Source organism: Proteocatella sphenisci DSM 23131 (genome assembly GCF_000423525.1).
Taxonomy (GTDB): domain Bacteria; phylum Bacillota; class Clostridia; order Peptostreptococcales; family Filifactoraceae; genus Proteocatella; species Proteocatella sphenisci.
This window is the reverse complement of record NZ_AUID01000014.1, coordinates 1-57,671: the sequence shown is the minus strand read 5'-3', so window position 1 is coordinate 57,671 and position 57,671 is coordinate 1. Positions and strand designations below refer to the sequence as shown.

The window sequence follows — 57,671 nt, the reverse complement described above, 5'->3', positions numbered from 1 at the left end:
CAAAGACTAGACACCGACCTGCTAGATATTATGGAGCACACTGCTAATTCAGATCTTAAAAATATTGATATGAAATTTAATGATAAAAAAGTAATCACATTGGTGCTTTCATCAGGTGGTTATCCTCAAAAATATGATACTGGCTTTGAAATAGAGGGTTTAGATAAGGTAACATCAAAGGTTTTTCACGCCGGAACTAAGTTGAAAGATGGAAAAATACTTACAAACGGAGGCAGAGTATTAAGTATTACGTCTGTAAAAGACAGTTTTGAAGAAGCTTTTGAAGAAATATATAAAGACTGTCAAATAATAAATTTTAATAAAAAATACTACAGAAGGGATATTTCACCATTGGTAAAAAGAATATATGTAGAAAAAAAAGAAGATTTTAACGAAGAGGGGAAACATCTGTTAAATGAACTAAAAGAGAGTAGCGGAATTGATCTTGATAATGTAAGGTGCCTTGTAAGATATGATATTGAAAACCTTACTGATGCTGAAATAATCAAAATTTCAGATACTATTCTCAGTGAAACTCCAGTAGACAACATTTACATGTTTGACGATGCTTTTTCTCTTCAAAAAGAATTCAAAAATCCACTGGTAATTGAGTATCATAAAGGACAGTTTGATCAAAGAGAGCAAGGACTTTTGGATACAATTGCAGTATCGATTGAAAAAAATGGAGTTTTGGCAAGATGTGCCAGAGTTTATGATTTTGTAACAGATTCAAAATTAAATAATAATCAGATGAAAAAGATTCAATCTATAATGATAAATCCAGTGGACCAGAAAAAAGGTAAGCTTTTTGAAATTCCAACTACCTTAAAAGATGAATTTAATATTAAACATACAAACGAATTTCATGAAAAATTTATAGAATTAGACGAAGCGGGTCTGGAATTGTTTATAGAGAATGAAAATCTCGCTATGAACTATGACGATATAAAATTTGTACAGGATTATTTTAAAGAAAATAAAAGAAATCCAAGTACAACAGAAATGTCAATTTTAGACACATATTGGTCTGACCACTGCAGACATACTACATTCAATACCATATTAGACAAAATTGAATTTGAAGAAGGTTTATCAGAACTAGATGCTACTATTAAAAAATCCTTCGAAGACTATACTGAAAACAGAAGTAAAATAGGGAGAACTAAGCCCATAACCCTAATGGATATGGCAACAATAGTCTCAAAACAAATGAGAAAAAACGCCATACTTGAAGATTTGGAAGTATCCGAAGAAATCAATGCATGCTCTGTAAAAATAAAAGTAAGAGTTGAGGATAAATTTACTAAAGAAGAAAAAATTGAAGACTATCTTCTTATGTTTAAAAATGAAACCCACAATCATCCAACTGAAATAGAACCTTTTGGAGGAGCTTCAACTTGTATAGGTGGCGCTATAAGAGACCCACTTTCAGGAAGATCGTATGTATATCAGGCTATGAGAGTGACTGGAAGTGCAGACCCAAGAGAAAGTATTGAAGACACTATAGAAGGCAAACTTTCGCAAAAAAAAATCACAGTAGATGCGGCCAGAGGATACAGTTCTTACGGTAACCAGATAGGAGTTGCCACAGGATTTGTAGATGAGATTTACCATAAAGGGTATAAAGCTAAAAGGATGGAAGTCGGCGCGGTAATAGGGGCAGCGCCAGCAGAAAATGTCAGAAGAGATTTTCCTGTCAAAGGAGATTTAATAATTCTACTCGGTGGAAGAACAGGAAGAGATGGCGTAGGTGGAGCCACTGGATCATCTAAGGAACATACCGAAAAATCCATAGAAATTTCTTCTGCAGAGGTTCAAAAAGGTAATGCTCCTATGGAAAGAAAGATACAAAGGTTATTCAGAAATGATAAAGCTGCTAAATTGATAAAGAAATGCAATGATTTTGGAGCAGGTGGAGTAAGTGTAGCAATTGGAGAATTGGCAGATTCTATTGAAATATACTTGGATAGAGTACCTTTAAAATACCAGGGACTTACGCCAAGAGAAATTGCGATTTCAGAATCACAAGAAAGAATGGCCGTGGTCATAGACAAGGATGACTTAGACCTGTTTTCCAAATTATGTTACGGAGAAAATCTGGAAATGACCCATGTTGCAACTGTTACAGATAGTGGAAAACTAACAATGACATATCAAAATGAGATAATAGTTGATATTGACAGAGAATTTCTGAATTCATCTGGAGTAGACAGAACCCAAAGTGTTGTAGTGCCTCTTAGCAGACCAGTTGAGTTTTTTAACAAAAAAAACATATCAGATAAAGCAGATAATCTTAATGATGAATTAGTAGAGTACTTTTCTGATTTAAATATTGCAAGCAAAAAAAATCTCGTTGAAAGATTTGATTCTTCAATAGGCAGAGGAAGTGTGCTAGTGCCATTGGGCGGGAAAAATCAGATAACTCCATCTCAGTCAATGGTAGCTCTGATACCTTCACTTAAGGGTGTAACTAAAACAGCAAGTATAATGTCATATGGATTCAATCCTTATCTGTCTGAAGAAAGTCCGTTTCTGGGTGCTTATTTTGCAGTGATAGAGTCAATTTCAAAAATTGCAGCAGCAGGTGGAGATGCCCTAAAGAGCAGACTTTCATTTCAAGAATATTTTGAAAGACTTGGAGGCGTTCCAGAAAAATGGGCAAAACCTTTTACAGCTCTTCTTGGAGCATATAAAATAACAAATGAATTAAATATACCTCCTATAGGAGGTAAAGATTCAATGTCTGGGACTTTCAAAGATCTAAATGTTCCTCCTACTCTTATCTCTTTTGCAGTAGCTACAGAAGACGTTGAAAATATAATAAGCCCTGAGCTTAAGGGCGGAATGAAACTTGGTGTAATAAAAACCGGTATGCTAAAGGATTACACTCTTGATACCCAAGAGTTTATAAAGAATCTTAATAACTTACGAAGTGAGATTCTTTGCGGCAATGTGGTATCGTGTTACGCTGTAAATCATAAGGGGATTTTACCTATGATACTGGAAATGTCTTTTGGAAATGATATATTATTTGAAATAAATACAGATACTTTGGCGGACTTATTTTTACCAGAATATGGAAGCTTTATAGTTGAGTATAAACATGATAATGATTTGATAAATCAGCTTGGAACAACTATGGAGCATGACCATAAAAATGCGTCTAAAGAATATGTTTCCAAGGTCAATGGAATAGCTATAGATGTAAATCAAATCAAAAGAACATATTTAGGTCAGTTAAATAAAATCTTTACTGGTGAAATTGATGTATCGAATAATTACAAGTTACAATCTGATATAGTTGAACAAGGGGTCTTATCAATTGATAAGTCAAAAATGAAATCCAAAAAAACTGTGGATATACCTAAAGTTGTTATACCAGTATTTCCAGGTACGAATTGTGAATGGGATACAGCCAGAGCATTTGAAGCAGAAGGAGCGGAAGTTGAGATAGTGGTCTTTAACAATTTATCTATTGATGATATTGATAAATCAGTTGAAAGATTAAAAAATGCTATAAAAGAATCTCAGATTTTGGTTTTCCCTGGAGGATTTAGCATGGGTGATGAGCCGGATGGATCTGGTAAATTTATTGCAAATGTAATAAGAAATCCAAAAATCACAAAAGCAATAGAAAAATTATTAAATGAAAATGATGGATTGATACTTGGAATATGCAATGGATTCCAGGCTCTGATAAAAACAGGGCTATTGCCTTATGGATCAGTAAACAAAATAAAAGAAGACACGCCGACTCTGACATATAACAATAATGGCAGACATATAGCACGAATAGTAGAAACAAGAGCCGTTAATGTTACTTCGCCTTGGACCCGAGACCTTTTAGAAAAAGAAGTATATAAAGTTCCCGTTTCCCACGGAGAAGGCAGGTTTATATGTAATGAAGAGATATACAAAGAACTTTCTAAAAATGGTCAGATTGCATTTTTGTATGAGGATAATCCAAATGGATCTTCATACAATATAGAAGGAATACTAAGCCCTTGTGGTAAAATTCTTGGAAAAATGGCTCACACAGAGCGTATAGATAAAAATCTTTACAAAAATATTCCAGGTATAATACCACAGCCAATTATCAGTTCTGGAGTAAGTTACTTTAAAAAATAATGAATAAACTATTATTTTATGTTAGAATGAAATATCTGGAGCAGACATATTATCTGCTCCAGAATTAAATAATTATAACAGGAGAAATAAAAATGTCAAACTATTATTCAAAATATCAAAGCCCATTAAATGAGAGATATGCCAGCAAGGAAATGAGTTACATTTTTTCTGATCAAAATAAATTTGAGACATTCAGAAGTCTTTGGATTGCTTTGGCGGAATCCGAAAAAGAATTGGGAATAGACATTACTGATGAACAAATAGATGAACTTAAAAAATACAGGACCGAAATTGACTTTAAAACTGCAAAAGAAATAGAAAAAGAGACAAGACATGATGTTATGGCTCACGTCAAAGCCTATGGTCTTATGGCAGAAAAAGCAAAAGGAATAATTCATCTGGGAGCAACAAGTGCTTTCGTTGGAGACAATACAGATATAATAGTAATGAAAAGTGCACTGGAGATAATAGAAAACAAACTTGCCATATTAATCAATAACCTAAAAGAATTTTCACTTGAGTACAAGGACATGCCAGCACTTGGCTTTACTCACTTTCAGGCAGCTCAATTGGTTACGGTAGGCAAAAGAGCTACGCTTTGGATGCAGGACCTTGTATTAGATATTGATGATGTAATATACAGAAAAGATAATCTGAGATTAAGAGGGGCAAAAGGAACCACTGGGACTCAAGCTTCTTTCATGTCTCTGTTTGACAATGATGAAGAAAAAGTAAAAAAAGTAGATGAACTTGTATGTGAAAAAATGGGTTTTGGAAAAAGCTTTTCGGTAACAGGACAGACATATACCCGAAAAGTGGATTTTCAGGTTTTATCAGCTCTGTCACAAATAGCTCAGTCACTTCATAAAATGACTAATGATGTAAGACTTCTTCAGAGTCTTAAAGAGATAGAAGAGCCTTTCGAAAAAACACAGATTGGCTCATCTGCAATGGCATACAAAAGAAATCCAATGAGGTCTGAGAGAATATCCTCACTTGCCAAATATGTAATAAACATAGCTCAAAATCCTGCGTTTGTGCATGCAACTCAGTGGCTTGAACGTACTCTGGATGACTCTGCAAACAAAAGACTGTCTACACCAGAAGCCTTTCTTGCAACCGATGCTATGCTTGATATAGCTATCAATGTAACTAATGGCCTGGTTGTCTATGAAAACATAATTAAAAGAAGAGTAAATGAAGAACTTCCATTTATGGCTACAGAAAACATACTAATGGAGGCTGTAAAAAAAGGCGGAGACAGACAAGAATTGCATGAAAAAATAAGATTGTATTCTATGGAAGCAGGGAAAAACGTAAAAGTTCACGGTCTTGATAATAACTTATTGGAACTCCTGTCTAAAGATGAAGAGTTTAAGCTTACAGAAAAAGAAATACAAGATCTGCTTGACCCAATGCTTTATATAGGAAGATCCTCAAATCAGGTGGTTGAATTCATTGAAAATGAAGTTGACCCTAGACTCAAAAAATATGAAAATTTAAAATTAAATGTTGAGCTTCATGTATAAAAAAAGACAATAACCATTTATTATAGTTATATATTAACAGTATCTAAATAAGAGTCGACAAAGCATATTCCAGCTCTCGACTCTTATTTATTTTTTTTAATCATCTTTTATATCTTATAGCAATATGTTATTATTGTATTGTATGTATAAAAAATGAAATAAAGGAGTTTTTATGAGAATAGATAAATTTCTAAAAGTTTCCAGAATCATAAAAAGAAGAACAGTTGCAAAAGATGCTTCGGATGCAGGTGTAGTAATGATAAATGGAAAAGAAGCAAAACCCTCAAGCAAAGTCAAAGAAGGAGATATACTTGAGATCACATTTGGAGAGAGAAAGCTTAAAATTAAGGTTTTAAATATAAAAGACAGTACCAAAAAAGAAGATGCAGTAGATATGTATGAAGTTATTGAATAGGGGAACTAATTAAGGAGATACAGATGTTCAGAAAAAATCCTAAATATTATTTTTTTGTTTTCTTAATTATTATTTTTTTGATGTATCCTCTTGCTTATATAGGTAACCAGATTATTACAATAAACCAATACAAAGAAGACATAATAAAACTAAAATCGGAATTTGATGATATAATAATAGTCAACGATAAAATAAAAAAAGAAATTGATGGGGCTAAAAGCAATGAATTCATAGAAAAAATGGCCAGAGAAAAACTCAAGATGGTAAAGAAAGATGAAATTGTATATGTTATGGTGCAATAGTATAGTGAGGTAATATATGAAAATAGCAAGTATAGATATTGGAACTAATTCAATGAGACTTCTAATAGCGGATTACAATAAAACGATTTCAAACCGAAAAAAAACTATTAATACAACGAGAATAGGTCAAGGTATAAATAAAGATGGTTTTATAAGTAAAGATGCTATTAATCGAAATCTTGATTCTTTCATAAATTTTGTAAATACGGCAAAAACAGACAATGCAGAGTATATTTATGCAATTGGTACATCAGCACTAAGAGACTCCAAAAACAAAGAAGAATTTGTAGAACTTGCAAAAATAAATACAGGTATTGAAATTGAAATAATAAACGGAAATACTGAGGCTGAATTAGGGTTCTACGGAGTTGCTATGGGAGTAGACGATACAGAAAAGCTTTTAATTATAGATATAGGCGGAGGCTCTACAGAATTTGTTGTTGGTTCTAAACAAGAAGGAGTAATATACAAAGAAAGCATTGATATAGGTGCTGTAAGATTAACGGAAAAATTCAAAACTAAACAAGACAGTGATGATGTAAGTCTTATAGAAATGACAAAGTATATAAATAGCAAAATTTCACACTTATACAAAATAATTACTACTTATAATATAAAAAAAGTGATCGGAATAGGCGGCACAATAACTACAGCATCATCAATAAATCAAAATATGAAAACTTATGATACAAATAAGATTCACAACAGTTTACTTAAGGTTCAAGATGTAGAATATATGTTGAATAGCTTAAATCAAATTCCACTTAGAGATAGAAAAAAAGTGGTTGGTTTGGATCCTGCAAGAGCTGATATAATAGTGTCTGGATTGAATATATTGATTTGCATTCTTAAATGTTTAAATGTCACAACTGTTACGGTAAGTGAATATGATAATTTAGAAGGGTTGATGTATTACAAATTATCACTAAACAAAATACAGGGAGAATAATGATAGATTACGATATAGTTGTAATAGGTTCTGGCCCAGCTGGAATAATGGCTGCTTTAGAAGCGGCAAAAATGAATAAAAATAACAAATTAAAGGTTGCTATTATAGAAAGAAATTCCTCTATAGGTAAAAAGTTTCTTATCACTGGTGGAGGGAGATGCAACATAACAAGTACCAAAGATATATCTGATTTTTATAATAATATAACAAGAAATCCAAAATTTCTTTACTCTTCTTTTGCTGCTTTTAATAATCAGGACTTAATAAGTTTTTTTAATAGAGGAGCTATAGAGTTCAAGATTGAAGGGGAAAAATATTATCCTAAAAATGACAATTCAAAAGAACTTCTTGATTTTCTTTTGAATGAAATAAATGAAGCAGGCATTGATTTGTTATTAGGCGTACAGCTCATAAAAATAAACCCGGTTCAGATTGATAATAAAGAAATGTATGAATTGTTTTTAAATGAAAATAATTCGACATTAAAACTTTCAACAAAAAAGCTTATTTTGGCAAGTGGGGGAGCAAGTTATAAATCCACTGGGTCTGATGGTTCTGTATTTGAAATAATTCAGGAACTTGGTATTAATGTTGTACCTTTAAAACCAACACTTGTAAGACTTATGTCTAATCAAAGCGCTATTACTCAATCACAGGGAATATCTTTAACTGACGTAAAATTTACAACTTTTTTTAATAACAAAAAAATATCAGAATTGAATGATGGGGTAGTCTTCACGCACAATGGAATAAGTGGTCCTGGAGCCATAAACTCAAGTAGTTTTATCACTGATAAACCACTTGCAGATATTAAAGTGTTTATTGATTTTTTGCCACATCTCAGCCGTGAAGAGTTGATGATAATAGTAAAGTCAAATGATAAACAAAAACTCATTACCAGGATATCTAAATTTCTTCCTAAAGAGATGGTCAAGAATATTTTGCATTATGAGGTTTTGAATAAAAAATCGTTTGAAAAGTTCAAAGAATCAGAACTTTTTCCTGATAGCGAGATTTTAAATATGAAAAAAAATCAAATAAATGATATTATTGATGGATTCAAAAATTTTGAATTAAGGCTAACGGGATATGGTGGACTAAATGAATCTATAGTCACAAGAGGTGGAATAGATATAAAAGAAATTAACTCTAAAACCTTAAATTTAAAAAAATATCCAGGAATATATGCTGCTGGAGAGATGATAGATGTAGATGCTTTTACCGGGGGATATAATCTTCAAATTGCTTTTTCTACGGGTCATCTTTGTGGCAAATCAGCAAGAGCTTCATTAAAAAACCAAGGAGAAAATGAAAATGGATAAGGGTCTAAATTTATTCAAGGCACTGGTTGTTTATTTTTCTTTCATCAATATCTTTGGATTTTTCATCATGTTTATTGATAAAAAATTTGCAATTTATAACAAAAAAAGAATAAGTGAAAAAAACCTTTTACTTTGTGCAATTATAGGTGGAGCTGCTGGAGTTTGGATTTCAATGTATGTAAACAGACATAAAACATTAAAACCAAAGTTCAAATTTGGAGTCCCGTTGATTTTTGTATTAAATATTGCCGTGTACTATTATCTTGTGTAAGACCTATTGACAAACTTGTTAAATAAACATAAAATTATTTTTTAGGAGAAAAATCAAAGGAGGTAATAAATGGAAAAAACTATTATCGAGCTTATCGATATTAATAAAATATTTGAAGATGATGGAAAGCAGGTATTGAGTAACATAAGTCTTTCTATAAAAGAAAAAGAATTCGTTACTTTTCTGGGACCGTCTGGATGTGGAAAAACAACAACTCTAAGAATTATTGGAGGTTTTACAAGTCATACATCTGGCAAAATTTTATTTGATGGGAATGACATAACCAATGTTCCGCCTTATAAAAGGCAAATAAATACAGTTTTTCAAAAATATGCTCTTTTTCCACACCTTAATATATACGAAAATATTGCATTTGGTTTGAGAATTAAGAAGCTTGATAATGATACAATTGATAAAAAAGTTAAAAAGATGCTCAAACTCGTTAACCTCGAAGGTTTTGAAAATAGAGAGGTACAGTCTCTTTCTGGTGGGCAGCAACAAAGAATTGCAATAGCAAGAGCTTTGGTTAATGAACCTAAAGTTTTGCTACTCGATGAGCCGCTGGGGGCATTGGATTTAAAATTAAGAAAAGAAATGCAGTATGAACTAAAAACAATGCAGCAAGATCTTGGTATAACCTTTATTTACGTTACACATGACCAGGAAGAAGCACTTACTATGTCTGATCGTATAGTTGTTATGAAAGATGGGTATATTCAACAGATAGGGGTACCTGAAGATATATATAATGAGCCAATAAATAAATTTGTTGCCGACTTCATAGGAGAAAGTAACATTATGAATGGGGTTATGTCAGAAGATTACAGATGTAGAATAAATGACATAGAATTCGAATGCGTCGATAAAGGGTTTAATTCCAATGAAAATGTGGACATAGTAATAAGGCCAGAAGATTTGATAATAACTAAAGAATCGTCCTCATTAATTAAAGGGCTGGTAACTGACGTAGTATTTAAAGGTGTACATTATGAAATAATTGTTGTTGATGATTTTGACGAGAAAGAATGGATGATTCATTCTATATATAATGCAGAAGTAGATAGCAAAGTAGGGTTGAGTTTTGATCCAGAAGCCATTCATATAATGAGAAAGGAAGTAGAATAATTGAATAATAAGCGATTGTTAACTTCTCCATATATAATATGGACGATTATTTTTACCGTTGTGCCACTGCTTATTATAATTTTTTACTCGTTTGCGCAACGTGACTCGTTCGGTGATATAGTTTATAGCTTCACTTTGAATAATTACAAGGACTTTTTTGAACCTATTTATTTAAATGTTTTCTGGAAATCCCTGAAACTTTCATTATTAAGTACTGTTATTTGTTTGATTTTAGGATATCCAATGGCTTTTATAATGAGCAGAGCTAGAGGATTGAAACAAAACATGATGGTTATGTTGTTTATTTTGCCCCTATGGACAAATTTTCTTCTAAGGACATATGCATGGATGGGACTGCTCAGAGATCAGGGTATAATCAATGAATTATTAATAAAAATTGGAATTATAAATGAACCCATAACTATGCTCTATACAAATGCTGCTGTTGTTCTTGGTATGGTTTACAACTTTCTACCTTTTATGGTTCTTCCAATATTTTCTGTACTTTCAAAAATGGATAAAAGTCTTATAGAAGCAGCAAGAGATTTGGGAGCCAATGAATTCTTTGTATTTCTAAAAATCATTTTCCCTTTGAGCTTTCCGGGAGTTGCAACTGGTATTGTAATGGTATTTATGCCCGCCGTTTCAACATTTGTAATATCTGATCTGCTTGGAGGTGGCCAGACTATACTTTTGGGTAATCTAATACAAAATCAATTCATGGCGGCCAGAAACTGGCAGTTTGGATCTTCAGTTTCTGTAATAATGATGATTTTCCTTATAATTTCAATGGGTTATTTTGCAAAACACAGCTCCAAAGATGGAGGTGGAAAAATATGGTAAAAATCAAAGGATTATTTTCTAATATATACAGTTTTTTGATTTATTCATTTCTGTATATTCCAATAATAGTCTTAATTGTTTTCTCTTTCAATGATTCAAAATACAGAGGGAATTGGTCTGGATTTACATTGAACTGGTATCAAGAACTATTTAGAGATCCCGATATAATGAGAGCCTTATATACGACCTTTGTGGTAGCCATAGTGTCATCTGTAGTTGCTACAATAATAGGAACTCTAACCTCCATTGGAATTCATAGTCTTAAGCCTAAATATAAAAACTTGTTTATAAACTTAAGTTACATTCCAATGATAAGCCCAGATATAGTGATTGGAATATCTCTTCTTACTCTTTTTGTTATTCTTAAGTTAAAGCTGGGATATTTCACATTGATACTTGCGCATATAACTTTTAATATACCCTATGTTATATTCGCGATCCTTCCTAAACTTCAACAGCTGGATCCACATTTGGAAGAAGCTGCCTTGGATTTAGGGGCAACACCCTTACAAGCTTTTTTAAAGGTGATTCTACCAGAAATAACACCAGGCATATTTACAGGAGCACTTATGGCCTTTACTCTGTCACTTGATGACTTTATTGTAAGTTTCTTTACTACAGGGTCAGGGGTGAGTACTTTATCAATAAAAATATATTCAATGACAAAACGAGGAGTAAGCCCTACAATAAATGCACTTTCGAGCATAATGTTTATTGTGCTCCTTACTATAATGTTTATTGTTCAGCTTAAACAACACAAAGAAACAGAGAAAAAATAAATTTATGATATATCAAGTTTTAAATTTTTTTAAGGAACAAGGAGGAAAAAAATTGAAGAAAATATTTACAAGTATTATGCTTATTTTTACATTGGGACTTTCACTTACTGCGTGTGGCGGCTCTGGAAGCAAAGAAGTTTTAAATGTTTATAACTGGGGTGATTATATAGACAAATCAGTTATCAGAGAATTTGAAGATGAGTTTAACGTTAAAGTCAATTATGAAGAATATGCTACGAATGAAGAAATGCTGGCAAAAATAGAAGCCGGTGGAACAGCATACGATGTAATATTCCCTTCAGAATACATGGTTGAATATATGTTATCTAAAGATTTGCTCAATGAGCTGGACTATACTAATCTGGATAATTTCAAAAACATCGATGAGAGATTTACAAATCTACCATACGATTCGAATAGCAAGCATTCAGTTCCTTATCTATGGGGGACTATGGGCATAGTATATAACAAAAACATGGTAACCGAGCCTGTTAATTCATGGGAAATACTTTGGGATGAAAAATATGCCGGTAAAATCCTTATGCTGGATTCGTCAAGAGATACTATTGGTGTAACCTTGAAAATGCTGGGTTATTCACTAAATACAAAAAACATTGATGAGCTAAATGAAGCAAAAGCAACTCTGATAGAGCAAAAACCTTTAGTAAGAGCTTATGAAGTTGACACATACAAAGATCAAATGATAGCTGAAGAAGCTGCAATGGCACTTTGCTGGTCTGGAGATGCAATGCTTTTGATGGATGAAAATGAAAATCTTGCTTATTCTATTCCACAAGAAGGTACAAATCTATGGTTTGATACGATGGCAGTTCCTAAAACATCACAAAATAAGGAATTGGCAGAAAAATTCATAAACTTTATGATGAGACCTGAAATTGCTGCAAAAAACAGTGATTATATAAAGTATTCATCACCAAACATGGAGGCTCTTAATTTTTTACCTGAGAAGGACACTTCAAACCCTTATTTATATCCAACAGGGGATATAAATAATATAGGAGAAGTATTTCTTGATTTAGGAGAGTTTACTACTGAATACGACAAAGCATGGACTGAAATAAAATCTTCATAATATGAATTTTAAAATATGTATTAAAAAAGATGATTGTTTACAATCATCTTTTTTTGAAGAAAGGATAATAATGAAACCGATAGCACATGGAGCAGATGTGGAAAATGCAAAAAGTAAGTATGGAATTACTGACATATTAGATTACAGTTCTAATGTCAATATATTTTCTCCTGAAAGCATAGACGAAATCTTAAATACGATTACTTCAAAAGATTTAAATTACTATCTTGATCCCAATTACATAAATTTACGAAAAAAAATAGCACAAAAGTATGGATTAGATATTGAAAACACAATAGTGGGTAATGGTTCTACAGAACTTATGTTTCTAATTATGAAAATAAAGAGCATAAAGAAAATAGGGATTTTTCAGCCAACATTTGGTGAATACGAAAGAGCTGCACTAATCGAAGACAAAACTGTAATTAATCTGTTTTACGAAGACGAGTTCACTATAAATATAGATGAGCTCTCAAAAGAAATAAAAAATCTGGATTTACTTGTAATATGCAATCCCAATAATCCTTCTGGCAATGTTAATCAAATAGAAAAAGTACTGAATTTGTGTAAAGAAAATAAGACCATACTAATGATTGATGAAACCTTTATGGATTTTGTGTATAATTCTGAACAATATAGCCTGGTTAACAAAATTCCATATTATGATAATTTAATAATAATAAGAGCTCTTACAAAATTTCATTCTCTCACAAGTGTAAGATTAGGTTATGCTCTATCAAGTCCATCATTAATAGATGAACTTTGGAAATATAAAGAACCTTGGACCGTTAACATATTTGCTCAAAAATTAATAGATGTTATCTTTGATCAGAGTTTTTATTCTAAAAGTAAAAAGTATTATCATGATGAAATTGCGAGATTTAGTAAAATCCTATCTGGTATAAAAGGTATCACCGTCTATCCAACTCAAACTAATTTTATACTTATAAGAATTGATGAGAGACGAAATGCCGGTCAGATAAAAGAAGAAATGATAAAAAAACACGGAATATTAATAAGAGATTGCTCTAATTTTGATGGCTTAGATGAAAGATTTATAAGAATTAATATTAAAGAAAGTGAACAAAATGATTACTTTTTCAAATGTTTTAAGGATATTATATTAAAAAAATAGATGGAGAAAAATATGGCTAAAAATTTAATGATACAAGGAACATCTTCAGGCGCTGGTAAAAGTATAGTGACTACAGCTCTTTGCAGAATTTTAACCAAAGATGGATATGATGTTTCACCCTTTAAATCTCAGAATATGGCTCTAAACTCTTTTGTAACAGATCAGGGACTTGAAATGGGAAGAGCGCAAGTTGTTCAGGCAGAAGCTTGTAATAAGTTACCTCGAGTTGAGATGAATCCCTTACTATTAAAGCCTGCAGGAAACAACATTTCCCAAATTATATTCATGGGGAAAATATATGACAATCTTGAAAGCTCGGGATTTAAAAAAATCAAATCAAGTTTGATTCCAGGAATAAAGGAAGCTTATGATATACTCGCATCTGAAAATGAAGTAATACTAATAGAAGGGGCTGGTAGCCCTGCAGAAATAAACATGAATGAAAATGACATTGCAAATATGGGTATGGCAAATATGGTCGATGCTCCTGTGATTCTTGTTGCAGACATAGACAGGGGTGGTGTTTTTGCATCTATATATGGCACCATCATGCTTTTAAAAGAAGAAGAGCGTGCCCGTATAAAAGGTATCATAATCAATAAATTTAGAGGAAAAGTTGAACTGCTTGATGAAGGCATAAAAAAAATAGAGCAGTTAACGCAAAAACCTGTTCTTGGAGTGATACCATATATAAACATAGAACTTGAGGATGAAGACTCTATAACAGAGAAACATAATCCCATAAATAAATCCAAACATATTGATATAGAAATAGTAAGATTAAATCATATGTCAAATTCTACAGATTTTGATATATTTAGACGCTATCCAGATGTCAATATAAGGTACGTGGATATAGACTCCGAGTTTTTAAATCCGGATTTAATTATTATACCAGGAACAAAAAATACAATCGAAGATTTGATTTCTTTCAAAAAAAGTAAATTGTATCCCCAACTTTACGAACTTAACAATAAAAAAGGAGTACCAGTTATAGGCATATGTGGAGGATATCAAATCCTTGGAAAAAAAATATTCGATCCTTTAGGAGTGGAGTCTGATATTAAAGAAATTTCTGGCTTGGGGATTTTATCTCATGATACCGTTTTTGAAAAGGATAAAATCACAGTGCAAACTAAGGCGAAAATAAAAACAAGTTTCAATGAAAACAGTATTTTTTATGGCGCTGAGAATCTAGAAGTAAGTGGTTACGAGTTGCATTGTGGAAAGACAAATGTAGATATAAAAAAGGATCAAATATTCTCTGAAGTTTTTGAAAAGCTTGGTAAAAGTCACAATGAAATCGACGGTATGATTAATACCGAGAACAATGTAATGGGTTCGTATCTTCACGGAATATTTGATAACATAGGGTTTACAGAAACTATATTGCAAAACATAAGAATAAAAAAAGGATTTGGCAAAAGTGAACTTGATACCTTTGATATTAATAAATTCAAAGAAAACGAATATGATAAACTTGAAAATCATTTCAGGAAATATTTAAATATTAATAAAGTATACGAAATAATAAAATTGTAATAAAAAGCTCCTGCATTAATTTAATGCAGGAGCTTTTTATTACAGGATATATATATATACTGTAATAAATTGAAGTGCAGTACCAGCAAGAACAAAAAAGTGGAACAGATCATGAAAGTTCAAGTTTTTGCAATTTGGTTTTTTGACTATATAAACTAATCCTCCGATTGTATAACTTATTCCACCAAGTCCAAGTAGTATCATTCCATTCAACGCAAGTACATCTACAACATCTTTGATAAAAAAAACTATCATCCATCCAAGTATTATATAAAAAGCGGTACCTATAACTCTTGGGGCATTAAAAAAACATAATTTTATAATTATACCCGCTATGGCTAATGACCATATTAGTATTAACAACTTATATCCGTGGTTGATATCTTTGATTGCCAGACAAAGTGGTGTGTATGATCCAGCGATTAAAACATATATCATGGAATGATCAAGTTTTCTGAAAAACACCAGTTTTTCTTTGGGCAGCATTAAAGTGTGATAAATGCCACTTGCAGAATAAAGCATGAACATTGAAGCTGTAAATATTAGTGCAGAAATTAAGTTGATATTATCGATACTTAAATTTTCTTTTTGATTAAAAACAACCATTGTCATAGCAACAATAGAAAGTGCGGCTCCAATATAATGGCTAATTGCACTTACTGGGTCTCTAAATTTTATATTTGTCATGATAACCTCCTTGAATAAATCAAAATATTCAATACGTATGTAGTTCTGGAAACTATAATATATGATAACACAAATTACATAGTATGTAAATAGATCTAAAGTTACAATAAATTGTAAAATTTGTATAAAAAAAACGTTTTTTTTGAATTGACAAATTTATAATTAGTGATATAATTTTAGTATACATAAATAGAGGTGCAGTTGAATAGGTAGTCTTGAGATGCTAAGGTAAGGGTATCGATGCTCAAGATGAATGTGTCAATTGCCGAAGATATTACAAGATCCCCCCAACGTGTAATATCTGGTGAGTAAATTATAATTTACATCACTGTCATAGATTTGATTTCTATGGAGCGCTGTTTATGTCACTTATGTGGCATAAAAAAGCGCTCTTTTTTAGCTTATGCCAAAATTATTAGAAGGAGGAACACTAATTGAAATCAATAATAAGATTAAGAATGAGTGCTCATGATGCTCATTACGGAGGCGGCCTGGTAGACGGGGCGAGGATGCTCGGATTATTTGGAGACGTAGCAACAGAATTATTAATTCAAAATGATGGAGACGAAGGTCTATTCAAAGCATATCAGGACGTAGAGTTTTTAGCTCCAGTTTATGCAGGCGACTATATCGAAGCTGTAGGTGAAATAATTGAGGTTGGAAACAGTTCGAGAAAAATGAAATTTGAAGCTAGAAAAGTTATAGTGCCAAGACCTGACATTAATGATTCTGCATGTGATATTCTGGACGAACCTATAGTAGTATGCAGGGCAACTGGAACATGTGTAGTATTAAAAGACAAAAAAAGAAAATAGAAAGAGTACTTATTTATAATTTTTTATAATTTATGAAATTAGAGAGGAAACGATAGTATGAAAGGATGCAAATACGGAACACACAGAGTAATAGAGCCAGCAGGTGTATTACCTCAACCAGCTTCAAAAATCAACAACGATATGAATATTTATGACAATGAAATACTTATAGACGTTTCAGCATTAAACATAGACTCTGCAAGTTTTACACAAATAGAAGAAGCTGCAGGACATGATGTAGAAAAAATAAAAGAAATGATTCTTTCTATAGTTGCCGAAAAAGGCAAAATGCAAAACCCAGTTACAGGTTCAGGCGGAATGCTTATAGGAACGATTGAAAAAATAGGATCTGACCTTGATGGTAAAATTGATCTTAAAGTTGGAGACAGAATTGCAACTTTGGTTTCACTTTCTCTTACTCCACTGAAAATAGAAAAAATACTTGATGTTAAGCCAGACATTGACAGAGTTGAAATAAAAGGAAAAGCTATACTTTTCGAAAGTGGGATCTACGCAGTACTTCCAAAAGATATGAGTGAAAATCTGGCTCTTGCGGCATTAGATGTTGCAGGTGCACCTGCTCAGGCGGCTAAACTTGTAAAGCCAGGCGAAAGCGTTGTTATACTAGGTGCTGCAGGTAAATCAGGAATGATGTGCTGTTATGAAGCAAAGAAAAGAGTAGGCCCAACTGGAAACGTTATCGGTATAGTTAGAAAAGAAAGCGACATTAAAAAACTTATGGATGCAGGTTTTGTACACAAAGCTGTTGTTGCAAGTGCACAGATGCCAGTTGAAGTTCTTAATGCAGTACTAGCAGCTAACGATGGTAAAGAAGTTGACATTGTAATAAACTGTGTAAATATCGAAAATACAGAAATGTCATCAATCCTTCCTGTAAGAGACGGCGGAACAGTATACTTCTTCTCAATGGCTACATCATTTACAAAAGCAGCACTTGGAGCTGAAGGCGTAGGAAAAGACGTAAATATGATAATTGGTAATGGTTATACTAAAGATCATGCAGCTATAACTCTTGAGGAACTAAGAGAATCAAAAGAGCTAAGAGAAATATTCGAAAAACAATACATGTAATTAAAACAACAAAATCCCCAGAGTTGTATTAATGAATTGAGCGATTAGCTTTGGTTCAATCTAATAAATGTAGTTAGATAAGGAGAATAAAAATGAATGTAGATAGAAGAAAAGAATTGTTTCCAAATGTATCAGACCAAGAATGGAATGACTGGCAATGGCAGGTAAGAAATAGAATTGAAACTGTTGAGCAGTTAAAAAAATATATTCCACTTACTCCAGAAGAAGAATCAGGAGCAGAGGATTGTCTTAAATCACTGAGAATGGCAATAACTCCATATTATCTTTCTCTAATTGATCCTAATGATCCTAATGACCCTGTAAGAAAACAGGCAATACCTACAGCTGATGAATTATATAGAGCTGATGAAGATCAAGAAGATCCACTTCACGAAGATGTGGACTCTCCAACGCCAGGACTAACTCACAGATATCCAGACAGAGCGCTTATCCTTGTAACAGACCAGTGTTCAATGTACTGCAGACACTGTACTAGAAGAAGATTTGCAGGACAAAATGACTCTGCTGTACCAATGGATCAAATAGAAAAATCAATCGATTACATCAGAAACACTCCACAGGTAAGAGACGTGCTTCTATCTGGAGGAGATGCTCTTCTTATGTCAGATGACAGACTTGAGCAAATCATAAAAAAACTTAGAGAAATTCCTCATGTTGAGATTATAAGAATAGGTTCTAGAACTCCAGTAGTTCTTCCACAGAGAATCACTGAAGATTTTGTAAACATGTTAAAGAAATATCATCCAATCTGGTTGAATACCCACTTTAACCACTCTAACGAGATAACTCCAGAGTCAAAAAGAGCTTGTGAGCTTATGGCTGACGCTGGTATCCCTCTTGGAAATCAATCAGTACTGTTAAGAGGTATCAATGATTGCACACATGTGATGCTTAAGCTTGTAAACGACCTTGTAAAAATAAGAGTAAGACCATATTACATTTACCAATGTGACCTTTCACTGGGACTTTCACACTTCAGAACACCAGTTGCTAAAGGTATCGAAATAATTGAAGGTCTTAGAGGACATACTTCTGGATACTGCGTACCAACGTTTGTTGTTGACGCTCCAGGTGGAGGAGGAAAAACTCCTGTAATGCCAAATTATGTAATTTCTCAAAGTCATAACAAAGTAATACTAAGAAACTTTGAAGGTGTAATAACAACTTATGATGAACCTTCAAACTATACTCCAGGATGTACATGTGATGTATGCACAGGAAAGAAAACTGTTCATAAAGTAGGCGTAGCTGGACTACTTAATGGAGAAGCTGCTACTTTAGAGCCAGTTGGACTTGAAAGAAATGAGAGAGGACATCATTAAGAAATGATGATTCTTGAAAAATATAATTCGATTTCGTTTATTGGGATGTCGAAAAATGCTGGTAAAACTACAACTCTTAACTATTTCATTGACAAGACCAGGGGAAAATACACCCTTGGTCTGTCATCAATTGGAAGAGATGGCGAAACTGTAGACCGTGTAACACAAACCAAAAAACCACGCATATATGTATATGCTGGTACCATTGTTGCAACTAGCGCGAGTTGTTATAAGCTTTCTGATGCTACTTTAGAGATTATTAATGTGACTAACATAAATACACCTTTGGGTAAAATCATAATAACGCGGGCGGTTACAGATGGTTATGTTGAAATTGCGGGTCCATCTACGACATATGATATGAAAAAAGTAATATCTATGATGAATAGTGCGGGAGCAGAAAAAGTTTTTATTGATGGAGCACTGTCAAGAAAAAGCCTCGCTTCTCCAGCAGTTGCAGAAGCAGCTATTTTATCAGTTGGAGCATCGTTTTCTAATGATCTAAATAAACTTATAAATGAAACTGTGTTGACTTACAACCTGCTTAATATTGATAAATTGTATAATTCTAAAATAAGAAATTTCATAAGCGATCTAAAGCATACCAGTTCCAATAATAACAGTTGTCTTGCAGTATTTGATAAATATGAGAATATAGTTTATTCACAGTGCACTACAATAGTCGGAAATGAAAATAGCGTTATAGAAAAAATCGATTTAGAAACTAAATTTATATATACATCAGGAGCTTTGACTGATACGTTTGTGACATCTTTGTTAAAAAATACCAGCAGAAAATGCAAGGTTGATATAATAGTTGATGATGGAACAAAATTATTCATTAACAAGGAAAATCTCGAAAAATTAAACCACAGAAAAATAAAACTTTTAGCTATGGAAAAAATCAATATCTGTGCAATTACAGTAAATCCATTTTCAACACAAGATTATACAATTGATTCTGATCTTATAACAAGTTCTTTGCAAAGATATATTGATGTACCTATTTTTGACGTAAAAGGAGAATCGATGTGAGATTTTTAAATAAAGAACAAAAAGAAAAAATAGGGTTTGAGTATATTTTAAATTGTATAAATACCGTAACAAGCGTTGGAACTGAACTTAAATATAACACAAGACCTTTTACGATTCAAAATTTTGATTTGCTTAATACGGAATTGGATAATACGGAAAAATTCATAAAAAGCATCACTGATAACAAAAGCAGTGAATCAGAAATAGGTTTTTATCTATGCAAATTCAAAGATATAAGGGCTACATTTAAAAAAATTTCAAACAATTATATTTTAGATGAAATTGAACTCTTTGAAATAAAGTCCTTTTCCAAATTGTGCAATGATATGTCTATTGAATATTCAAAAACGGGAATTGACATCGAAGACATCTATTTCAAAGATGTGAAACCTGTATTTAGGATTCTTGATCCAGATAACTTAAATATTGATACTTTTTTTATTTATGACTCATACTCAGACGGACTTAAAGAAACTCGTTTAAAAAGAACTCAACTCGAGTTAAGGATAGCTCAGACCAACAATCCAGACGATAGAAACGCTCTCCTTAATGAAAGAATGGAGATAGTGAGTAAAGAGCATGAATTGGAGTTCGAAATAAAAAAAGAATTAACCAAAAAAATTAAGATATATACCGATGCTCTTACTCACAATACTAATATAATTGGATATATTGACTTTTTGCTGGCTAAAGCAAAACATTTCAAAGCAACTCATGCTGTAAAGCCAGAAATTGCGCTTGTAACCAAAAGCAAAAATGTTGTTGAAACTTTGGATCTTAAGAAAACTTATAATCCATATTATAGCGATATTATGAATAAAAAAAACAAGAAGATGACACCTTTAGATATTACTATAAATAAAGGTGTAACCTTGCTTACTGGTGCTAATATGGGCGGTAAGAGTATCTGCATGAAAACTGTAACGCTAAATGTCTTGCTTGCAAACTCAGGTATGTATGTTTATGCTCAAAGCGCTAAAATACCGCTTGTAGATTTCATATATATGATTTCTGATGATCTTCAGAATGTGGAAAATGGACTTAGTACATTTGGAGCAGAGGTAATCTATTTAAAAAAGATTATTTCCGCAAGTAAACATAAAGATGGCTTGATAATACTAGATGAGCTGGCGAGAGGAACAAACCCTCATGAGGGTAAAATTTTACTTCAGGCGGTAATAGAATTTTTCAAAATACAGAATTCATACACATTTATATCTACACATTTTGATGGCATTTCAAATGAGGATATAAAACATCTTCAAGTAGTAGGTATAAGTAAAATTAATTTTGAAAAACTTGCTCAGATGATAGATTTAAACAAAGGTAAAGCGCTTGACATAATACAAGAATATATGGATTATTCCATTGAAGAAACAAATGAAAATCAAGTGCCGCAAAATGCTTTGCAAATAGCTAAATTACTTGGACTTGACAGTAAAAGTCTTTAAAGTAACCATAATATAAATATAATGAATGAAGGAAGGTATCTGGATGAGTGGAAAATTAAATCTTAATCTTGATTTAGTAAATGAGTCAAGAGAAATTTCAAAAAAAATAGCAGAAGAAACACAGATATTCATTGAAAAACATTCTACGGTTACAGTTGAAAGAACCGTATGCAGATTAATGGGAATTGACGGAGTAAACGATATGGGAGTTCCACTTCCAAATCTAGTTGTTGAAAATATACAGGCTTCTAATGCATTAGGACTTGGTGCAGCAATGTACATAGGTAATGCTGTCCTTAAATATAAACTCACCCCACAAGAAATAGCTGAAAAAGTTTCTGCAGAAGAACTGGATTTGCCTAAAATACCAATGGGAGATCTATTTGAAATAAAAATGGCGGTTGACGAAATTGCGAAAAATACCGTTTCTAAGATTTCTGAAAATAGAAAAGACAGAGAAAATTATCTGGAAAGATTTGGCGATAAAACTGGTCCTTATCTTTATGTAATCGTTGCTACTGGAAATATATTTGAAGATATTACTCAAGCTATAGCGGCTGCTAAACAAGGCGCTGATATAATAGCTGTAATTAGGACAACTGGACAATCTCTTCTTGACTACGTTCCATATGGAGCAACAACTGAAGGTTTTGGTGGAACATATGCTACACAGGAAAACTTCAAACTTATGAGAACTGCACTTGATGAAATTGGTGAAGAACTAGGAAGGTATATAAGACTTTGCAACTACTGTTCAGGTCTTTGTATGCCAGAAATAGCGGCTATGGGAGCTGTTGAAAGACTCGACGTTATGCTTAATGATGCATTATATGGAATATTATTTAGGGATATAAACATGAAGAGAACTATGGTTGACCAGTATTTCTCAAGAATAATAAATGGATTCGCTGGAGTCATCATAAATACTGGAGAAGACAACTATTTAACTACAGCAGATGCTTTTGAAGAAGCTCATACTGTACTTGCATCTCAGTTTATAAATGAGCAGTTTGCTTTGATTGCTGGACTGCCTGAAGAACAAATGGGACTTGGACATGCTTTTGAAATGCATCCAGACATGAAAAATGGATTCCTTTATGAGTTGGCACAGGCACAAATGGCCAGAGAGATTTTCCCTAAAGCTCCGCTTAAATATATGCCTCCTACTAAATATATGACTGGAGATATCTTCAAAGGACATATACAAGACGCATTATTTAACATGATCACTATAATGACTAATCAAAAATTACATCTTCTTGGTATGATGACTGAAGCAATTCACACACCATTTATGTCTGACCGTGCACTATCTATAGATAACGCAAGTTATATATTTAACAACATGGAAGATATAAGTTCAGAAATTGAATTTAAAAAAGATGGTCTAATGCAAAATAGGGCAAATGATGTCTTAAGAGAAGCAAATCATCTATTAAAAGAAATCGAGAAAAACGGATTATTCCTTACTCTTGAAAAAGGAATATTTGGTGGTGTAAAGAGACCAGTCGATGGAGGCAAGGGTCTAAATGGTGTTATTGTTAAGGATGATAAATATTATAATCCATTTATAGCTCTAATGTTAAATAAATAGGAGGTCATCAATGAGTTCAGGAATATGTTCTACGCAGAAAGATTTAGATACAAATTTAGATATTACAAAACTTAAGCCATATGGAGATACTATGAATGATGGTAAACTGCAGGTTAGTTTTACTTTACCAGTTGAAAATACAGAGAAATCTGTTGAAGCTGCCAAGGAACTTGCAAGAAAAATGGGAATTGATGAGCCGTCCGTGGTACACCGTCAGTCTCTGGATAAAGACTATACATTCTATGTTCTATACGGAAGCCTTACGCATACTGTGAATTATGATGATATAGTTGTCCAAAGTGTTGAAGTTGACACTATGGATATGCATGAAGTAGACGAATATATCAAAACTAATATAAAAAGAAAAATTGTTGTCATTGGTGCCAGTACGGGAACCGACGCACATACAGTGGGGATAGATGCAATCATGAATATGAAAGGTTTCGCAGGACATTATGGACTTGAAAGATACGAAATGATAGAAGCCTATAATCTTGGAAGCCAGGTAACAAATGAAGAATTTATACAAAAAGCAAAAGAATTGAATGCTGATGTTCTTTTGGTTTCGCAAACAGTTACTCAAAAAAATGTTCACATCCAAAATCTTACAGAGCTTGTAGAATTGTTGGAAGCAGAGGGATTAAGAGAAAAAGTTGTACTTCTTTGTGGTGGACCTAGAATAAACCATGAACTTGCTAAAGAACTTGGATATGATGCCGGATTTGGACCGGGTAAATATGCAGATGACGTTGCAACCTTTGCGGTAACTGATATAGCAGAAAAAAGTATATAAATTATTTATAAAAAACAATAAAAAACTAGCAGAAATTTTCTGCTAGTTTTTTATTGTTTTGAAATCTGTATTTGTATTTCAGTTATAAATTCTTCTATGATTTCAGTTTCATGAACATCGATATGATATATTTCTAAAGGTTTAGATTCTAGCTTTATGTTTTTTTCAAATGCATAATTAATGGCTTTCATTATATAATGATTCGTCTGGTTATAATTACCTTTATACTTTACAGACAAAAAATTACCTTCTGGAATTATAAAATCATGATTTTCATCATTTACTACACAAAAAACCGAATCATATTTGCTAAATTCTTCTGTATTTTTAAAATCCTGATTATCATAATGTTTTTTTTCACTTAAATCAAAGTCTACAGTTGCACCAATCATACTGTTTCCCAGTATATAAAGGTTTTTATTGTATTTTTCCTGAAGTTTCTTTATCATGAAATCAACCTCTTCATCTCTCATTATTCCATCATTCAGCTGAACACATTTCCTTTGTGAAAAATAAATTTCTCTTATTTCACCAAAATTTGTCTCAGAGTATTCATTTTCAATATTTCTTTTTCTATCTTTTAATATTTTCTTGAGAACTTGTAGTTCCAAAATTTTTCTGTCTATTTCATGTATTTCCATATTCATCATATCCATTGTAGATTTAACAGTTCTTTCGGAAAGAAACGCTTTTATTCTTTTTATTTCAAATCCAAGGTTTTTAAGCTCATTAATAACATTCAGAGTGGAAATATCAGAAAAGCCATACATTCTATAGCCATTGTAATCTCTCTTAGGATTTAAAATTCCAATTTTCTCATAATAACGAAGTGAGTCTTTGCCAATACCATATAGTTTGGATATCTCATTTATTTTATAATAATCTTTCATAATGACCTCCTTAAGTTATTGACATTAGTACTGTACTATAGTTTATAATCTTAATTATAACATAAAGTTTTACTAAATCTAATTATAAAAAAAGAAGGTGCATTATGAGTAATCATTTAATCTCTAAAAAAAGTAAAAAGAATACATCCGATATCAAAGTGTTCTTGAATTATGCTATTCCATCAATAACTGCCATGTGGGTTTTTTCTATATACACAATGGTAGATGGATTATTTGTTGCAAATTACGTGGGTCATGAAGCTCTTGCGGCAATAAACATTGCAATGCCTACAATTAATTTTATTTTTGCTCTGTCTTTGCTTTTTTCTACCGGTACTTCTACCATAATTGCAATATCTCTTGGAAGAAAAGAAGTGGATCAGGCAAATAAAACATTCTCTATCAATTCTTTTATTCTTATAATAATGTCGTTTTCTATAAGTGTTTTAACAATACTAAACCTTGAAAGCTTGTCTGAATTCCTGGGCGCTACTGCTGCAACCAAAGAAATGATAATGGATTACCTGGGTATTATAATTTGTTTTTCAGTGTTTTTTATTATATCTTATCAATTTGAAGTTTTAGTTAAAACAGATGGCTCTCCAAAACTTGCAACAATAGGGGTTATATCAAGTGCTCTTACAAATGTGGTACTCGATTATATCTTTATTGTTAAGTTTAATTTTGGAGTGAAAGGTGCGGCGTACGCAACTGGTATTTCTCAGATTGTTTCTACTGCATTTTTCATGTCATACTTTCTTAGTTCGAAATCAAAACTTGCATTTGTAAAATTCAAACTTTCAGAAATCAAAATATCAATATACAAAAGGATTATACCCTTAGGCATAGCTGATAGTCTCACTGAACTTTCAGCCGGCATTACAATATTTATATTCAATCAAACTATACTCTCGGTTATTGGAGAACAAGGTGTTATTACCTATACTATAATCTCATATGCCAATCTTTTGGTAATCATGACCATGATAGGAATAACTCAGGGTATGCAGCCGCTTGTTAGTTATTATTTAGGGAAATCTGATTTTGAAAGTTGTAAAAAATTCTTTAAACTGGCGATGTCAATGTTGTTTTTTGTTTCAATTCTGGTTTGTTACATGAGTTTATCTAAAACCAGCGCTATTATATCAGCCTTTATAGGACAAGGTGACCAGGATTTTTTCAATTATTCTGTTAACGCTTTTAGATTCTTCTCATTATCATTTTTAATTGTCGGATTCAATATCCTTATATCTGGATATTTTGTTTCTTTGGAAAAACCAGTAGAAGCTATCGTGATATCTTTAGCACGCGGTTTCTTTGTTCTGGTAATAACTTTAAAGCTTATGGTTTTTATATTTGGAGATTTTGGAATTTGGATCGCCCCCTTGGTATCTGAATCCATAGTCTTAGTTATTTCGATTATATTTATTGTTAATTATAGAAAAAAAACCAGATGTGCAAATTTTTCTGAGTTACAAATTACATCTCATTAAGTTGTGATTGAAAAATTAGTTTTTACAAGTTGTTGATTTATGTCACAAGCTATTGTATTATTAAATGATAGAGAATAGGAGGATTATATGGAAAAAAAGAAATTTTATGTAACTACCCCGATTTATTATCCCAGCGGTAAATTACACATAGGTCACACATACTGTACTGTTGCGGCAGATGCAATAGCAAGATATAAAAGATTTTTAGGTTATGATGTCATGTTTTTAACAGGAACTGACGAGCATGGTGAAAAAATCCAGAAAAAAGCTCAGGAATTAGGGATGGAACCCAAGCTATATCTTGATGGAATGATTGAAGATATAAAAAAATTATGGGAAACCATGGAAATATCATATGATTATTTTATTAGAACTACAGATGAAGACCACGTAAAACAGATAGAAAAAATATTTACCAAATTGTATGAAAAAGGAGATATTTATCTTGGATCTTACGAAGGGAATTATTGTATACCATGCGAATCATTTTGGACAGATGCTCAGCTCTTAGATGGAAAGTGTCCTGATTGTGGACGTGGTGTTGAAAAAAGAAGTGAAGAATCATATTTCTTTAGACTGTCCAAGTATCAGGACAGACTTATAAAGTACTACAAAGAGAATCCCGATTTTTGTTTCCCAGAAAGCAGAAAAAATGAAATGATGAACAATTTCATACTAAAGGGTTTAGATGATTTATCAGTCTCTCGAACAACTTTTGACTGGGGTGTAAAGGTACCATTTAATGATAAACACGTGGTTTATGTTTGGATAGATGCACTTTGCAACTATATCACAGCTCTTGGCTACACAAGTAACTCTGATAAATTCAAAGAATTTTGGCCTGCTGATGTACATCTTGTTGGAAAAGAAATAGTCAGATTCCATGCAATAATATGGCCAGCTCTTTTAATGGCACTAGATCTTCCTTTACCTAAAAAAGTTTTTGGGCACGGCTGGATAATGTTTTCAGAAGACAAGATGAGTAAATCTAAAGGAAACATAGTGTATCCAGAACCACTTATACAAAGATATGGAACTGATGCATTAAAATACTTTTTATTAAGAGAATTTGTATTTGGTCAAGACGGAAACTATACAAACAGAAATTTTATAACAAGAATTAATTCAGACCTTGTTAATGATCTTGGAAATCTTCTTTCTAGAACCGTATCAATGATAGAAAAATATAGCGATTCAAGGATACCTTCAATAGGAGCAAGCACTCCATATGATCCTTCTTTGATTGAACTTGCTTCTAATCTCCACAAGCAAGTTGATAAAGCTATGGATGGGCTCCAATTCAGTGAAGCTTTTGAAGAAATCTGGAAGCTAATAAGAAGATGTAACAAATATATTGATGAAACGACGCCATGGATTTTGGCAAAAGATGAATCAAAAAAATGTGAACTTGACACTGTACTTTACAACTTGGCTGAATCTTTAAGAATAATTGCAGTTATGATAAGCCCTATGCTACATGTAACAGCAGGCAAAATTTTCAAACAGTTAAATACGCCAGACGATCTTAAAACTTATGAATCTGTATTTGAATTTGGAAAAACTGTTTCTGGCAGTGAGATTAAAAAAGGAGAAATGCTTTTCCCTAGACTTGACGTTGAATTAGAAACTCAATTCCTGGAAGATCTTTTTTCTCCGAAAAAAATAGAAGAATCACCTGTATGTGAAGAAAAGGCAATTGAACATAAAGCTGAAATAATTTATGAGGACTTTGACAAAGTAGAGCTTAGAGTAGCAGAAGTCCTGGATTGCAAAAAACACCCAAAGGCTGACAAGCTTCTCATATTCAAGCTTAAAGTAGGAAATGAAGATAGACAGATAGTTTCAGGAATAGCTAAGTTTTACCAACCGGAAGCTCTCATAGGCAAAAAGGTTGTAATTGTTGCAAACTTAAAACCTGTCAAACTGAGAGGTGAAATTTCCGAAGGAATGATTTTATCTGCAGCTACAGACGATGATTCTGTTTTAGAGGTTATTGAAGTTGAAAAAGTGAAAAATGGATCCGAGGTAAGATAATGAAATTATTTGATTCGCATGCGCATCTTGATGATGAACAGTTTGACGAGGATCGCAAAGAAGTGATAGACAAGATTATAAATAGTAACGTAAAGAGAATAGTAAATGTAGGCGCTGATATAAAAACATCAGAAAGTTCTATCAAACTTGCTCAGCAATATGAGTTTATATATGCTGCAATAGGGATCCACCCGCACGATGTTTCAAATTGTAAATTGTCTGATATTGAATATCTCAAGGAACTTGCTGCTAATGAAAAAGTAGTTGCAATAGGAGAAATCGGTCTTGATTATTATTACGATCATTCTCCAAGAGATGTTCAAAGAAATTGGTTTGCAAGACAAATTGAACTCTCTGAAGAATTAAAGCTGCCCTTTATAGTACACTCAAGAGATGCCTCAGAAGAAACTCATGACATAATAAAAGCAAACAAAAAAAAATCAGCTTTTGTGCTTCACTGTTTTGGCCAAAGTTTAGAAATGGCTAAAAAGTATATAGACATGGATGGGTATATTTCTTTTGCAGGACCAGTTACTTACAAAAAATCTGTAAAACTAAGAGAAATAATAAAAAACATACCTAAAGATAGAATACTAATTGAAACTGACTGTCCGTATTTGTCTCCAGAGCCAAAAAGAGGAAAAAGAAACGATCCAACTAATGTTGAATTCATAGCTAAAACTCTAGCTTCTGAACTCAATATTTCAACAGACAAGTTAGCAGAAATAACTTTTGATAACGCATCTAGGTTTTTTTCAATATAAAATCTTAACTAAGGGGGTAAATAGCTTGTAACCATTTAGCTATTACGTATTTTTATGTCAACAGAAATCAATGATAAACGCTTGAATTCCATAATAGAAATTCTTAACATCACTGCACAGGGAAAAGGAATTATGGAAGCTAAAGACAGTATACTTCCAACTCTTGTAGATATTCTTAAATTAAAAAGAATATCTATAGGAGTGTTGAATGTTGGAAGTATTAATACGATGAGAATTTTGTACACTGACTTTAAAACGGAATTTCATAAAAAATACGGAATTGAAACTGATTATTTGAAAAGCAAAAATTCATTTGACATACCTATAGATGTATACCCAAGTATCATAAAAGAAAGTATTTTAGAAAACAAATGCTACTTTTATGTCGAAAAACTAGACGACAAAAACCCCCAGCATTTGGAACTCCAACTCATGTTAGGGAATGAATATAGCGGGTTTTCTATATTCCCTATAGTTTCAGACAATAATTGTCTTGGTCTGATATCGTGTTATCTTACTAATGATGAGTTTTTAACAGAAGACGATATTGAACTCACATTACAAATTTGCAAAGTCCTTGCACTTACGATTGAAATTTACCGTAAAAACGAAATAATATCCAGTGTGGAAAATAAGAATAAGGAATTCGCCGAAGCGCTTAAAATACAGAGACAACTTATGAGCATAAACAATATTTCTTTTTTCAGTGGAGCGAGGATAAGCTTTAATTATCAAATAGGTTGTGATAACGATAACAGGAATAAACTTAAAAGCAGACTCGGTGGAGATTATTATGAAGCTATAAAACTTAATGAGTCAAAAGCATTATTATTTTTTGCAGATGTAATGGGACATGGTGTTATGTCAAACTATTTTGTGCCACTTTTAAAAGGTATGTTCAAAATGATAGTTAAAGGTTCAAACACAAGTCCTGCAAAAATTCTAACCGATGTCAGCAGACTTATATATTCCGACCTGGATTCAGCAGGCATGTTTATAACCTGTAGAGTGATGATGGTTGATTTTGAAAAAAACACTATCTGTTCAGCTAATGCAGGGCACACTATACCGTTGCTTTACAGCTATGAAAAAAACCGTATATCATATCTTGACGAAGATAGAGGTAAACCACTAGGAGTTGATCCAGAATATGAATATGAGGAATTCACATACCATATGGATTCTGAAGCAGTACTCTTTATGTATACTGACGGTATATATGAGAACACGAATATAAATGGCCAGACATACAAAGAATCAAACATTATTGAAATATTAAAAGCAAATAAATACAGCGACAGTGAGATGATATGCAATGATATTCTGGAAGCTATAAAAACGTTCATAATAAATCGAGATGATGACGAAATAGATGACATGATGATTGTACTTATTAAAAATTTCTAAATTTCACAATTTTCAATCCAATGAACAATTTATTGTCAATTGTTATAAATTGTTTATTCAAAATCAAGTATATAAATAATTTATAATTATATTTGTTTGATAATTTAAGAATATCTAAAAATAAATTTGATATTCTTAAATTTAAGTTGTATAATATATGTGTTGGTTATATTATATTTAAAAGGAGAGTTAATTGATGAAAGTTAATGTAGGTTTGTCAAACAGACATCTTCACGTATCAAAAGAAGATTTAAATATACTGTTTGGTCAAAATTATGAGCTTACTCATAAAAAAGATTTATCTCAACCAGGTCAATATGCTGCAGATGAAGTTGTAGACATAGAAGGCCCAAAAGGTACTTTAAAAAAAGTAAGAATACTTGGCCCAGTAAGACCTAACACACAGGTTGAAATATCTTTTGCAGATGCAAGGTCGCTTGGGGTAAGTCCTTTAGTGAGAGAATCTGGTAAAATCGAGAATACCCCTGGATGCAAATTAATTGGTCCTAATGGAACGGTTGAAAAGTCTGAAGGAGTAATCGTAGCATCAAGACATATCCATATGCATACTGACAATGCAGCTGAATTTGGCCTTGAGGATAAAGACATTGTAAACGTAGAGACATCAGGCGACAGAGGCGTAATTTTCAAAAATGTTTTAGTACGTGTTAGTCCAGATTATGCCTTAGAGATGCACATAGATATCGAAGAAGGTAATTCGGCCGGATTATCAAATGGAGATTTTGCAGAAGTAATAAAAATCACAAAATAAACAATTTAATATTAGGAGGAAATAATATGTCTAAAGTTATGAAAACTATGGATGGTAACACGGCAGCAGCATATGTATCTTATGCCTTTACTGATGTTACTGCTATATATCCAATCACTCCATCGTCAACAATGGCAGAGCTGGTTGATGAGTGGTCAGCTAATGGAAAGAAAAATATATTTGGTCAAGAAGTTCAGGTTACAGAAATGCAATCTGAGGCAGGAGCAGCAGGAGCAGTTCATGGATCACTATCAGCTGGTGCACTGACTACTACTTTTACAGCTTCTCAGGGACTTCTACTGATGATACCAAATATGTACAAAATAGCTGGAGAAATGCTTCCATGTGTATTCCATGTAAGTGCCAGAGCGCTTGCTGGTCACGCTCTTTCAATATTTGGAGATCATTCAGATGTTATGGCTGCTAGACAAACTGGGTTTGCTTTCCTTGCAACAGGTTCTGTTCAAGAGGTTATGGATCTAGGTGGAGTTGCTCACCTTGCTTCAATCAAATCTAAAATTCCATTTGTACATTTCTTTGATGGATTCAGAACTTCTCATGAAATACAAAAAGTAGAAGCAATGGATTATGATGTATTTGATCGTTTAGTAGACAAAGAAGCAATAAAGGACTTTAGAAGTAAATCAATCAGCCCAGAGCATCCATACACAAAAGGAACAGCTCAAAATCCAGACATATTCTTCCAAGCCAGAGAAGCATCAAATAGTTATTACGATGCACTACCTGATATAGTTTCGGATTATATGAAAGAAATTACTGCAGTTACTGGAAGAGATTACAAGCCTTTCAATTATTATGGAGCTCCTGATGCAGAACATATTGTTATAGCAATGGGATCGGTAACTGAGTCACTTGAAGAAACTATAGACTACTTAAATGAAAAAGGTCACAAAACAGGTGTAATAAAAGTACATCTTTACAGACCATTCTCATCAAAGTATTTCTTTGATGTATTACCTGAAACTGTAAAATCAATAGCGGTACTAGATAGATGTAAAGAGCCAGGAGCAATTGGCGAACCACTATACCTAGATGTTAAATCACTTTTCTACGGAAGAGAAAATGCGCCAGTTATAGTAGGCGGAAGATATGGACTAGGATCAAAAGATACTACTCCAACTCATCTTCTTACAGTATTCAAAAATTTAATGTCTGACAAGCCAAAAGACAATTTCACTATTTCTATAGTTGATGACGTTACAGGATTATCTTTACCAATAGGAGACAAAGTTAATATTGCTCCTGCTGGAACTAAGAGATGTAAATTCTGGGGTCTTGGATCTGATGGAACTGTTGGTGCAAACAAATCAGCAATAAAAATCATAGGAGACCATACAGACATGTATGCTCAGGGATATTTCTCTTATGACTCTAAAAAATCTGGTGGAATAACTGTTTCTCACCTTAGATTCGGTAACACTCCAATAAGATCAACATATCTAATTGATGAAGCAGATTTTATAGCATGTCACAATCAATCATATGTTAATCAATATGATGTAATTGAAGGACTTAAAAAAGGTGGAACATTTATTCTTAACTGTAAATGGGATGCTAAAGAGTTAGACGCTAACCTTCCAGCAGATACAAAGAAATATATTGCAGAAAACAATATTCAGTTCTACACTATAAATGCTACAAAAATAGGGGAAGACATTGGTCTTGGAACTAGAATAAATATGATAATGCAAAGTGCATTCTTCAAATTAACTGAAGTTATCCCAGTTGAAGATGCTACTAAGTATCTTAAAGAGTCAATTGTTAAGTCATACGGTAACAAAGGACAAAAAATTCTTGATATGAACTTTGCTGCAGTAGACAGAGGTCAAACTGATTTTGTTAAAGTTGATGTTCCAGCTTCTTGGAAAGATGCAGTAGAGACTGAAATCAAAGATAGCAAATATGAAGTTCCAGAATTTATAAAGAATATTCTTATCCCTATGAATTCTCAGCAAGGAGATAAACTTCCTGTATCAGCATTTGTTGGCCGAGAAGATGGAGCATTCCCACATGGAACAGCTGCATACGAAAAACGTGGTATAGCTGTAAATGTACCTGAATGGAATCCAGAAAATTGTATCCAATGTAACCAGTGTGCATATGTGTGTCCTCATGCTGTAATAAGACCTTTCCTTATGACTGACGAAGAAAAAACATCTGTAGGCGATGTAGCTACACTTGCTGCTATGGGTAAAGGATTAGAAGGACTTCAATATAAGATACAAGTAAGTCCACTTGACTGTACTGGATGTGGAAACTGTGCTGATATATGTCCAGGTAAAAAAGGAGTTAAGGCTCTTGAAATGAAACCACTTGACAGCCAGTTAAATGAGCAGGAAAATTATAACGCATTAAATACAAAAGTTGGATACAAAGGAAACCTTATGGATGCTAAATCTGTAAAGGGTAGTCAGTTTGTACAGCCACTTCTTGAGTTCTCAGGAGCTTGTGCTGGTTGTGGAGAAACACCATATGCAAAACTTGTAACTCAGCTGTTCGGAGACAGAATGGTTATAGCAAACGCAACAGGTTGTTCATCAATCTGGGGTGGATCAGCACCTTCAACTCCATATACAAAAAATGCTGAAGGCAAAGGACCAGCTTGGGCAAACTCATTATTTGAAGATAATGCAGAATATGGATACGGAATGGCTATTGCAATCAAAGCTATGAGAGCAAGAATTCAAACTGTTGCAACTATGATGCAAGACATGAATGTTACTGACGAAGTTAAAGCTGCACTTAATGCATGGGTAAATTCTATGGGTGATGCTGATGAAAGCAAAGTTGCTTCAGCTAAACTTCTTGAAATACTTCCTACAGTAGAAGGCGAAGCTAAAGAACTTGCTCAGGAGATTCTTGACAAGAAAGACTACCTTATTAAGAAATCAGTATGGATATTTGGTGGAGACGGCTGGGCATATGATATCGGATACGGTGGACTTGACCATGTTATAGCTTCAGGAGAAAACATAAATATACTTGTATTTGATACAGAGGTATATTCTAACACAGGAGGACAGTCTTCAAAAGCTACTCCTATCGGAGCTGTTGCAAAATTTGCTGCATCAGGTAAAAAAGTTAAGAAAAAAGACCTTGGTATGATAGCAACAACTTATGGTTATGTATATGTTGCACAAGTTGGTATGGGAGCAGATAAGAATCAGTTACAAAAAGCACTACTTGAAGCTGAGAAGTATGATGGACCATCACTAATAATTGCATACTCACCATGTATCAATCACGGACTTAAAGAAGGAATGGGAAGAACTCAAGCTAATACTAAACAGGCAGTTGAGTCTGGATACTGGCATTTATACAGATTTAACCCTGAACTTAAAGAGCAAGGTAAGAATCCATTTACACTAGATTCAAAAGAACCTACTGCAAGTTTTAGAGAATTCCTTAACAAGCAAGTAAGATATACTTCTCTAACATCTGCATTCCCAGAAATAGCAGAAGAATTATTTGCAAGAGCAGAAGATGCTGCTAATGAAAGATATGAAAATTATAAAGCTATGGCTTCAAAATAGGATTTAAATATCTTAATCTAACTTAAGAACAAAAACAACAAAAAGACCTTGGTTTTTAAAAATCGAGGTCTTTTTGTTGTTTATTAATGTTCGTAATAGCAATTTAAGGGTATTAATAACATAAGTACCTATTAATGCTCAGGAGTGAAAATATGAAAAACGACAAATATGTATACAAAATATTTCAAGAAGATGAAGATAATAAGGAGCGGTTTAAAATAATGTATTACGTTATCATGATTATTACTGCTTTCAGTATGGTTTTTTTACCTGTTTCTGTCAGTGGATCTTCCATGGAAGACACCTTTAAAAATCGTCAGCCCCTACTTGTATTTAAATTGTTTTTAAGATATGAATACAAGGATATATTAGTTGTATATGCAGGAGATAATATTCCTGGAGAAAAATACATAATTAAAAGAGTTTGTGCACTTCCAGGAGATCTGGTAGAAATAAAAAATGGGAAATTTTATAGAAATCAAATTCATATTACCGAACCCTATATTAAGGAGTCTATGAGCAAGAATCAAATTATGCCCTCGCACTATATAAAAAATAATGAGGTTTTTCTAATGGGAGACAATAGGAATCAATCCATGGATTCAAGGGAGTATGGGGCTTTTCAAAAAAATGACGTGGCTGGAAAAGTAATACTATCAGGCTGAAAGCCTTTACAATATCAAGAAAACGTTTGACTTCAATAAGAAAGGGTGTTAAAATATTTTTAATAAATAAAATATTAAGTGTCCAGATTATTGTGACATTACTATAGCGAATTTTAGTATAGCTTATCTGGCTTATTAATATTCGCTTATTTATTATCGCACATACATAGAAGGAGAGAAAATGGAAAAAATAATAATCACAGGTGAAAATTTAACCATAAATGATTTGATTAAGGTTTGCAGAGAAAATGCAATAGTTGAATTATCCGAAAGTGCAAAGAATAAAATTATTGAATCTAGAAAAATAGTGGATGAACTTGTCGAAAATGGAAAAGTCGTATATGGAATAACTACTGGATTTGGGAAATTCAGCAATGTTTCTATTACAAAAGACGAGTCTAAAACCTTACAAAAAAATCTTATTATAACTCATGCAGTGGGAGCTGGACAACCTTTTGATACTGAAACTACAAGAGGCATTATACTTCTAAGGATTAACAATCTTTCCAAAGGCTATTCAGGAATAAAGCTCGAAACGGTTTTAACTATGATTGAGATGTTAAATAAACAAGTACATCCAATTATCCCTCAGAAAGGATCTTTGGGTGCGAGTGGCGACTTAGCTCCACTATCTCATATGGTCCTTCCTATGATTGGCCTAGGTGAAGCCGAATACAAAGGAGAAGTTTTTAATGGAAATCAAGCCATGAAAAATGCTGATATAGACACAATTGAATTGACATCCAAAGAAGGACTTGCATTAATTAATGGGACTCAGGCAATGACAGCAGTAGGAGCTCTGGCTATTTATGATGCAATCAACCTTGCCAAAGCAGCAGATATAGCAAATGCACTTGAGTTTGAAGCGCACAACGGAGTAGTAGATGCACTTCAGGCCAGATGTCATGCGCTCAGACCACATAAAGGACAAATGGATACAGCTGCAACCTTACTCCAGATACTTGAAGGAAGCAAAAATGTATCCAAACAAGGAGAAGTAAGAGTTCAAGATGCTTATACCCTCAGATGTTCTCCTCAGGTTCATGGCGCTAGTAAAGATGCTATAAACTACGTGAAGGATAAGATTGAAATAGAAATGAATTCAGTTACTGACAATCCTATGATTTTCCCTGATACAAAAGAAGGAATTTCTGCTGGCAACTTTCATGGTCAACCTATGGCCCTAAGTTTTGACTTTCTTGGTATAGCAATAGCCGAACTTGCAAATATATCTGAACGAAGAATAGAAAGATGCGTAAATCCCGCGCTAAGTGAGCTACCAGCCTTTCTTGTAGATAAAGGCGGCTTAAACTCTGGATTTATGATTGTTCAGTACTCTGCAGCATCCCTGGTATCTGAAAATAAAATTCTTGCCCATCCGGCAAGTGTAGACAGTATTCCTTCTTCAGCCAATCAAGAAGATCATGTCAGCATGGGAACAATTGCAGCACGTAAAGCTCGAGAAATTCTCAATAATGCTAGACGAGTTGTTGCAATGGAATTGATGTGTGCATGTCAGGCGATTGATATGCGAGGCGACAAGGGTCTAGGCAAAGGAACTCAGGCAGCGTACAATACAATAAGAAATTCAGTGTCCACCTTACTTGAAGACAGACCTCTATATGAAGATATAAATAAATGTGAAGCTATCCTTATAGATGAATCTTTAGTGAAAAATGTTGAAGATAAAGTTGGTAGATTAACAGTATAAAAAAAACAGAGTATGACATGAAAATACATCATGGCCATACTCTGTTTTTTTAAGCTACATGAACTTGCGCTTTATCTGCATCTAATTTATCAGGTTCATCTTTTATTACAATTTTAAGTAATATAGGGGCGAGTAATGTAGTAACAATTACGACTGCAACTACTGCTGGGAACAAACTTTGATCAAGCAAACCTGCGTGATGCCCTTTTTGGGCTACAATCAAAGCTACTTCACCTCTGGAAACCATTCCTATTCCAACCGCAAGCGCTTCTCTTGTAGGGAATTTGAAAATTTTAGCAGCCAAACCACATCCAATCATTTTTGAAATGACGGCAACAATCAGTAACACTAACGTAAATAAATATATTTTAGGTGTAAAACCTGCAAGTTCAGTTTTTATTCCTATACTGGCAAAGAATATTGGTGAAAAAATCATGTAAGAAGTAGTATTGATTTTTTTAACGATATATTCTTTAAAACCGAAATTACATAACATTATTCCAGCAAAATAAGCTCCGGTAATATCTGCAATTCCAAAAAAGTGTTCAGAGCAGAAAGCTAATATTAGAGCCAAAGACAAACCATAAAGTGCAAGTCTGCGTTTTTCGCCTACATATTTGTAAGTCAACCTAAATATGTGATGCGTAATTAGCCATACAAGTATTAAAAATATGAAATAAGCAAATATTTTACCAAAAACAGCGCCTGGATGAACATCTGTTTTTGTAAAACTTGTTATAAATGTAAGTATTATTATACCTATAATATCATCAAGGATTGCAGCTCCCATAATGGTAGTTCCGATTCTTCCCTTCAACTTTCCCATTTCTCGCAATGTTTCTACTGTTATAGATACAGACGTTGCGGTTAATACAACGCCAATGAAAACCGCCTTCAAAAAATCCAGTTGATTCCCTTGTGTAATTCCAAAAAAATGTTTGTAAACAAAAAAACCTCCAACTAAAGGTACTATTACCCCCATGATCGCAACTACAATCGAAGCCTTTCCATTTTTTTTAACATCTTCTATATCAGTATCTAAGCCCGCCAGAAACATTAATAGAATCACACCAATTTCTGCAGTCTGTTCGATAAACAAACTGCTTTCCACCATATTAAAGCCTGATGGACCTAAAAGAATACCCGCTATCAGCGCACCCACTACTGCAGGCATATAAACCTTTCTTGATGCTAGTCCTAATATTTTTGTAGAAAGCAATATAATTGCTAAAACCAGAATAAATTCATAATTCATAAAAAACACACCCTTTCTTTTTAATCACAATTTCTATTATACTACTGAAGGCATTTTAAATCAAGCTGAATCATTATTAAAAAAATATTCATTATCCAGTATTTTCAGTTATTTCAGGTTTCTTAGTTAATTTATTACTTATTTTATTGATTATACTTTAGAAGACTAAGGAAAAAAATGCTTGCTATAAATACAAATTTTAATTTGCATAAGAAGGGCATATTAGATATAATTAAATGATATGATTATTGATTGGAGAATATATGAATAATAAATTAGATGTAAATACCAAGTTTCTTCCACTTAACAAAAAAGAAGCAAATCTAAGGGGAGGGGAGCAAGTAGACTTTGTGCTTGTTACAGGAGATGCATATGTAGATCATCCGAGTTTTGGGACTGCATTAATAGGTAGAATTTTAGAAAAAGAAGGTTTTTCGGTGGGAATAATATCACAACCCGACTGGAGGCAAGATAGAAGCATAAAAATTTTTGGAGAACCAAGACTAGCCTTTCTGGTAGGTAGTGGAAATATAGATTCTATGGTAAACAACTATACAGCTTCAAAAAAACCAAGAAGAACTGATGGGTACTCCCCCGGCGGCAATTCTGGTTTGAGACCCGATCGGGCCCTGTCTGTATATGTAAAGATGGTTAAAAGTGCATATCCAGATTCAGCCATAGTAATAGGGGGAATCGAAGCCAGCCTTAGGCGCTTTGCTCACTATGATTACTGGAGCGACAGTGTAATGCCATCCATACTCGTAGATACAAAAGCAGATATGCTTATGTATGGAATGTCTGAAAATCAAATAAAAACTCTTGCCCAGGGCCTGGCAAAAGGATGGCCAATCCACAAAATTAAAGATATCCAGGGCACTTGTTATTTAAGCAAAGATCTACCAAAAAAAAATAAATACACTTTGTTGTCTAGTTTTGAAGAGGTGACAAGTGATAAAATAAAGTTTGCTGAAACATTTCAAATTCAAAGCAAAGAACAAAACCCCTTTATAGGTCAAACTCTTGTTCAAAAACACGGAGACGAGTATTTGATTCAATTACCTCCAACTAAACCATTAAGCCAAACCGAAATGGATGAAATATACAACCTTCCTTTTACAAGGACTTATCATCCCAGATATAAGAATGCTGGAGGTATACCGGCACTTCAAGAAGTTGAGTTTAGCGTCACCGACCATAGAGGCTGTTTTGGAGGATGTTCATTTTGTGCTATAAGTTTCCATCAAGGAAGAATAATTCAAAACAGAAGCGAAGAATCAGTTTTAAAAGAAATTCAACTAATGACAAAACAACCAACATTTAAAGGTTATATTCACGATATAGGAGGACCTACGGCGAATTTCAGAAATGTAGCATGTAAAAAGCAGCTTACTTCAGGAGCCTGTAAAGATAAGCAGTGTCTAGATCCCATTATGTGCCCAAGCCTGGAAATTGATCACAGCGAGTATTTAAGTATCCTAAGAAAGGCAAGGAGAATTGATAAAGTCAAGAAAGTTTTTATACGTTCAGGAGTAAGATTTGATTATCTAATGGCAGATAAAAATACGCCATTTCTAGAAGAAATGTGCGAATTTCACATAAGTGGACAATTAAAAGTTGCCCCAGAACACGTCTCACCAAATGCATTAAAATATATGGGCAAACCTGACAGAAAAGTATATGATAACTTTGTAGATAAATACAAAAAAACAAATGAAAAATTAGAAAAAAAGCAATATCTTGTACCTTACTTCATCTCCAGTCATCCAGGTTGTACATTAGATGATGCTATATTGCTTGCAGAGTATACAAGAGACATGGGTCACAATCCAGAGCAGGTTCAAGACTTCATACCAACTCCTGGAAGTTTATCTACTGCAATGTATTATTCAGAAGTCGACCCGAGAACTTTAAAACCGATTTTTGTAGCCAAATCACAAAAAGATAAATCACTCCAAAGAGCGCTATTGCAGTATAGAAATCCTAAAAATTACGAACTTGTTTACGAAGCTTTAAAAACTGCAGGACGAGAAGATTTAATAGGACATGGACCAAACGCATTAATAAAACCTAAAAAAAGACCCTACAAAAAATAAATAGTTTTATTTTTACAAAAAACCCGCTATCATAATCTATGGCGGGTTTTTAAACTACATATTAAATATTAACGATACCTTTCATTGCGGTTTTTGATGTCAGAGTGTTTTTTCTTATTTATTTTTCTCTTTATTCTCTTCCGGTAATAATTTCTATTTATATACATATATATAACAAATAATATGATCGCAAAAAACAAAACTGATTTAAAAATAAAATTCAGGAAAAGTCTCATATACGATTTTAGATTCGAATCACTTTTAGTTGAGACTACATCCGAAATATTATTATCCACAATAAGTTCCTTTTCAGAAATAACGCTGTACATTAGCTCATTAGTTTTATCTATGAAAAATGTATATTTTTGTACACTCTGATTATCTACGTTAACATAATTGTCAACATCTATCTTCACATCAAAAGCAGTTAAATCCTTATGTAGCAAAAATTTATTATATTCTAGAAAAGAAAATGCTTCATCATCCAAACCCGATCCAATTATTTGCTTAATGGTATTCTTGGTTAGGTTATTTTCTACAAATTGAGAAAAACCATATTCAAATAAATTCAAGGTATCTTTATAATTGTTATTTCCACTTGAGTTTTTCAACAAAACTACTATTAACTCCCGGCCATCAAATTCCGCTAAGGTAACGAGTGTGTTCAATGCTTCCTCTGTATAACCGGTTTTCCCCCCAATGGCCTTATCGTAAAAAAGGTTTGTCTCTTTTAGCATTTTATGTGTACACCAAAGATATCTGATTTCTGATTGTTTATTAGTTGGGGATATTTTATATGTAGATGTTTCAAATATTTCTCGAAAATCACTGTTTTTTAATGCCGACTTAGTTATCATAGCCATATCATATGCAGTTGTTACATGATTGTTATCATGAAGACCATTAGCATTCACAAAATTTGTGTGTGTAGCCCCAGCTTCTTTAGCTCTGATATTCATTAACTTTGAAAATTCGTCAACATTTCCACTTACATGTTCAGCTATTCCGTTGCAGGCTTCATTAGCGGAAGAAACCATGGCTGCATAAAGCGCATCTTTGAAATTGATTTTTTCGCCTTCATCTAAGGCTATGTTGGCAGAATCCCTCGGAATACTAAAAACTGCAGAGTTACTCATAGTAATTGTATCTTCAATATTTGCATTTTCAAGTCCCACTAAAACAGTCATAATCTTTGTTATTGAAGCAGGGAACAAGGGCTCATCCATATTCTTCTGATACAAAACTTGTCCCGTTTTTGCATCCATAAGAATCCCAGCTTGCGCACTTATAACCGGGGGCCTAATGTCTTCTGCGTATATGTTTCTGGGCATACAAAAAAATATTGCCATTAAAAAAATATATATTATTCTTTTTTTAATCATTATCCATCCTGTCTTGTTTTCTAATATTTACCAACTATATTATTGTACAATATTTTTAAGCAATTTTCAATAATTTCAATATAATTTAAATAGATAACTTTGTTTATAATTTAAAATTCATTCCTCCCTTTTTTTTAAGAATCATCCTTTTTAAGATAATACTTTTACCTGTAGTATAATTTTCAGATAAAAGACTGTATTCCGTCATAATTAAATCTGTTTCCTGCAAAAAACTTTCAATATAAATTGGACGCATCATCAAAAAAATAAAAAATAGCTGTAATGATTGATAAATGGTGTTTTTGTCAACAAATTCACCCTGCACAACTGTTCGCTAAACGTACATTTTGCGAACAGTTGTGCGAGGCTCCAAAAATGCCCATAAAACAAATGATGTAGCTTCGGAATACAATTGAATCAACCTTCAGTTAAATTGTCTTTTTTGGGCCATTTTAGACCTTGGTTTTGAACAGGGGATATATTTTTGAAAAAATATCAACATTACACTTGAAACATCTGCCATTCATGTTATAATTGTATTACGTAATAATTACATTGTATTATTTGTATTACAAAAAGGAGATAAAATGTCAACTACAGATACAGAACTTAAGGTCAGAAGCCTGAGAATAGATGAAAATACATTTGAAAAGTTTAAAAACATAGCCAGTCAAGAATTTGGAAACCAAGGTCAATGTCTTACAGCACTTGTAAATCTTTATGAAACAGAAAATAGCAAAAATAGCTTGATAGAACGTAAAGTGGAGATAGAAAGTTTTCAGCTATATGTAAACAAACTAAATGAACTGTTCATTTCCTCTTTAAATCTTAATCAGGATGCAGAAGAAAGAGTAAAGTCTAATTTTGAGAAACTCCTTGTATCCAAAGATAATATAATAGCCGATCTACAAGATAGATTGAGTGCGTCGATTTCTTTTGCAGCAGAGTTTAATAATAATATGAGCACTATTAAAGAGAAGCTTGAAAGAAAAGAATTGAAAATAAAAGAATTAGAAGATAATTTTAAAAGTGCTACTTTACAGTTTACACAGAACATAGACGAAAAGAATCTTCTAAATAAAACTTTAGAAGATTCCTGCAAAGAAAAAATAGCTTTGATTCAAAAATTGACTATAGAAATTGATGATTTAAAGCTAGAGCTTGACAAAATAAAAGAATACGAATCACGGAATAAACTTTTGCACGAGTCTATAGTTGAATATAAATCAAAAATATCCCAGCTAGAAGATAATATTGATGTTCAAAAGAAGCAATACGAATATCAATCAGAAATTAAACTTTTAAATATGGAAAAAGAAAAACAAAAAATAGTTTCAGATATGCAACAGCTCCACAATGCCAATATTACAGAATATATAGAAAAGATAGAAGAAATTAACTTAAAGTATAATAAGGAAACTAACTCCTTGAATAATAAAATCCAGGACCTGTTTTCGAAAAATAACAAGTATGAATTAGAAAACGAGAAACTTAAATTTCAAATTCAAAAATTACAATCAGAAATAGAGATATTATAAAATTTGATTTTTTTAAATTATATTGATAAAAACCATTATTAATGCTATAATGAACTATATAGATCTAGGGAATGTAATGGTTTCGACGGGGTCTTGAAGTTATGAGTAGCGATTCGTGTGACTCCTCTATCACGTAAATCTAGTGGAAACTAAAAACAAACGCAAACGATAATTACGCAATAGCAGCTTAATTGCCGCTCGTTCAAGCCAGTCCTCCTGCCGATTGGTATTGAACGTCAGAATGCAGGGAACGATTTAATGGATATCTGGACATTAAATTGCACAATTCGGGTTATACTTGTTACAGTAGAGTTGGTACTACGGTAGCATAGCGAACACTAATTTATCAACTATAATCGTAGAACCTTATGGTGAATGGATTTCGGACAGGGGTTCGACTCCCCTCATTTCCACCAATTTAATGCATTAAACCTCTTGAATCGGTTGATTTTAGAGGTTTTTTCATGCCCAAAAGTGGACAGGGGTTCGACGCGGTTGTCGTATATTTTTCAACAAATAGAATTCAGGAGTCATAGTCTTGTTTCAATGTAAGGGGAAGGCAAAGGAGGCAAATGGTAGAGATTTCAAACATTTAAGATGTATGAAAAAATCGAATGCCATAAGACAAAATTAAAATTAAATGATATAATTAAGCAATATAAAAAACCAAAAAGACCAGTTAGTAAGTGTAAAATATTTTGTGTATTCTGCCTCTTTCGATTAATATTAAGTGACTTAAATGAGTTAGAATATCAGTTGTACCAACAATCGTTATATTAAAAATGGTGGAAATGAGAATTTCCACCATTTCAGACTGTAGACAAAGTCCAAGTAAATTCACTTCTTACGAAATAACTCTTTTCTGTTTCTTATTAAATTGTTTGCACAAGAAACGAAAACCCACCCACCAATCACTGAAAAAGCAACTACATACAATGGTTTTATCCGACCTTCTCCATAGAAAATAATCATAATGGCAGAGACAAACCATATAATTACTACTATAAGCATTAAAATATACTTGGGTTTCATAATGGTTACCTACCTTCTTAGACAGTTGTATATGATTTAAATGGTCCATAACTATCGCCAGTTGATGCTGTAAAGTTCCAAACAAATTTATAATTTACAACAGATGGTGTCCTCATTTCATAAGTTTTTGTTGTTATTTTCCCACCTGAGCTTTGAGCAGCTATTACCCCTAGTGCAGTTAGTCCCATAACGGCAATGACAGCCCCCCCTGTAATTCCAATAGCAGCGGCGATAACACCAGCTACCACAGCTGTAGTTGTAGCTTTTATCCAAGTGATATTTTTTGTAGTGGTGCCAATATATGTATATGAGTCTGATCGAGCAAGAGATTTTGGTTGAGGAAATTCCTTAATGGGCTGTTCACTAACTGTTGCAACCAATCCTCCGTTAATATAAAATTCGGTGGAATCATCATTAGTTGTTAAAACATCAGATGTATTTGTATTTAAGTTGGTAATAATGGTTTTTGTATTTCCATTTCTATCCAGACTATTAGTAAATACATATACTTCATTATCAATAACAGCTTTATTGAAATCGGAAGTATTATTGATAGCAGCATACGATGTAGAAGATATAAGTAGAATAAAAGATAAAATGGAACTAGTTAACTTTAGTAAAAATTTCGTATTCATTTAATGCTCTCCTTTCAATAAAAAGAATTATAAAACCAAACAATGTTTTCCTAAACTTACAATATCAATAAAAAATTATAAACTAAGAGAATATGTCTCTTTTATTAACTATGCCCTATTATTTTTAGGATTAAACATTTATTTGATGTTGGTATTGGATATGTTGTTTAAATTCATCTATATATCGGAATACCATCAAACACAGTAAAAGTGGTATTAAAGATTTAACTGATAGAGGGATTTTAACAACAGAAGATTCCGAAAGGAAAATAATTTTGGTGATTTTAGATACATAAAAATCATAAACTTTGAGAGGTGCATCTTACTAGTCACGACTCATTTTCAACTGTTCAATACATGAAACCATTGAAAATATTTAAATTCGATTGACTGCCATCAATTAATGGCATATAATAAAGATACAAACAAAACCTATCCTAGAAAGAGGTAAACATTTGCAAGACATTAAAGAAAAATTAATAAAAAAGCATATTACAGAAATAAAAAAATATGTTTCAGAAGATAATTTTGAATTTGTTCCAAGAATAAAAAACAAGAAATTTTTAATGGATAATGGCCTTCTAGTTGCAGATGCTATTGATATTATATTAGATATCTCTATAAATGATTATTATAAGGGACCCGAATCTGACAACGATGGATATGTTGGACAAATATGGATTTTTAAATATGATTTTGAAGGCAAGATGATATATATAAAATTTAACTACAACTCACCTGATAAAACATCATGCATATCATTCCATGAGGACGAGATATATTAGATATAAATTGCTTTAAAAAAGGAGGAGGACAATGATGAAGAAAATTTATTGCCCGAAATGTGGTATAGATGTTGAATACCACATTGAAAAGAATACGATAAGAGAGTACAAAGGCGTTAAACTTAATGTGATTGAAAACATTGCAGTTTGTGATGAATGCAGTGAACATATTTTTGAAAAAGATATTGAAGAAGATAACTTAAAAAGACTATACAAAGAATATAAAATCAAAGCTGGACTTATAACTCCAGAAGAAATTGTTACAATGAGAGAAAAGCACAACCTATCTCAAAGAGAGCTTACAGCAATACTTGGATGGGGAAAGATGACACTCAACAGATATGAAAGAGGATCAGTTCAAAACAAGGCACACAATGAGACCTTAAAGCTCATAATCGAAGATGAGGATTACCTGGCACGACTTGCTGAACTAACTTATGATCGAGGAGAAATTGAAGAGAGAACATATTCAAAAGTTAGAAAAGATTATGTATCAATTGAACGCGAACTTAAGGATATTATTGTAAAAGAGTTATTGTCAAAACCTAGCATTAACAATGGTTTCAAATGTTTCGACATTGACAAACTTGAGAATGTCATCAGTTATATCGCAAGCAAAGTCAATAATCTCACAAAAACAAGCGTAAATAAATATCTTTCATTTATTGATTTTGCAAATTTCTGTGAAAATCAAAATTCAATAACAGGGCTTTCTTATGTAAAGAGCACATACGGACCGACAATTATTGGTAAAAAATATGAGCTTATAATATCACTTGATGAGAAATATTATACTACCGAAGAGGAAAGAGATGACTATACAAAAGTTACTATTCACAGTAAAAACAACTTTGATATGTCCAGCTTTAAACCTCAAGAAATGGAAGTTATTGATACTGTAATTGAAAAACTCAAGAATCTAAGTGTCGGAAAAATATCTAAAATGTCACATGAAGAAGATGGATGGAAAAGCACTGGAATGAATAAAGTTATAAGCTATGAATATGCTGAGAATTTAAAACTCTTAAATAAAAATTAACTTGGTATATATGTTATGTGCACTTTGAATTTACAAAATTATAGCAATCGCATCCTACTGGTCCCAACTCATTTCCAACAAATTTTAATACGTCAAATCCCTTGAATAGGTTGATTTGAGAGGTTTTTTCATACCTAAAAGTGGACAGGGGTTAGGCTAGGCTGTCGAATATTTTTAATACTGTATTGAATTATATTTAGAAATATGATTAACTAATATCATGCAAGGTATGAGATGTAGCCATTGTTAAAAATAGCTAAGTAAAATAATTTGAAATCGCAGAAAGGAAGGTTAAAAAGGTATGACTGAAAAAGAATGGTACAAAGACGGCAACTACATCAGCATATAAATTATATGAAATAGATAACATTCCTTTGCCACCGATAGGCGGCTTAAATATTATTCTAGACTCTAATAATAATGATGTTTGTATAGCTGAAACCATCAAAGTTTATACTTGTCAATTTTGTGAAGTTTCGGAAAGTCATGCTTTTAAAGAGGGGGAGGTAGGTCGCTCTATAGCGTATTGGAAAACTGTACATAAAGATTTTTTTCAAACGAGCTTGAAGTATACGGCTTATATTTTGATGAAACAAAAATTACCTAAAATTTACAAGAAAGAATTAGTTGAATTCCTATTTTACGAATTTTATACTTATCTATTTTGAAATTATGACGAGATAATATGTATGATGATATTTTTTTAGGAGGAAATATGAAAAAAATACTAGATTTGATTTTTCGAGCAATAATTGCAATTGTATGGGTATTTTTTCTAATCACTGCCTTAAGAGCAATACGAAATGTAGAAGATGTAAAGCTGGTAAACATGGCAATCTCCCTAGGTATAGCTTCTGTGATTCTTGGGATGCTTAACCTTTTTAAAAGATATTTATTTAAAATGCAGATTACAAACTCCATGAAAGAATTGGCATCTGGCAACCTGGCAAAAAAAGTAACCGGATCTGGAGAATACGCAACTGTTGCTGATGAGGTAAGGGTTATAAACCGAAATACAAAGATAATACTATCCGAAACCTGCGACATGGCACAGAGGATAACAACCCTCAGTGATAATCTGAACGAAACTATAAGACAAGAAGAGATAACTACCAACCAGATTTCTGTATCTATTTATGAAATTGCTCAAGGAGCCAACGAACAGTTGGAATCCACCATAAAAATCAGAGATAATATGGATACAATTCTTTCCAACTCCCAGAATATAAACAATAACTCTGATGGGACTCTGGAACTTGCCAAGGAAATGAGCGATGTTGTAGAAAAAAACACAGAGGTGTTTGGTTATGTCATTGATAAATTGAAACATAATGCCCAATCTAACGAAAGAATATTACATAGTATAGAAGATCTGCAACTAGAAGCGAAAAGAATAAATGAAATTACCAACGCCGTGACAGAAATCAGTGATAAGACAAATATACTTTCCCTTAATGCTTCCATTGAAGCTGCCAGGGCTGGAGAGCATGGCAAAGGATTTGCCGTTGTGGCTGATGAAGTAAGAAACCTTGCACAGCAATCTGCTGAACAAGCAAAACAAATAAAGGTTATAATTGACTCTATCAATGTATCCATAAAAGAAATTGCACAAGACAGCAAAAATAGTTTTTCCAACATCCAAAATGACATAGAATATGCAGATAGGTCAAAGAAAAGCAGTGAGGCCATGATAGATGCATCACACAGAACTTATGAATCCATTGAAAAAATAAAGGATGACTCAAGAAGCACCTATGATATAGTAAATTCTACCACATCTTTGTTTGACCAGATAACAGAAACAACCAGAAAATCAGCTGCTTTTTCTGAGCAGGTTTCGGCATCAACACAAGAGCAGGCCGCAAGTATGACTAATTCTCTGGAAATAGTCAAGGGTCTGGCTGATATGGCTGCTAAATCTGAAAGTGATATCAAGAGTTATATTAGTAAAATAAAAATTACAGATAAAATGAGAAGTGACATAAATGCCGCCTTCTCCGTACTAGAAGAGATATCTAAGGACCTAAACTCAGGAAATTCAGATACAAGAAACTATTCGAGTAAACTGAAATTTTACAAAGGCAGGGAAAAAACTGTAGAATATATCGGTATCTTGGACCGCAAAGGTGAAATGGTAAGTGCCGCAGATCCAATAGACAAAAACAACAATATGTATAACCACAGACCTTATTTTATGGAATCAATTACAGGTAAAAAATTCCAATCCGAGCCATACATATCCAATGTAACTTTTGGGTACTGTACAGCTATTTCCATACCTTACAAAAGACCAAATGGTGAAATTGTGGGAGTAATAATGGCTGACATTAATATTGAAAGCTAAAAAAACATATAAAGGTAGGAGTAAAAAAATGTTTCCAATTCAAAATAATCAAAAAACAATAATGGACTTAAGTTTTAGTACTACACAAAAAACCACATCAAAACCTGCAGGTTTTTCAGATATATTTTCTGAAAAAACAAGTACTTCAATATCTATGGATTCGATTTTTCAAAAAGCATCAAAGCAATATGAGGTTCCTGTAAACTTATTAAAAGCTGTTGCAAAAGCAGAATCTAACTTCAATGAAAAAGCAGTTTCCCACTCGGGTGCTATAGGTGTTATGCAGCTAATGCCAAAAACAGCAGAGTATCTAGGGGTAAAAGACTCCTTTGATGCTGAGCAAAATATCATGGGTGGAGCAAAATACCTGAGCGGATTGATAGAAAAATACGATGGCAATATAACACTTGCCCTGGCAGCCTATAATGCAGGTAGTGGAAATGTTGCAAAGTACGGCGGAGTACCACCTTTTCAAGAAACAAAAAATTATATTGAAAGAGTGATGGCCTACACTAAAGAAAGTATGGATACACCTGGTTTTTCTGCTATAAAAAACACTTCAGATATTTTAAATAAAATTACGGAAGGAATTTATGATTTTTCCGAATTTTCCAATGATGATTATTTACTTTTTATTGAGTATTTAAAAGTCCAAATGAACAATTCATTACATCAACAACATTCAGATGAATTGTTTAGGAATAAAATTCAAGTACTTTATTAACAACTAATCGTACTGATCGAGATTTACTTTCCTCAAATTTCAAAACATTAGACTTCTTGAATTTATCGATTTAAGGAGTTTTTTATACCTTGATTTGCAAACGAGAGAGGAACAGATTTATGTATGAAAATAAATTAAAAACATTAATATTAGTTGGTGGGGGACATGCTCATCTCTATTTAATAAAACAAATGATTTCTGATAAGCTAAAAGGTTACAGAACCGTTCTTATTTCAAGTGAGTCTAAGCAATATTATTCAGGCATGGCTTCGGGCTACATTGAAGGTACTTATACAGAAAAAGATTTTACAGTAGACTTGCCCAGGATTTGCTCAAAAAGTGCTGTTATTTTTATTAAAGATACTGTTATATTGATCAATCCTGCTGCTAAAACCTTAGAAACAGCATCAGGTGAAATATATAAATTTGACATTCTATCGGTAGACACTGGGTCTGATATTTCTGGAAGTCAGATTCATGGTGCAAGAGACTTTGCTCATTTAATAAAACCTTTGAGTAATCTAAAGATTATAAAAAAGATACTCATAGATGCTCCTGTTGATTTATATAACGTGGTCGTGGTTGGTGCTGGGGCGGCGGGGGTAGAAATCGCTTTAGCAATAAGAGCTCTGGGCATTAAGGAAAACAAGAAATATTCTATATCAATTGTTAATTCTAACAGCGATATTTTGAAAGGATATGCAAAAGGAGTGGAGCATAAAACTGTTGATTTATTTAAAAGAAATGAAATTAAATTGATAATAAATCAACGTGCCAATCTTATTGAAAAAAATTATATACTTATGCAATCTGGTTTTAAAATAAAGTATGATTTATTGTTGTTAGCAACAGGATCTTTATCTCATCCATTATACAGAGAATCTGGATTTTGTGTAGATGATAAAGGATATATGGTAGTAAATGATTATTTGCAAAATATAGAGTTTCCTTATATTTTGGGAGCGGGGGATTGTATAAAATTTGAAAACTATGATTATGTGAAAAAAGTAGGTGTTTATGCTATTAGGGAAGCCCCGATTTTATGGAAAAACATTAAACATATAGTTGATAATGAGGAATTAGAGAAATATGTTCCTCAAAAAAACTATCTGTCAATTATTTCATTAGGGAATAAAACCGCCATAGCTTCTTATAAAAAACTTTTTAAAACTGGTAGGATTTCTTGGTATGTTAAAGATTGGATTGATAGAACGTTTATTAAACAATATCATTAATATAACTTCCTAGATAGAGTTGAGTTTAAAAGCTCTTTTAATGGTCAATATATTGGGTATTAATTCCAAAAGTTTATGTTATAATGAATTAAATAACACCTAAAAGTTAATAACATTATATAGCAATGTTTTTATAGGAGAATTTTATATGAATGAAACACAAAGACGAATTTTCATGACGATTGCAGGAGTTTTAATTTCTGGTTTTAGTGTTGGGATTTTTAACTTGGCACTATTTGGTATGGATCCATTTCAAGTATTGGCACATGGTATTTGGATGCATACACCCATTGGTTATGGGACTTTTTATACTATTGTGAATTTATTGATGCTAATAGGAATATTTTTTATTGATAAATCGAAAATTGGATTAGGGACTTTAATCAATATTTTTTTGCTTGGATACGTAGTTCAATTCTCATCATGGATGTTTAATGCCTGGATACCAGATCCTATATTAATTATCCGAATCATTGCACTGATTGCAGGGATAGTTATTATTTGTTTTGGTTCAGCAATGTACTTTACGGGGGACATGGGTGTTTCTACTTATGATGCCGTTGCATTAATCATGGAAGAAAAGAAAATCGGGAAATTTCAATACTGTCGCATGGGAACAGACTTAGTTTGTACAGTAACAGGTTTTTTCCTAGGTGCAACAGTTGGTGTGGGCACAGTGATAACTGCATTATTTATGGGACCAATTATTGCTTTTTTTAATAAAAACGTAGCAATACCATTTCGATATGGAAAGAAAACAATAACTGATCTTAAGTAATATTGATATGATTTTAAATTATTTCATGCACAAAAAAACCTCTTGAATCTATTGATTAAAGGGGCTTTTTTGTGCATGAAATAACTCATTCTAATGTTTTTTGTTTTTTTAAATGGGTAAGAATGTAGGGATAGGTAAATACATTTTATTATTTAAAGGCATAGATGATTTGTCTCTATGCTTATGATAGATAAGTATTTTTTATAAAAAAATAAAGGAGGCTTTATTATGAACAGTTTGGAATATGCAATTAAGATGGAAGTAGACGGCGAGATGTTTTACAGGGAGCAAGCAGCGGAAAATAAGGATAACAAGCTTTACCCGGTATTTATATCTCTTGCGGAAGAAGAAAAAAGGCATGCTAAAATAATTAAAGAAAAGCAAGCCGGCAGGGATTTTATTCCAGATGAAAAAGACATAAACAGCTCAAAAAATGTTTTCAGCGATGTTACTGGCTTAGATTTTAAGAAAAGTACTCCTGAGCAAATCAATGCATATGTAAAAGCTTTGGAGATGGAAAAGCAAAGCATAGATCTTTATAAAAAACTTTTATCTGAATCTAACGACGACAAGGTTTTTTTTGAGTTTCTTATTAAACAAGAAGAAGATCATTATAAATTGATTGAAGAAATAATTAAAATGGTGAGACGCCCTGATGAATGGGTAGAGGCCGCAGAATTTGGAGTTCGCGAAGAATATTAAGCTGCTAAAAATGCGTTTTACAAATTTAGCATTCAAGGAGGTACTATGAAAAAAGAAATAACAATTGTGATTTCAGGCGAAGCAGGGCAGGGCCTTGCTACTATTGAAGATTTTTTGGTAAGAGCAATATCACAAACTTACTATGTATTCGCAACTACAGAAGTAATGAGTAGAGTAAGAGGCGGAAATAATTCACTTGAAATAAGGGTCAGCAACAGTCCAGTTTATGCCTATAAAGAGCATATTGATTTTTTATACTTGCTGAACAATGATAGCTTGTACCGTTTAAAGGACCGCATCGATTCTAATTCCAAAATTTTCGGCGAGGTTAATTTCATAACCGAGAAGGACCATGAAAGATTATCTGATCAATTCATTCCTTTGCCGTTAACAGATTATGCATCTAGTGCTGGTAGTGTGCTCTTTAGTAACACCCTGCTTTTCGGACAGATTGCTGGCATTCTTAATCTCGATGTAGACTATTGTCATACTTTGATTTCAGAAAGATTCTCCGCTAAAAATGAAAATGTTCAGCTTGGCAACATAAAAGCTTTTGATATTGGTTTTGATATAGGAATTCCATATCAGTCTTTCCATGACTTGCTAACTCAAAAAACAGACCATATGAAAATTCTTACAGGATCTGAAGCTATTGGCATAGGATCACTTGGTGGTGGCTGTAATTTCATAGCTTCATACCCAATGTCTCCTGGCACTGGCGTCATGACCTATTTGGCCAGCAAATCTAATGAGTTTGGTGTTTTTGTCGAGCAGGCAGAAGATGAAATAGCAGCTCTCAATATGGCGATTGGGGCTTGGTACGCTGGGGCGCGCGCACTGGTAACAACCTCTGGTGGTGGTTTCGCTCTGATGCAAGAAGCAGTTAGTTTGTCTGGCGTTACTGAAACCCCTTGTGTTACTCATATAGGTCAGCGCCCTGGCCCTGGAACCGGACTTCCGACAAGAACTGCTCAGCAAGACCTAAACTTGGTAGTTTATGCAGGACACGGCGAGTTTCCAAGGGTGATTTATGCACCAGGGACTATGGAGGATGCTATTGTATTATCTCAGAAAGCATTTTATATGGCTGATAAATACCAGATTCCTACTTTTATTCTGTCTGACCAGTTTTTATTGGACTCAAAATTTCAGATGGCTCCCTTCGAATTAGATGGCAAATATTTAGAGTCATTTGTAGTCAAGAGTGACGCAAATTATAAGCGCTACAAGCTAACTGAAAACGGAATTTCTCCAAGAGCTATACCAGGCAGTGGCAAGGGCCTGGTCAAATGTGATAGTGATGAACATACAGAAGATGGCCTCATTACCGAAGATTTTAACATAAGAATTCAGATGAATGATAAACGACTCTCTAAAATATCGATGATATTAGATGATTATGAAATGCCTGAACTTATAGGACCCGATGACTACATTAATCTGATTGTAGGGTGGGGTTCTACTTATGGTGTTTTAAAAGAATATGTCGATAATAAAGGTTTGAAAGACACAGCATTTTTATACATCAAACAACCTTTCCCTCTTCATCCAGACATTAAAAAATATTTCGATAAAGCCAAGAGGATCATTAATGTTGAAAATAATGCTACAGCCCAATTCGCAGGTCTATTGAAGCTCGAACTAGACATTAAGGTAACTGATAATTTATTAAAATGCAACGGCGCACCATTTTCGATAGAAGATGTTGCAACTTATATGGAGGAGGTTCTATAATGGCTAATTTTGAATTTGATGAAAGTATTGATATAGCATGGTGTCCCGGTTGCGGTAATTTCAGCATAAGAAAAGCCTTAATAGAGGCCCTTCAGGAACTTAATCTCGATCCAACAAAAGTTGTCCTCTCCTCTGGCATAGGGCAGGCAGCAAAAATGCCTCAGTATGTGAACTCCAATTTCTTTAATGGTCTTCACGGCAGAGGACTGCCAGTTGCCGTTGCCATCAAATCAGCTAATCCCGAGCTTACTGTCATTGCAGAAGGCGGTGACGGCGATATGTACGGCGAGGGGGGAAATCACTTTATTCACAATATAAGGCGTAACCCAGACATTGTGCACATAGTCCATGACAACATGGTTTACGGATTAACCAAAGGTCAGGCAGCGCCGACGAGCGAGATTAACTTTAAGACTCCGATACAAGTCAACGGGGTTATCAACGAGCCCTTTAATCCTATGCCCCTTGCACTGAGCCTTGGAGCCACTTTTGTTGCCCGTGTCTTTTCAGGAGATATTCCTACTGTTAAAAAAGTACTCAAAGCGGCAATTGAGCATGATGGTTATGCATTAGTTGATATATTCCAACCTTGTGTTACTTTTAATAAAACAAACACCTTCAAATGGTACAAAGACAACAGTTACAACCTAGATGAGTCTTATGACTCCAGCGATTTCGCAGCTGCTATGGCAAAAGCTCTTGATACAGAGAAATATGCTCTTGGTATTTTGTATCAGAATAAAAACAAGGTATCTTTTAACAACCGCACTTGGTTATACCAAAATGATCCTACTCCAATTGTAAAAAGGGTACGCAACATTGAACAAGTTAACTCACTTATTCACTAAGTATAAATTGATTTGTTTTTAAGTGTATATATATTTATTCGCTTCCACTGAAGTCTACTGTGTGGTATACTTTTACTTCATGTATTTTAAAATTACGGAGGTAAAAATTGTTGATAAGCGAATCAATAGGTAAAAATATTAATATTAAGAATGAATTATTGTCAGGATTAACGGTTGCATTAGCCCTTGTTCCTGAAGCAGTAGCATTTTCTTTTGTTGCTGGAGTTGAACCACTTGTGGGGTTGTATGCCGCCTTTATGGTTGGTTTAATAACTGCAATATTTGGAGGAAGACCAGGTATGATTTCAGGTGCTACAGGAGCGCTTGCAGTTGTAATGGTAGAACTTGTATCAGAAAATGGAATTGAATATCTTTTTGGTGCAGTAGTTTTAATGGGAATTATACAAATAATTGTGGGTTTGCTTAAATTAGGTAAATTTATAAGGATAATTCCACTTCCAGTTATGTTTGGGTTTGTTAATGGGCTTGCTATAGTTATATTTTTAGCTCAACTGAATCAGTTTAAAGTAATAGATGTAAATGGCACGCTTGTATGGATGCATGGGAAGGAACTCCTTGTTATGGTTGGCCTCGTACTAATGACTATGCTCATTATGTATTTACTTCCAAAGTTAACAAAGGCTATCCCATCTGCACTGGTTGCAATTTTATTTGTTGCAGCTTTAGTGAATCTCTTTAATATCGATACTAAAAGCGTTGGAGACATTGCATCTGTTGGCGGAGGTTTTCCAAAGTTTCACGTTCCTAATATACCATTTAGCATTGATTCTATAAAAATAATATTCCCTTATGCAATAATATTAGCTGCCATAGGGCTTATAGAATCTTTAATGACTTTAACGTTGATTGATGATATAACAAAAACAAGGGGTCACGGTAATAAGGAATGTATAGGACAAGGCTTTGCTAACATTGCAACTGGTTTCTTTGGTGGAATGGGTGGTTGTGCAATGATCGGCCAAAGTATGATTAATGTAAATTCTGGAGGTCGCAACAGATTATCCGGGATATCGGCAGCATTATTTTTATTAGGATTTATCCTTTTTGGTTCATCGCTTATAGAAATGATTCCCATAGCAGCATTAACAGGCGTTATGTTTATGGTAGTAATCGCAACTTTTGAGTGGTCAACATTTAAAATGATTAAAAATATCAAAAAAACGGACGGCTTTGTAATATTGCTTGTATCGGGGATAACAATAGTTGAAGACCTTGCGATAGCGGTATTAGCAGGTGTAATAGTTTCAGCACTTATATTTGCCTGGGAAAAAGGAAAAAGAATTGATATTACTTCTTCAAACAGCTCAGAAGATACTAAAGTTTATCAGGTAAGAGGTGCCTTGTTTTTTGGTTCAGCAAGAAACTTTATTGAAAGTTTTGATGTATCAAAAGACCCTAAAGAAGTAGTTATTGATTTCTTGAATGCAAGAATTTTTGATCATTCAGGAATTAATATTATAAATTCTCTTACTGAGATGTACAAAGCAGAAGGGAAGACACTTCATTTGAAACATTTAACCCCTGAATGCTACGACTTTATAAAAGACTCAAAAAATGTTGTTGATATTAATATTATTGAAGATCCAAAGTATCATATTGCGATTAATGAGTTAGGATAAATACCCGGCAATACAAATAGTGCAATGAAATAAATCAAAGGGGCTGTCGGGAAATAGCTCCCAAAGAAAAAAGCGACTAGTTCGCTTTTTTTAATGCAAAAAAAACAAAAAAAAATGACAAAATAATATTGCCATCTTTTCCCGTTATATTTTATAATATAACTGCCCATGAAACAATATTATAACCAATTTTTTGAAAAAGGACAACAGGTTATTAATTTTAATCTTTACACAATAGGTTTACCTGCTGACGATCCAGTCTATACCCTAATAAATGTATTGGAGGATTTCGATTTTTCTAGCTTACTGGCTAGATACTCAAACAAGGGAAGAAAAGGCTATAACCCTATTATGTTATTTGCAGTATTGCTTTA

46 protein-coding genes, 1 other RNA gene and 1 riboswitch (1 of these 48 running past the window's edge) are annotated in these 57,671 nt (G+C 33.1%); of the genes, 42 read left to right on the top strand and 5 right to left on the bottom strand.

Features of this window, described 5'->3' with window-relative positions:
- From G558_RS0106725 to G558_RS0106665, 13 genes are all read left to right on the top strand, one after another.
- A protein-coding gene (locus G558_RS0106725) for a phosphoribosylformylglycinamidine synthase (protein WP_028829496.1) crosses the window boundary here: on the top strand, window positions 1–4,128 show its 3' portion. Its footprint begins 891 nt before the window's first position; the window shows 4,128 of its 5,019 coding nt (coding positions 892–5,019); the start codon falls outside the window, past its left edge; its stop codon occupies window positions 4,126–4,128.
- A gap of 92 nt (window positions 4,129–4,220) precedes the next feature.
- The gene (purB, locus tag G558_RS0106720; protein WP_028829495.1) at window positions 4,221–5,657 is read left to right on the top strand and encodes an adenylosuccinate lyase; all 1,437 of its coding nucleotides are present in this window, start codon (window positions 4,221–4,223) and stop codon (window positions 5,655–5,657) included.
- Between the two features lie 172 nt (window positions 5,658–5,829).
- Window positions 5,830–6,072, top strand: a complete 243-nt coding sequence (locus G558_RS0106715) for an RNA-binding S4 domain-containing protein (RefSeq protein WP_028829494.1) — start codon at window positions 5,830–5,832, stop codon at window positions 6,070–6,072.
- A gap of 23 nt (window positions 6,073–6,095) precedes the next feature.
- Window positions 6,096–6,374 carry an FtsB family cell division protein gene (locus G558_RS12615; RefSeq protein WP_036931739.1) on the top strand — a complete coding sequence of 93 codons (279 nt, stop codon included), beginning with the start codon at window positions 6,096–6,098 and terminating at the stop codon, window positions 6,372–6,374.
- Window positions 6,375–6,390: 16 nt separating this feature from the next.
- Entirely contained in the window at window positions 6,391–7,323 is a 933-nt protein-coding gene (locus G558_RS0106705) for a Ppx/GppA phosphatase family protein (RefSeq protein WP_028829493.1), read from the top strand.
- Entirely contained in the window at window positions 7,323–8,645 is a 1,323-nt protein-coding gene (locus G558_RS0106700; RefSeq protein WP_028829492.1) for a BaiN/RdsA family NAD(P)/FAD-dependent oxidoreductase, read from the top strand. The genes G558_RS0106705 and G558_RS0106700 overlap by 1 nt, the downstream gene beginning before the upstream one ends.
- Window positions 8,632–8,916 (top strand): DUF1294 domain-containing protein, encoded by a 285-nt coding sequence (locus G558_RS0106695; RefSeq protein ID WP_242825213.1) that lies wholly within the window; start codon window positions 8,632–8,634, stop codon window positions 8,914–8,916. Before G558_RS0106700 ends, G558_RS0106695 begins: the two co-directional genes overlap by 14 nt.
- Before the next feature lie 69 nt (window positions 8,917–8,985).
- Window positions 8,986–10,041 (top strand): spermidine/putrescine ABC transporter ATP-binding protein, encoded by a 1,056-nt coding sequence (gene potA / locus G558_RS0106690; protein ID WP_028829490.1) that lies wholly within the window; start codon window positions 8,986–8,988, stop codon window positions 10,039–10,041.
- Complete coding sequence (locus G558_RS0106685) at window positions 10,042–10,884, top strand: ABC transporter permease (RefSeq protein WP_028829489.1); 843 nt, start codon at window positions 10,042–10,044, stop codon at window positions 10,882–10,884.
- Entirely contained in the window at window positions 10,878–11,663 is a 786-nt protein-coding gene (locus tag G558_RS0106680; RefSeq protein WP_028829488.1) for an ABC transporter permease, read from the top strand. The genes G558_RS0106685 and G558_RS0106680 overlap by 7 nt, the downstream gene beginning before the upstream one ends.
- Window positions 11,664–11,715: 52 nt before the next feature.
- A complete protein-coding gene (locus G558_RS0106675) occupies window positions 11,716–12,756 on the top strand; it encodes an ABC transporter substrate-binding protein (RefSeq protein WP_028829487.1) in 1,041 nt (346 codons plus the stop codon).
- 70 nt (window positions 12,757–12,826) lie between these two features.
- The gene (locus G558_RS0106670) at window positions 12,827–13,891 is read left to right on the top strand and encodes a pyridoxal phosphate-dependent aminotransferase (protein ID WP_028829486.1); all 1,065 of its coding nucleotides are present in this window, start codon (window positions 12,827–12,829) and stop codon (window positions 13,889–13,891) included.
- A 12-nt stretch (window positions 13,892–13,903) separates the two neighbouring features.
- On the top strand, window positions 13,904–15,433 hold the full coding sequence (locus G558_RS0106665; protein WP_028829485.1) for a cobyric acid synthase: 1,530 nt from the start codon (window positions 13,904–13,906) through the stop codon (window positions 15,431–15,433).
- 39 nt (window positions 15,434–15,472) lie between these two features.
- Here G558_RS0106665 and trhA read toward each other — a convergent pair whose 3' ends face one another.
- Window positions 15,473–16,120, bottom strand: a complete 648-nt coding sequence (gene trhA / locus G558_RS0106660) for a PAQR family membrane homeostasis protein TrhA (RefSeq protein WP_028829484.1) — start codon at window positions 16,118–16,120, stop codon at window positions 15,473–15,475.
- 182 nt (window positions 16,121–16,302) lie between these two features.
- A riboswitch (Lysine riboswitch) is annotated at window positions 16,303–16,487 on the top strand.
- A 67-nt stretch (window positions 16,488–16,554) separates the two neighbouring features.
- Between trhA and kal the strand changes: the two genes are divergently transcribed.
- From kal to kamE, 7 genes are all read left to right on the top strand, one after another.
- Window positions 16,555–16,935, top strand: coding sequence for a 3-aminobutyryl-CoA ammonia lyase (gene kal, locus G558_RS0106655; protein WP_028829483.1), 381 nt, complete (start codon window positions 16,555–16,557; stop codon window positions 16,933–16,935).
- 57 nt (window positions 16,936–16,992) lie between these two features.
- Complete coding sequence (kdd, locus tag G558_RS0106650) at window positions 16,993–18,027, top strand: L-erythro-3,5-diaminohexanoate dehydrogenase (protein WP_028829482.1); 1,035 nt, start codon at window positions 16,993–16,995, stop codon at window positions 18,025–18,027.
- 92 nt (window positions 18,028–18,119) lie between these two features.
- Window positions 18,120–19,370, top strand: a complete 1,251-nt coding sequence (gene kamA, locus G558_RS0106645; protein ID WP_028829481.1) for a lysine 2,3-aminomutase — start codon at window positions 18,120–18,122, stop codon at window positions 19,368–19,370.
- Between the two features lie 3 nt (window positions 19,371–19,373).
- Entirely contained in the window at window positions 19,374–20,405 is a 1,032-nt protein-coding gene (kamB, locus tag G558_RS0106640; protein ID WP_028829480.1) for a lysine 5,6-aminomutase reactivase subunit KamB, read from the top strand.
- A complete protein-coding gene (gene kamC / locus G558_RS0106635; RefSeq protein WP_028829479.1) occupies window positions 20,402–21,856 on the top strand; it encodes a lysine 5,6-aminomutase reactivase ATPase KamC in 1,455 nt (484 codons plus the stop codon). The genes kamB and kamC overlap by 4 nt, the downstream gene beginning before the upstream one ends.
- A gap of 43 nt (window positions 21,857–21,899) precedes the next feature.
- Window positions 21,900–23,450: a lysine 5,6-aminomutase subunit alpha gene (gene kamD, locus G558_RS0106630; protein WP_028829478.1), complete on the top strand. Its 1,551-nt coding sequence runs from the start codon at window positions 21,900–21,902 to the stop codon at window positions 23,448–23,450.
- A 10-nt stretch (window positions 23,451–23,460) separates the two neighbouring features.
- Window positions 23,461–24,243: a lysine 5,6-aminomutase subunit beta gene (gene kamE, locus G558_RS0106625; protein ID WP_028829477.1), complete on the top strand. Its 783-nt coding sequence runs from the start codon at window positions 23,461–23,463 to the stop codon at window positions 24,241–24,243.
- A 50-nt stretch (window positions 24,244–24,293) separates the two neighbouring features.
- Here kamE and G558_RS0106620 read toward each other — a convergent pair whose 3' ends face one another.
- Window positions 24,294–25,133, bottom strand: coding sequence for a MerR family transcriptional regulator (locus tag G558_RS0106620; RefSeq protein ID WP_028829476.1), 840 nt, complete (start codon window positions 25,131–25,133; stop codon window positions 24,294–24,296).
- 104 nt (window positions 25,134–25,237) lie between these two features.
- On the opposite strand from G558_RS0106620, the gene G558_RS0106615 reads away from it, so the two are divergent.
- From G558_RS0106615 to hutH, 8 genes are all read left to right on the top strand, one after another.
- Window positions 25,238–26,626, top strand: coding sequence for an MATE family efflux transporter (locus G558_RS0106615; RefSeq protein WP_036931733.1), 1,389 nt, complete (start codon window positions 25,238–25,240; stop codon window positions 26,624–26,626).
- 87 nt (window positions 26,627–26,713) lie between these two features.
- Window positions 26,714–28,660: a methionine--tRNA ligase gene (gene metG / locus G558_RS0106610; RefSeq protein WP_028829474.1), complete on the top strand. Its 1,947-nt coding sequence runs from the start codon at window positions 26,714–26,716 to the stop codon at window positions 28,658–28,660.
- Window positions 28,660–29,424 carry a TatD family hydrolase gene (locus tag G558_RS0106605; protein ID WP_028829473.1) on the top strand — a complete coding sequence of 255 codons (765 nt, stop codon included), beginning with the start codon at window positions 28,660–28,662 and terminating at the stop codon, window positions 29,422–29,424. Before metG ends, G558_RS0106605 begins: the two co-directional genes overlap by 1 nt.
- A 54-nt stretch (window positions 29,425–29,478) precedes the next feature.
- On the top strand, window positions 29,479–30,831 hold the full coding sequence (locus tag G558_RS0106600; protein WP_084502841.1) for a GAF domain-containing SpoIIE family protein phosphatase: 1,353 nt from the start codon (window positions 29,479–29,481) through the stop codon (window positions 30,829–30,831).
- Between the two features lie 196 nt (window positions 30,832–31,027).
- Window positions 31,028–31,603 carry a phosphate propanoyltransferase gene (gene pduL, locus G558_RS0106595; protein ID WP_028829471.1) on the top strand — a complete coding sequence of 192 codons (576 nt, stop codon included), beginning with the start codon at window positions 31,028–31,030 and terminating at the stop codon, window positions 31,601–31,603.
- Window positions 31,604–31,629: 26 nt separating this feature from the next.
- On the top strand, window positions 31,630–35,157 hold the full coding sequence (gene nifJ / locus G558_RS0106590; protein WP_028829470.1) for a pyruvate:ferredoxin (flavodoxin) oxidoreductase: 3,528 nt from the start codon (window positions 31,630–31,632) through the stop codon (window positions 35,155–35,157).
- 152 nt (window positions 35,158–35,309) lie between these two features.
- A complete protein-coding gene (gene lepB, locus G558_RS0106585; RefSeq protein WP_051188536.1) occupies window positions 35,310–35,822 on the top strand; it encodes a signal peptidase I in 513 nt (170 codons plus the stop codon).
- Between the two features lie 181 nt (window positions 35,823–36,003).
- Complete coding sequence (gene hutH / locus G558_RS0106580; protein ID WP_028829468.1) at window positions 36,004–37,533, top strand: histidine ammonia-lyase; 1,530 nt, start codon at window positions 36,004–36,006, stop codon at window positions 37,531–37,533.
- A gap of 49 nt (window positions 37,534–37,582) precedes the next feature.
- On the opposite strand, the gene G558_RS0106575 is transcribed toward hutH, so the two are convergent.
- The gene (locus tag G558_RS0106575; protein WP_028829467.1) at window positions 37,583–38,788 is read right to left on the bottom strand and encodes a cation:proton antiporter; all 1,206 of its coding nucleotides are present in this window, start codon (window positions 38,786–38,788) and stop codon (window positions 37,583–37,585) included.
- Between the two features lie 263 nt (window positions 38,789–39,051).
- Here G558_RS0106575 and G558_RS12610 point away from each other — a divergent pair, with 263 nt between their 5' ends.
- Entirely contained in the window at window positions 39,052–40,881 is a 1,830-nt protein-coding gene (locus tag G558_RS12610; protein ID WP_036931732.1) for a YgiQ family radical SAM protein, read from the top strand.
- 68 nt (window positions 40,882–40,949) lie between these two features.
- On the opposite strand, the gene G558_RS13380 is transcribed toward G558_RS12610, so the two are convergent.
- Window positions 40,950–42,263, bottom strand: a complete 1,314-nt coding sequence (locus G558_RS13380) for a D-alanyl-D-alanine carboxypeptidase family protein (protein WP_051188535.1) — start codon at window positions 42,261–42,263, stop codon at window positions 40,950–40,952.
- A 587-nt stretch (window positions 42,264–42,850) separates the two neighbouring features.
- On the opposite strand from G558_RS13380, the gene G558_RS0106560 reads away from it, so the two are divergent.
- Both G558_RS0106560 and ssrA read left to right on the top strand, forming a co-directional pair.
- Complete coding sequence (locus G558_RS0106560; RefSeq protein WP_028829466.1) at window positions 42,851–43,801, top strand: coiled-coil domain-containing protein; 951 nt, start codon at window positions 42,851–42,853, stop codon at window positions 43,799–43,801.
- 67 nt (window positions 43,802–43,868) lie between these two features.
- Window positions 43,869–44,217: a transfer-messenger RNA gene (gene ssrA / locus G558_RS13665) on the top strand.
- A gap of 633 nt (window positions 44,218–44,850) precedes the next feature.
- On the opposite strand, the gene G558_RS0106550 is transcribed toward ssrA, so the two are convergent.
- Window positions 44,851–45,468 carry a hypothetical protein gene (locus G558_RS0106550; protein WP_028829464.1) on the bottom strand — a complete coding sequence of 206 codons (618 nt, stop codon included), beginning with the start codon at window positions 45,466–45,468 and terminating at the stop codon, window positions 44,851–44,853.
- 455 nt (window positions 45,469–45,923) lie between these two features.
- Here G558_RS0106550 and G558_RS0106545 point away from each other — a divergent pair, with 455 nt between their 5' ends.
- The 11 genes from G558_RS0106545 (at window position 45,924) to G558_RS0106495 (ending at window position 57,297) form a co-directional block, all read left to right on the top strand.
- A complete protein-coding gene (locus tag G558_RS0106545; RefSeq protein ID WP_071604461.1) occupies window positions 45,924–46,253 on the top strand; it encodes a type II toxin-antitoxin system MqsR family toxin in 330 nt (109 codons plus the stop codon).
- A 31-nt stretch (window positions 46,254–46,284) separates the two neighbouring features.
- Window positions 46,285–47,292 (top strand): type II TA system antitoxin MqsA family protein, encoded by a 1,008-nt coding sequence (locus G558_RS0106540; protein WP_051188533.1) that lies wholly within the window; start codon window positions 46,285–46,287, stop codon window positions 47,290–47,292.
- A gap of 305 nt (window positions 47,293–47,597) precedes the next feature.
- The gene (locus G558_RS14520) at window positions 47,598–47,960 is read left to right on the top strand and encodes an ASCH domain-containing protein (RefSeq protein ID WP_084502839.1); all 363 of its coding nucleotides are present in this window, start codon (window positions 47,598–47,600) and stop codon (window positions 47,958–47,960) included.
- 47 nt (window positions 47,961–48,007) lie between these two features.
- Window positions 48,008–49,636, top strand: a complete 1,629-nt coding sequence (locus G558_RS0106530; protein ID WP_028829461.1) for a methyl-accepting chemotaxis protein — start codon at window positions 48,008–48,010, stop codon at window positions 49,634–49,636.
- Window positions 49,626–50,360, top strand: coding sequence for a lytic transglycosylase domain-containing protein (locus tag G558_RS12590; protein WP_242825212.1), 735 nt, complete (start codon window positions 49,626–49,628; stop codon window positions 50,358–50,360). The genes G558_RS0106530 and G558_RS12590 overlap by 11 nt, the downstream gene beginning before the upstream one ends.
- Window positions 50,361–50,479: 119 nt before the next feature.
- Window positions 50,480–51,595, top strand: coding sequence for an FAD-dependent oxidoreductase (locus tag G558_RS0106520; RefSeq protein WP_028829460.1), 1,116 nt, complete (start codon window positions 50,480–50,482; stop codon window positions 51,593–51,595).
- Between the two features lie 148 nt (window positions 51,596–51,743).
- Window positions 51,744–52,373 (top strand): YczE/YyaS/YitT family protein, encoded by a 630-nt coding sequence (locus G558_RS0106515; RefSeq protein WP_028829459.1) that lies wholly within the window; start codon window positions 51,744–51,746, stop codon window positions 52,371–52,373.
- Window positions 52,374–52,601: 228 nt separating this feature from the next.
- Window positions 52,602–53,075: a ferritin-like domain-containing protein gene (locus G558_RS0106510; RefSeq protein WP_028829458.1), complete on the top strand. Its 474-nt coding sequence runs from the start codon at window positions 52,602–52,604 to the stop codon at window positions 53,073–53,075.
- A 45-nt stretch (window positions 53,076–53,120) separates the two neighbouring features.
- Complete coding sequence (locus tag G558_RS0106505) at window positions 53,121–54,809, top strand: 2-oxoacid:acceptor oxidoreductase subunit alpha (protein WP_028829457.1); 1,689 nt, start codon at window positions 53,121–53,123, stop codon at window positions 54,807–54,809.
- Window positions 54,809–55,657, top strand: coding sequence for a thiamine pyrophosphate-dependent enzyme (locus tag G558_RS0106500; RefSeq protein WP_028829456.1), 849 nt, complete (start codon window positions 54,809–54,811; stop codon window positions 55,655–55,657). Before G558_RS0106505 ends, G558_RS0106500 begins: the two co-directional genes overlap by 1 nt.
- A 110-nt stretch (window positions 55,658–55,767) precedes the next feature.
- Window positions 55,768–57,297, top strand: coding sequence for a SulP family inorganic anion transporter (locus G558_RS0106495; RefSeq protein ID WP_036931730.1), 1,530 nt, complete (start codon window positions 55,768–55,770; stop codon window positions 57,295–57,297).
- Window positions 57,298–57,671: the final 374 nt, after the last annotated feature.

Coding starts and splice junctions, on each gene's coding strand:
- kdd (WP_028829482.1), top strand. CDS start 16,993: ATGAAAGGATGCAAATACGGAACACACAGAGTAATAGAGCCAGCAGGT.
- kamA (WP_028829481.1), top strand. CDS start 18,120: ATGAATGTAGATAGAAGAAAAGAATTGTTTCCAAATGTATCAGACCAA.
- G558_RS0106670 (WP_028829486.1), top strand. CDS start 12,827: ATGAAACCGATAGCACATGGAGCAGATGTGGAAAATGCAAAAAGTAAG.
- G558_RS0106500 (WP_028829456.1), top strand. CDS start 54,809: ATGGCTAATTTTGAATTTGATGAAAGTATTGATATAGCATGGTGTCCC.
- G558_RS0106680 (WP_028829488.1), top strand. CDS start 10,878: ATGGTAAAAATCAAAGGATTATTTTCTAATATATACAGTTTTTTGATT.
- G558_RS0106540 (WP_051188533.1), top strand. CDS start 46,285: ATGATGAAGAAAATTTATTGCCCGAAATGTGGTATAGATGTTGAATAC.
- G558_RS12615 (WP_036931739.1), top strand. CDS start 6,096: ATGTTCAGAAAAAATCCTAAATATTATTTTTTTGTTTTCTTAATTATT.
- G558_RS0106705 (WP_028829493.1), top strand. CDS start 6,391: ATGAAAATAGCAAGTATAGATATTGGAACTAATTCAATGAGACTTCTA.
- G558_RS0106665 (WP_028829485.1), top strand. CDS start 13,904: ATGGCTAAAAATTTAATGATACAAGGAACATCTTCAGGCGCTGGTAAA.
- G558_RS13380 (WP_051188535.1), bottom strand. CDS start 42,263: ATGATTAAAAAAAGAATAATATATATTTTTTTAATGGCAATATTTTTT.
- trhA (WP_028829484.1), bottom strand. CDS start 16,120: ATGACAAATATAAAATTTAGAGACCCAGTAAGTGCAATTAGCCATTAT.
- metG (WP_028829474.1), top strand. CDS start 26,714: ATGGAAAAAAAGAAATTTTATGTAACTACCCCGATTTATTATCCCAGC.
- kamB (WP_028829480.1), top strand. CDS start 19,374: ATGATGATTCTTGAAAAATATAATTCGATTTCGTTTATTGGGATGTCG.
- hutH (WP_028829468.1), top strand. CDS start 36,004: ATGGAAAAAATAATAATCACAGGTGAAAATTTAACCATAAATGATTTG.
- nifJ (WP_028829470.1), top strand. CDS start 31,630: ATGTCTAAAGTTATGAAAACTATGGATGGTAACACGGCAGCAGCATAT.
- purB (WP_028829495.1), top strand. CDS start 4,221: ATGTCAAACTATTATTCAAAATATCAAAGCCCATTAAATGAGAGATAT.
- G558_RS0106550 (WP_028829464.1), bottom strand. CDS start 45,468: ATGAATACGAAATTTTTACTAAAGTTAACTAGTTCCATTTTATCTTTT.
- G558_RS0106520 (WP_028829460.1), top strand. CDS start 50,480: ATGTATGAAAATAAATTAAAAACATTAATATTAGTTGGTGGGGGACAT.
- G558_RS0106615 (WP_036931733.1), top strand. CDS start 25,238: ATGAGTAATCATTTAATCTCTAAAAAAAGTAAAAAGAATACATCCGAT.
- G558_RS0106700 (WP_028829492.1), top strand. CDS start 7,323: ATGATAGATTACGATATAGTTGTAATAGGTTCTGGCCCAGCTGGAATA.
- G558_RS0106560 (WP_028829466.1), top strand. CDS start 42,851: ATGTCAACTACAGATACAGAACTTAAGGTCAGAAGCCTGAGAATAGAT.
- G558_RS0106575 (WP_028829467.1), bottom strand. CDS start 38,788: ATGAATTATGAATTTATTCTGGTTTTAGCAATTATATTGCTTTCTACA.
- G558_RS0106505 (WP_028829457.1), top strand. CDS start 53,121: ATGAAAAAAGAAATAACAATTGTGATTTCAGGCGAAGCAGGGCAGGGC.
- G558_RS0106715 (WP_028829494.1), top strand. CDS start 5,830: ATGAGAATAGATAAATTTCTAAAAGTTTCCAGAATCATAAAAAGAAGA.
- G558_RS0106510 (WP_028829458.1), top strand. CDS start 52,602: ATGAACAGTTTGGAATATGCAATTAAGATGGAAGTAGACGGCGAGATG.
- G558_RS12610 (WP_036931732.1), top strand. CDS start 39,052: ATGAATAATAAATTAGATGTAAATACCAAGTTTCTTCCACTTAACAAA.
- potA (WP_028829490.1), top strand. CDS start 8,986: ATGGAAAAAACTATTATCGAGCTTATCGATATTAATAAAATATTTGAA.
- lepB (WP_051188536.1), top strand. CDS start 35,310: ATGAAAAACGACAAATATGTATACAAAATATTTCAAGAAGATGAAGAT.
- kamE (WP_028829477.1), top strand. CDS start 23,461: ATGAGTTCAGGAATATGTTCTACGCAGAAAGATTTAGATACAAATTTA.
- G558_RS0106605 (WP_028829473.1), top strand. CDS start 28,660: ATGAAATTATTTGATTCGCATGCGCATCTTGATGATGAACAGTTTGAC.
- G558_RS0106530 (WP_028829461.1), top strand. CDS start 48,008: ATGAAAAAAATACTAGATTTGATTTTTCGAGCAATAATTGCAATTGTA.
- G558_RS0106600 (WP_084502841.1), top strand. CDS start 29,479: ATGTCAACAGAAATCAATGATAAACGCTTGAATTCCATAATAGAAATT.
- G558_RS0106515 (WP_028829459.1), top strand. CDS start 51,744: ATGAATGAAACACAAAGACGAATTTTCATGACGATTGCAGGAGTTTTA.
- G558_RS0106620 (WP_028829476.1), bottom strand. CDS start 25,133: ATGAAAGATTATTATAAAATAAATGAGATATCCAAACTATATGGTATT.
- pduL (WP_028829471.1), top strand. CDS start 31,028: ATGAAAGTTAATGTAGGTTTGTCAAACAGACATCTTCACGTATCAAAA.
- kamD (WP_028829478.1), top strand. CDS start 21,900: ATGAGTGGAAAATTAAATCTTAATCTTGATTTAGTAAATGAGTCAAGA.
- G558_RS0106695 (WP_242825213.1), top strand. CDS start 8,632: ATGAAAATGGATAAGGGTCTAAATTTATTCAAGGCACTGGTTGTTTAT.